At 67.8% G+C, this 45,225-nt stretch carries 50 protein-coding genes and 1 tRNA gene (1 of these 51 cut by a window edge); 22 read left to right on the plus strand and 29 right to left on the minus strand.

The annotated features are described in order from the left end of the window. Nucleotides 1-1,356, minus strand: partial view of a TonB-dependent receptor gene (locus EV278_RS19095; RefSeq protein ID WP_243692266.1) — the beginning only. 1,947 nt of this gene lie to the left of the window's left edge; the window shows 1,356 of its 3,303 coding nt (coding positions 1-1,356); the start codon lies at nt 1,354-1,356; the stop codon falls past the left edge of the window. 399 nt (nt 1,357-1,755) lie between these two features. Here EV278_RS19095 and EV278_RS19100 point away from each other — a divergent pair, with 399 nt between their 5' ends. From EV278_RS19100 to EV278_RS19110, 3 genes are all read left to right on the plus strand, one after another. Further along, nucleotides 1,756-2,769 (plus strand): cupin-like domain-containing protein, encoded by a 1,014-nt coding sequence (locus tag EV278_RS19100; protein WP_132095012.1) that lies wholly within the window; start codon nt 1,756-1,758, stop codon nt 2,767-2,769. A 1,165-nt stretch (nt 2,770-3,934) separates the two neighbouring features. Continuing rightward, a complete protein-coding gene (locus EV278_RS19105; RefSeq protein ID WP_132095014.1) occupies nt 3,935-4,300 on the plus strand; it encodes a hypothetical protein in 366 nt (121 codons plus the stop codon). Then, a complete protein-coding gene (locus EV278_RS19110) occupies nt 4,297-5,634 on the plus strand; it encodes a hypothetical protein (protein ID WP_132095016.1) in 1,338 nt (445 codons plus the stop codon). Before EV278_RS19105 ends, EV278_RS19110 begins: the two co-directional genes overlap by 4 nt. A gap of 223 nt (nt 5,635-5,857) precedes the next feature. Here the strand turns inward: EV278_RS19110 and EV278_RS19115 are convergent. Beyond that, nucleotides 5,858-5,934: transfer RNA gene (locus EV278_RS19115), tRNA-Arg, on the minus strand. 290 nt (nt 5,935-6,224) lie between these two features. On the opposite strand from EV278_RS19115, the gene EV278_RS19120 reads away from it, so the two are divergent. The 3 genes from EV278_RS19120 to EV278_RS19130 are packed head-to-tail and all read left to right on the plus strand — an operon-like array spanning nt 6,225 to nt 8,098. Continuing rightward, entirely contained in the window at nt 6,225-7,406 is a 1,182-nt protein-coding gene (locus tag EV278_RS19120) for an HWE histidine kinase domain-containing protein (protein ID WP_132095018.1), read from the plus strand. Further along, nucleotides 7,403-7,771 carry a response regulator gene (locus EV278_RS19125; RefSeq protein WP_132095020.1) on the plus strand — a complete coding sequence of 123 codons (369 nt, stop codon included), beginning with the start codon at nt 7,403-7,405 and terminating at the stop codon, nt 7,769-7,771. Before EV278_RS19120 ends, EV278_RS19125 begins: the two co-directional genes overlap by 4 nt. A gap of 39 nt (nt 7,772-7,810) precedes the next feature. Continuing rightward, complete coding sequence (locus EV278_RS19130; RefSeq protein ID WP_132095022.1) at nt 7,811-8,098, plus strand: hypothetical protein; 288 nt, start codon at nt 7,811-7,813, stop codon at nt 8,096-8,098. Nucleotides 8,099-8,180: 82 nt separating this feature from the next. Here EV278_RS19130 and EV278_RS19135 read toward each other — a convergent pair whose 3' ends face one another. The 7 genes from EV278_RS19135 to fdxA form a co-directional block, all read right to left on the minus strand. Then, entirely contained in the window at nt 8,181-8,555 is a 375-nt protein-coding gene (locus EV278_RS19135; RefSeq protein ID WP_243692267.1) for a GFA family protein, read from the minus strand. A gap of 90 nt (nt 8,556-8,645) precedes the next feature. Then, nucleotides 8,646-8,885, minus strand: a complete 240-nt coding sequence (locus tag EV278_RS19140; RefSeq protein ID WP_243692271.1) for a hypothetical protein — start codon at nt 8,883-8,885, stop codon at nt 8,646-8,648. A gap of 78 nt (nt 8,886-8,963) precedes the next feature. Continuing rightward, complete coding sequence (locus EV278_RS19145; protein ID WP_132095028.1) at nt 8,964-9,227, minus strand: hypothetical protein; 264 nt, start codon at nt 9,225-9,227, stop codon at nt 8,964-8,966. 14 nt (nt 9,228-9,241) lie between these two features. After that, on the minus strand, nt 9,242-9,715 hold the full coding sequence (locus EV278_RS19150) for an Hsp20 family protein (protein WP_132095030.1): 474 nt from the start codon (nt 9,713-9,715) through the stop codon (nt 9,242-9,244). 271 nt (nt 9,716-9,986) lie between these two features. Beyond that, a complete protein-coding gene (locus EV278_RS19155) occupies nt 9,987-10,283 on the minus strand; it encodes a hypothetical protein (RefSeq protein WP_207905530.1) in 297 nt (98 codons plus the stop codon). 54 nt (nt 10,284-10,337) lie between these two features. After that, the gene (locus EV278_RS19160; protein ID WP_132095032.1) at nt 10,338-10,844 is read right to left on the minus strand and encodes a CarD family transcriptional regulator; all 507 of its coding nucleotides are present in this window, start codon (nt 10,842-10,844) and stop codon (nt 10,338-10,340) included. Nucleotides 10,845-11,146: 302 nt separating this feature from the next. Further along, nucleotides 11,147-11,488, minus strand: a complete 342-nt coding sequence (fdxA, locus tag EV278_RS19165) for a ferredoxin FdxA (RefSeq protein ID WP_132095034.1) — start codon at nt 11,486-11,488, stop codon at nt 11,147-11,149. A gap of 312 nt (nt 11,489-11,800) precedes the next feature. Here fdxA and EV278_RS19170 point away from each other — a divergent pair, with 312 nt between their 5' ends. Both EV278_RS19170 and EV278_RS19175 read left to right on the plus strand, forming a co-directional pair. After that, nucleotides 11,801-13,825 (plus strand): GGDEF domain-containing phosphodiesterase, encoded by a 2,025-nt coding sequence (locus tag EV278_RS19170; RefSeq protein ID WP_243692272.1) that lies wholly within the window; start codon nt 11,801-11,803, stop codon nt 13,823-13,825. Between the two features lie 169 nt (nt 13,826-13,994). After that, complete coding sequence (locus tag EV278_RS19175) at nt 13,995-14,594, plus strand: hypothetical protein (protein ID WP_132095038.1); 600 nt, start codon at nt 13,995-13,997, stop codon at nt 14,592-14,594. A gap of 119 nt (nt 14,595-14,713) precedes the next feature. On the opposite strand, the gene EV278_RS19180 is transcribed toward EV278_RS19175, so the two are convergent. The 3 genes from EV278_RS19180 to EV278_RS19190 all read right to left on the minus strand — a co-directional run bounded on the left by EV278_RS19180 (nt 14,714) and on the right by EV278_RS19190 (nt 18,092). Then, entirely contained in the window at nt 14,714-15,001 is a 288-nt protein-coding gene (locus tag EV278_RS19180) for an RNA-binding S4 domain-containing protein (RefSeq protein WP_132095040.1), read from the minus strand. Further along, nucleotides 14,998-17,544 (minus strand): helicase-related protein, encoded by a 2,547-nt coding sequence (locus EV278_RS19185; protein WP_132095042.1) that lies wholly within the window; start codon nt 17,542-17,544, stop codon nt 14,998-15,000. Before EV278_RS19185 ends, EV278_RS19180 begins: the two co-directional genes overlap by 4 nt. An 80-nt stretch (nt 17,545-17,624) precedes the next feature. Beyond that, a complete protein-coding gene (locus tag EV278_RS19190) occupies nt 17,625-18,092 on the minus strand; it encodes a hypothetical protein (protein WP_132095044.1) in 468 nt (155 codons plus the stop codon). Between the two features lie 69 nt (nt 18,093-18,161). Here EV278_RS19190 and EV278_RS19195 point away from each other — a divergent pair, with 69 nt between their 5' ends. From EV278_RS19195 to EV278_RS19205, 3 genes are all read left to right on the plus strand, one after another. Beyond that, nucleotides 18,162-18,401: an AbrB/MazE/SpoVT family DNA-binding domain-containing protein gene (locus tag EV278_RS19195; RefSeq protein WP_132095046.1), complete on the plus strand. Its 240-nt coding sequence runs from the start codon at nt 18,162-18,164 to the stop codon at nt 18,399-18,401. Beyond that, a complete protein-coding gene (locus tag EV278_RS19200) occupies nt 18,398-18,784 on the plus strand; it encodes a type II toxin-antitoxin system VapC family toxin (RefSeq protein WP_132095048.1) in 387 nt (128 codons plus the stop codon). Before EV278_RS19195 ends, EV278_RS19200 begins: the two co-directional genes overlap by 4 nt. Before the next feature lie 75 nt (nt 18,785-18,859). Further along, a complete protein-coding gene (locus tag EV278_RS19205) occupies nt 18,860-19,288 on the plus strand; it encodes a nuclear transport factor 2 family protein (protein WP_165916708.1) in 429 nt (142 codons plus the stop codon). Nucleotides 19,289-19,403: 115 nt separating this feature from the next. Here the strand turns inward: EV278_RS19205 and EV278_RS19210 are convergent, their stop codons facing one another. Then, complete coding sequence (locus EV278_RS19210; RefSeq protein ID WP_207905531.1) at nt 19,404-21,032, minus strand: amidohydrolase; 1,629 nt, start codon at nt 21,030-21,032, stop codon at nt 19,404-19,406. A 223-nt stretch (nt 21,033-21,255) separates the two neighbouring features. Between EV278_RS19210 and EV278_RS19215 the strand changes: the two genes are divergently transcribed. After that, nucleotides 21,256-21,828, plus strand: coding sequence for a methylated-DNA--[protein]-cysteine S-methyltransferase (locus tag EV278_RS19215; protein ID WP_132095054.1), 573 nt, complete (start codon nt 21,256-21,258; stop codon nt 21,826-21,828). Between the two features lie 13 nt (nt 21,829-21,841). Here EV278_RS19215 and EV278_RS19220 read toward each other — a convergent pair whose 3' ends face one another. Then, nucleotides 21,842-22,762, minus strand: a complete 921-nt coding sequence (locus EV278_RS19220; RefSeq protein ID WP_243692268.1) for a LysR family transcriptional regulator — start codon at nt 22,760-22,762, stop codon at nt 21,842-21,844. Between the two features lie 70 nt (nt 22,763-22,832). Here EV278_RS19220 and EV278_RS19225 point away from each other — a divergent pair, with 70 nt between their 5' ends. After that, nucleotides 22,833-23,249 (plus strand): nuclear transport factor 2 family protein, encoded by a 417-nt coding sequence (locus EV278_RS19225; RefSeq protein WP_132095056.1) that lies wholly within the window; start codon nt 22,833-22,835, stop codon nt 23,247-23,249. Between the two features lie 164 nt (nt 23,250-23,413). Here the strand turns inward: EV278_RS19225 and EV278_RS19230 are convergent, their stop codons facing one another. Next, entirely contained in the window at nt 23,414-23,869 is a 456-nt protein-coding gene (locus tag EV278_RS19230) for a DUF3617 family protein (protein WP_132095058.1), read from the minus strand. Between the two features lie 200 nt (nt 23,870-24,069). Here EV278_RS19230 and rpmB point away from each other — a divergent pair, with 200 nt between their 5' ends. Then, on the plus strand, nt 24,070-24,366 hold the full coding sequence (rpmB, locus tag EV278_RS19235; RefSeq protein ID WP_035074348.1) for a 50S ribosomal protein L28: 297 nt from the start codon (nt 24,070-24,072) through the stop codon (nt 24,364-24,366). 193 nt (nt 24,367-24,559) lie between these two features. On the opposite strand, the gene EV278_RS19240 is transcribed toward rpmB, so the two are convergent. Then, on the minus strand, nt 24,560-24,850 hold the full coding sequence (locus EV278_RS19240; RefSeq protein ID WP_132095060.1) for a hypothetical protein: 291 nt from the start codon (nt 24,848-24,850) through the stop codon (nt 24,560-24,562). Nucleotides 24,851-25,093: 243 nt separating this feature from the next. After that, a complete protein-coding gene (locus tag EV278_RS19245; protein WP_132095062.1) occupies nt 25,094-25,393 on the minus strand; it encodes a hypothetical protein in 300 nt (99 codons plus the stop codon). A 321-nt stretch (nt 25,394-25,714) separates the two neighbouring features. On the opposite strand from EV278_RS19245, the gene EV278_RS19250 reads away from it, so the two are divergent. Beyond that, nucleotides 25,715-26,584, plus strand: coding sequence for an aldo/keto reductase family oxidoreductase (locus EV278_RS19250; RefSeq protein WP_132095064.1), 870 nt, complete (start codon nt 25,715-25,717; stop codon nt 26,582-26,584). 28 nt (nt 26,585-26,612) lie between these two features. On the opposite strand, the gene EV278_RS19255 is transcribed toward EV278_RS19250, so the two are convergent. Together EV278_RS19255 and cobT are read right to left on the minus strand one after the other, a co-directional pair. After that, complete coding sequence (locus EV278_RS19255; protein WP_132095066.1) at nt 26,613-27,677, minus strand: esterase-like activity of phytase family protein; 1,065 nt, start codon at nt 27,675-27,677, stop codon at nt 26,613-26,615. Next, complete coding sequence (cobT, locus tag EV278_RS19260) at nt 27,674-29,602, minus strand: cobaltochelatase subunit CobT (RefSeq protein ID WP_132095068.1); 1,929 nt, start codon at nt 29,600-29,602, stop codon at nt 27,674-27,676. The genes EV278_RS19255 and cobT overlap by 4 nt, the downstream gene beginning before the upstream one ends. Nucleotides 29,603-29,734: 132 nt before the next feature. On the opposite strand from cobT, the gene EV278_RS19265 reads away from it, so the two are divergent. After that, nucleotides 29,735-29,911, plus strand: coding sequence for a DUF1328 family protein (locus EV278_RS19265; RefSeq protein WP_132095070.1), 177 nt, complete (start codon nt 29,735-29,737; stop codon nt 29,909-29,911). A 139-nt stretch (nt 29,912-30,050) separates the two neighbouring features. On the opposite strand, the gene EV278_RS19270 is transcribed toward EV278_RS19265, so the two are convergent. The 5 genes from EV278_RS19270 to EV278_RS19285 form a co-directional block, all read right to left on the minus strand. Then, nucleotides 30,051-31,217 carry a DUF3089 domain-containing protein gene (locus EV278_RS19270; RefSeq protein ID WP_132095072.1) on the minus strand — a complete coding sequence of 389 codons (1,167 nt, stop codon included), beginning with the start codon at nt 31,215-31,217 and terminating at the stop codon, nt 30,051-30,053. A 63-nt stretch (nt 31,218-31,280) separates the two neighbouring features. After that, nucleotides 31,281-31,595, minus strand: coding sequence for a hypothetical protein (locus EV278_RS19275; protein WP_029908252.1), 315 nt, complete (start codon nt 31,593-31,595; stop codon nt 31,281-31,283). A gap of 49 nt (nt 31,596-31,644) precedes the next feature. After that, a complete protein-coding gene (locus EV278_RS24500) occupies nt 31,645-31,773 on the minus strand; it encodes a hypothetical protein (protein ID WP_243692269.1) in 129 nt (42 codons plus the stop codon). A gap of 144 nt (nt 31,774-31,917) precedes the next feature. Further along, entirely contained in the window at nt 31,918-32,316 is a 399-nt protein-coding gene (locus tag EV278_RS19280) for a nuclear transport factor 2 family protein (RefSeq protein WP_132095074.1), read from the minus strand. A gap of 1 nt (nt 32,317) precedes the next feature. Further along, entirely contained in the window at nt 32,318-33,214 is an 897-nt protein-coding gene (locus EV278_RS19285) for an MBL fold metallo-hydrolase (RefSeq protein WP_132095076.1), read from the minus strand. Between the two features lie 73 nt (nt 33,215-33,287). Between EV278_RS19285 and EV278_RS19290 the strand changes: the two genes are divergently transcribed. Then, nucleotides 33,288-34,289, plus strand: a complete 1,002-nt coding sequence (locus tag EV278_RS19290) for a LysR family transcriptional regulator (RefSeq protein ID WP_132095078.1) — start codon at nt 33,288-33,290, stop codon at nt 34,287-34,289. 15 nt (nt 34,290-34,304) lie between these two features. Here EV278_RS19290 and groL read toward each other — a convergent pair whose 3' ends face one another. Together groL and groES are read right to left on the minus strand one after the other, a co-directional pair. After that, nucleotides 34,305-35,951, minus strand: coding sequence for a chaperonin GroEL (gene groL, locus EV278_RS19295; RefSeq protein WP_132095080.1), 1,647 nt, complete (start codon nt 35,949-35,951; stop codon nt 34,305-34,307). A 56-nt stretch (nt 35,952-36,007) separates the two neighbouring features. Then, a complete protein-coding gene (gene groES, locus EV278_RS19300) occupies nt 36,008-36,298 on the minus strand; it encodes a co-chaperone GroES (RefSeq protein ID WP_028037871.1) in 291 nt (96 codons plus the stop codon). 217 nt (nt 36,299-36,515) lie between these two features. Between groES and EV278_RS19305 the strand changes: the two genes are divergently transcribed. The 4 genes from EV278_RS19305 (at nt 36,516) to EV278_RS19320 (ending at nt 38,604) form a co-directional block, all read left to right on the plus strand. Beyond that, nucleotides 36,516-36,926, plus strand: a complete 411-nt coding sequence (locus tag EV278_RS19305) for a protease inhibitor I42 family protein (RefSeq protein ID WP_132095082.1) — start codon at nt 36,516-36,518, stop codon at nt 36,924-36,926. Continuing rightward, the gene (locus EV278_RS19310; protein ID WP_132095084.1) at nt 36,926-37,351 is read left to right on the plus strand and encodes a VOC family protein; all 426 of its coding nucleotides are present in this window, start codon (nt 36,926-36,928) and stop codon (nt 37,349-37,351) included. The genes EV278_RS19305 and EV278_RS19310 overlap by 1 nt, the downstream gene beginning before the upstream one ends. A gap of 36 nt (nt 37,352-37,387) precedes the next feature. Continuing rightward, nucleotides 37,388-37,801, plus strand: coding sequence for a DUF4345 family protein (locus EV278_RS19315; protein ID WP_165916710.1), 414 nt, complete (start codon nt 37,388-37,390; stop codon nt 37,799-37,801). Between the two features lie 137 nt (nt 37,802-37,938). After that, entirely contained in the window at nt 37,939-38,604 is a 666-nt protein-coding gene (locus EV278_RS19320) for a peptidylprolyl isomerase (RefSeq protein ID WP_132095088.1), read from the plus strand. A gap of 45 nt (nt 38,605-38,649) precedes the next feature. Here the strand turns inward: EV278_RS19320 and EV278_RS19325 are convergent, their stop codons facing one another. After that, nucleotides 38,650-40,305, minus strand: coding sequence for a DUF5597 domain-containing protein (locus EV278_RS19325; protein WP_243692270.1), 1,656 nt, complete (start codon nt 40,303-40,305; stop codon nt 38,650-38,652). A 287-nt stretch (nt 40,306-40,592) separates the two neighbouring features. Between EV278_RS19325 and uvrB the strand changes: the two genes are divergently transcribed. Continuing rightward, nucleotides 40,593-42,869, plus strand: a complete 2,277-nt coding sequence (gene uvrB, locus EV278_RS19330) for an excinuclease ABC subunit UvrB (protein ID WP_132095092.1) — start codon at nt 40,593-40,595, stop codon at nt 42,867-42,869. Between the two features lie 115 nt (nt 42,870-42,984). On the opposite strand, the gene EV278_RS19335 is transcribed toward uvrB, so the two are convergent. Continuing rightward, nucleotides 42,985-43,383, minus strand: coding sequence for a hypothetical protein (locus EV278_RS19335; RefSeq protein WP_132095094.1), 399 nt, complete (start codon nt 43,381-43,383; stop codon nt 42,985-42,987). A gap of 249 nt (nt 43,384-43,632) precedes the next feature. Continuing rightward, entirely contained in the window at nt 43,633-44,898 is a 1,266-nt protein-coding gene (locus tag EV278_RS19340) for an ATP-binding protein (RefSeq protein WP_132095096.1), read from the minus strand. Between the last annotated feature and the right edge of the window lie 327 nt (nt 44,899-45,225).

Genomic DNA, 45,225 nt, shown 5'->3' on the forward strand with positions numbered 1-45,225 from the left:
GACGTCGAAGTTGAAGCGCCACTTTTCAGTGGGGTTCCATTTCAGGTTGAAGCCGAGGTCCTCGGTGATGTTGGTGCCGACGTTGTATCGGGTGTCGGTCGTGAAGTCGCCGCCGCGACGGGCCGGCGTACAACCGTTCCAGCCGTAGCAGGCGTTGACCATCTGCTGGCCCGAACTGTTCTGGGCGACCTGCGCCGATCCGGCGTTGTCCGCGCCCCACCAGCCGATGTCCGAGGTCATCACCCCGCTCTGGAAATTGCCCTGGTCGTCGAACGTGAAGTCCGGGGTGCCGGGGGCCGGCTGGGGAATCAACGTGCTGCCGGGGGTCACGTGGAACGAGGTGGGCAAGGCGAACAGGCTGAACGGGCTGGCCCCGATCACATATTCTTCCCACTCGTTCTTGTACTTGGACCGGTTGTACTGGAGCGTGGCCAAGAACTTGTGGTCATGGTCCTGCCACTGCGCCGCGAAGGCCGCGCCGTTGCGGGTGCGGTCATAGGTGTTGTCGCGATAGGACACGCTGGACGGGATGTATTTCAGGCCCTTGCCCGAATAGATTCCCTCGTCGAAAATGGCGGTCCGACCGTACTGGATGCCTTCGGAATTGGTGATCACCTGGGAATAGGCGTAGTTGGCCATCAGGCCGAACTCGCCGATCTTGGTGTCCCAGCGGTCGCTCCAGATGCCCGAGACGCTCGGCGTGACGCGGTCGGCCAGGTCGCCGTAGGTGGCGTCGACCGACAGGGCGAACAGCCGCCCCTTGGAGTCGAACGGTGTGCGAGTACGCAGATTGATCGTACCGGCGATGCCGCCTTCGATCAGTTCGGCGGTCTGGTTCTTGTAGGCGTCAACGCCGGCCATCAGCTCGGGCGAGATATCGCCCCAGCCCAGACCGCGCGACGAGTTGGCTGTGAAGCTGTCGCGACCGTTGAACTCCGACCGCACCTGCGGCAGGCCGCGGACGATGACGCCCGAGGGTTCGGCCGAGAAGTGGGCGGTGTCGGCGGTGGCGGCGAAGCGGTTGACGGTGATGCCGGCCACGCGCTGCAGGGCTTCGGCCACCGACTTGTCCGGAAAGGCGCCGATGTCGCTGGCGGTGATCGAATCGACCACGGTGTCGGCGTCGCGCTTGAGCTGTTGCGCCGATTTCAGCGCCTGGCGGACGCCGGTGACGACCACTTCGGTGACCGTGGTGTCATCCACGACCGTGGCCTGGGCTTCCTGGCCCGGCGCGGCGGCCTGGGCGAAGGCGACGGTCGGCGCCAGGCCGAACGTGACCGCTCCCAACGCCAGGGCGGAGGCGCCGTAGCGCATCGCCTGTCGCGCGGACGCGCGCTTGAACCTTGTTTTCTTCATTCCCTCTCTCCTCCCACAGAGACCATTTTCAACGCCAGGGCGCGGTTGTTTTTCATCGCGACCTATGGTGGCCGCTTTTTCGATCTGAAGGGCTGGCGTCGCGATGGCCGACGAAGTCGGATCGATCCGTTGTTCCCGCCCCAGGATCACGCGTTTGCCCGCGTGATTGTTCGATAACCCCCTCAAGCCCCGCCGTTCGGACAGCGCTGTCTCAACACGCTTACCTACGTACGCTGTCCCGACAGCTACGTTACGACATCGTAATGGAAGCGCAATGGAAATTAAATAAAACAAATTGCAGAAAGCGTTGTCAGGTCCTGAAAGGCCAAGCCCGCCGGATGGCCCGCGTCCTTTGGCCGCGCTATCGTCGGCGCGCCCAACCCAGAGACCGAAGTCCTGATGACCATTCCCACGCAGATTCCCGAATTGGACAACGTCACGCCGGAGCGCTTCCGGGACGAAGTTGTGCCGGCCGCGCGACCGGTGGTCATGCGCGGTCTGGTGGGCGACTGGCCGGTGGTGGCCGCCGGGCGGACCTCGCCCGCGGCCATCTGCGACTACCTGCGCCGGTTCGACCAAGGCCAACAGATCAAGACCGTCTCGGGGCCGCCGCGGATCAATGGCCGGTTCTTCTATAACGACGACCTGAGCGGCTTCAATTTTCAGCAGCAGCCGGCGCGGGTATCGACCGTGCTGGACTTCCTGCTGGAACATCTGGGCGACGAACGCCCGCCGGCTCTCGCCGCCCAGTCGATCACCTCGCGCGACAACCTGCCCGGGTTCTCGGCCGAGAACCGTCTGGGGCTCGTGGCCGACACGGTCGATCCGCGGCTATGGATCGGCAACGCCGTCACCGTCGCGACCCACTACGATCCAGCCGAGAACATCGCCTGCGTAGTGGCGGGCCGGCGGGAGTTCACGCTGTTCCCGCCGGACCAGATCAGCAACCTCTATGTCGGCCCCATGGAGATGACGCCCGCCGGGGCGACCATCAGCCTGGTGGCGCTGGACGAAGCCGATCCCGAGGTCCACCCGCGGTTCGCCGCCGCCCGCGCCGCGTCCATGACCGCCGAGCTCGAGCCCGGCGACGCGATCTACATCCCCTATCTCTGGTGGCACCACGTCCGTTCGCTGGAGCCGATCAATGTGCTGGTCAATTATTGGTGGACGCCGCCCTCGGCGGTCTATGGCGCGCCGCGCGACGCGATGATGCACGCGATCCTGGCGATCAAGGCGCTTCCGCCCGCCCATCGCCAGGCGTGGCAGGCGGTATTTTCCCATTATGTCTTCCAGGCCCAGGGCGACCCCGGCGAGCATCTGCCGCCCAAGAGCCGAGGGGTGCTTGGTCCGATCACCCCCGACCAAGCGCGCAACCTCCGTACGATGCTCGCTCGGGCGCTCGGGCGCCCCTGAAAGGGCCGCCAAACAGGGCCGAAATCGACGCCGCGACCCCGGTGGCGAGATCAAGCCTGGGTTACGCCCAGATTCCGTGGATCTCCAATCGCTTGCGGCCGACCCCATGCTCGCCGCGCGGCTTCCCTTGGACACAAGAGGCGAAAGATGGCCGACCAACCGTCCGTGTGATCAGCGCCGAAGAGAGTTTGCAGGATCCGCCGACTGACCTTTGGACAAGCCCCAGGCCTCTCCATGGACGAGGCCGCCCCGTCCGCGCGCCGTTCGTCGCCGCCTAGTCGGCAATCGTCACGGTCGGCCGGCCCGCGGCCGCAGAGGCCCTGCTGGTGACCGGCGTCCTGGACGCGGTCGGCCAGGCGGCGACCTGTTGGGGCCAAGCCTCCTGCCCGCCCCTCAACGACGCCTTCCACAGCCTTGGGCGCTCCTTGATTGCTGCGGTGGGCACGAAAATTTTCCCATCAGAGGAGCGAGAGCGCCTGCTGCGTATTGCGACAACGTTCAATCGCCGCGTGCAGGAATTAGCGCTCGCAGAACTTCCTACGAGTGGCCTTCACGCCTAAAATTGTGAGCTGCGGCAACAGTTTGGGCAAAGGCCACCTGAGCAGTCTCAACATCGCAAACTTGCCCGGACAGTTGCGATCCAGTCGCATGTGCGGCCACTCTTAAGTTGGAACGCGGCCAGTTCTAAGTTGGCACCACTATAGGGCCAACCCAATTGCCCGACCGTCGGACCCAACCGCGACTGATCACTAGGAGCGTGGCCGGTTCCAGATCGGCCACGGCTTCTGGACGATCAGCCGCGCTATCCAGTGATGAGCTGGGGCGGCAACTATGCCCGGCCCGCCAACGGCGTGATGTGGACCCTGTTCTTCGCCAGCGCTGACTTCGCGCCCGGTCTCACGGTCGATGGCGGGGAAATGCTGACGTTGGCCTGTCGCCTCACCTCGCCCCCCAAGGCGACGTCCACTGTTCACCGCACCAGAGCTGGAGCCAGCAGGCGTAAAGTCCGGGGGGCACGGCCGCATAGGGCGCGAGCGCCCGTTGCGAAACTTAACCATAGCGGGCATACTCAAGAACGTCGTTATGCGAAGTTGAGTTCGCCGGCCGGGGCGCGAAGCGCCATCACAGCCGGTTGGGCTCGGGGGCCAGGACATCGGGGGAACAGATGGACATTCCAAGCGAGCATTTGCCGCGTGTGCGGCGCTTCTTCGCCAGCCGCGCCAAGTCTCGAAAGGCGTCCACGGTCGAGGCGCTGCACGCGGCGCTGGGCAGTTCGATCGCCTTCGACGTCAGCATGGCCTGTGAGGACCAGCTGACCGACGATGGCAGGGCCCCGCCGCATGATCCGGGCGGCGTGATGTCGAAGGACTACCGCTACAATCAGGACGGCATGCTGGGCTACCTGACCGCGGTGCGCTTTCGGCTAAGCCAGAAAGGTCACACCTTCACGTTCAACGCCGCCTTCGTCGTGGCCGCGCTCGCCGACACGCTGAGCCAACTGAAACTGCGCATCACCAAGGCCACCACATGAGCCGCGCCCGCTCACATCTTGCGCCGATCGCGGTCGTGGCGTCGTTGTGCTGCGTCGGCGGTGCCCTGGCTGAGGCGCCGGCCTATTGCCCGCGTGACGCCGCCGGCAAGATCGACATCACCCGGCCGGTGGACAAGGCGGCCCTAGCCGTCGCCATGATTGAAAAGGGTCAGGTCAGCCGCACGCTCGAGACCAAGATCGCCGCCGCCAACCAGCGCCCAGGATATTCCCCCGCTGCGCAAGCGCTGATGTTGCGAGACGCGTTTTGCGGAGAGGGCAAGAAGGGTTGCTCCACGGCCGAGTATGAGGCCTTGGTCAATGCGGGCAACGCCTTTGACTATGCGCTTACCGATGCCAAGACCTTCACGATCGCGGTCACCCAGGCCGAGCGCGACCCAGTGATGTTCTTCGCTTCCGCCAGCGCTCAGCTTCGCTGCAAGGCCGAGGAAGCCGAAACCGAAAAGCCCGAGGACGACGGCAAGACCAAGACCTGGAGCTTGCGTAACTTCCGCGCGCGCGGCACCTCCACCGACCTGATCTATTCCCACGGCGGCGACGGGTTCGACGACACCGACAAGGTCGAGATCAGCTTCGAAGACGACCAGACGGCCGGGAAGAAATCGACCAAGTTCGTCGGCGCTCTGGGCTACGCATTCCCGATCGGGGGAACCAAGCCTGGCTCGGACAAGGTTCTGCTGGGGTCGTTCGTCCCCTTCGTCGGCGTCAACTTCGACACCAGCAAAACCAAGACCGACGGAAAGAAGGTCTCCAGCGACCTAGTCGAGTACGGGGCGATCCTAGCCTACAGCCTGTCGGTCCCCAAGGACGTCGGCGGCGGTCACATACAATCACCGGTCTGGAGCGCGGCGGCCATCCCCAAGGTCATCGTCAACCACGACGACCACAGTCGCGTGGAGGGCCTGAACCTGCTGCTGCGGCCGACCTTCTCGTTCATCAACCGTCAGACGGAGATCGGCGACTCGGACATCTGGTGGAATGTGATCGGTGATGTCCGGCTCAACAGCGGGCGCTTCGCCAAGATCGGTGATCGAGACGCGGAAGCGTCGAAGGATTTCATTCGGCCAGGCGCGCGTCTGGGCCTGCGGTTCGTCGGTCAGGCGGACGAGACGCCGGTGGAACTGAAGATCAGCGATATTTACATGGGCCGCTTCAGGGGCGGACCCGACCACCTCAACCTCTTCGACGCCACTGTCTCGATCTACTTCAACAAGGATCGCGACTTCGGGATCGACCTTGGCTACACCAAAGGGCGCGACGAAGATCTCGACGAGGCCGAGGACAAGTGGTCCGTCGGCTTCGCGGCCAAATACTAACCGTCTAGCAACGGTCGTCCCCTCTTTCGGTCATCGCTTGCTTCGGCTTCCCAAGTGACGGCGCGCAAGGCCAAGCGTGCCGCACGCAGCCGACCCTTCTCGGACATTGCTGGCGGCGGGAAACGGCATGGAGGGCACCGACTACCCCAGGTGCGACTCACTCGCAGCTATGGTCATCCTTAAGTTGGAATGTGGTCAGTCTTAAGTTGGCACGATACAAAAATGGCGGCCCGGAAGGGACTCGAACCCCTGACCTTCGCTTTAGGAAAGCGCTGCTCTATCCTGCTGAGCTACCGGGCCGCGTTGCGCGTGCGCCAGGGTGCATAGCGCAAGTTTCCCGGCCTGCGAACCCCGGACGGAAAAGCGTTGCAGGAGCGGGGCGGATCGCGACCGATTGTCGCGGCGCTGGCGCCCGCCCCCAACGCCTGGGGCCTTGAAGTCATTGAGGATCTTGCCATCAGCCGAGGGCCGGGCATGGCGGGAGCCTGGCTCTTAGCCGCGTGCGACGAGCATTAAGCATACGCTCCACCTTGCCGCGACCTTCGTGGGTGCTACGGTCGCTTGGGGACACAGGCATCGGGACAACCAGAGTGCTAAACGTCGCGAACGCCGAGCGTTCGGAACAGGCGGACCACGCCGCCCTGATCACGCTGGTCGAGACGATCGAGGCGCTGTCGGCCACGCGCACGATCGAGGAGGTCGCCGCGGTCGTCCGCTCGGCCGCCCGGCGGATGTCCGGCGCCGACGGCGTCTGCTTCGTCCTGCGCGACGGCGACCAATGCTGGTACCTGGACGAGGACGCCATCGGCCCGATGTGGAAGGGCCAGCGCTTCCCGATGACCGCCTGCATCTCCGGCTGGGCCATGCTGCACGGCCAGACGGTGGTGATCCCCGACATCTACGCCGACGACCGCATCCCGCACGACGCCTACCGCCCGACCTTCGTCAAGAGCCTGGTGATGACGCCGGTCCGTCCCAAGGACCCGATCGCCGCGATCGGGGCCTATTGGGCGGTGGGCCAGACGCCCTCGCCGGACACGGTGGTCCGCCTGGAGGCCATGGCCCGGGCCACGGCGGCGGCGATCGAGAACGCCCGGCTCTACGCCTCGCTGAACGAGGCCCTGGAGCGGCGCACCTTCCTGCTGCGCGAGCTGGACCACCGGGTGAAGAACACCCTGGCCTCGGTGCAGTCGATCGCCCGCCAGACCCTGCGCGCCGCCCCCTCGCCCGCCGATTTCGCCGACTCGTTCGAGTCGCGGCTGATGGGCCTGTCGCGGGCCCACGAGCTGCTGACCCGCCAGGCCTGGGGCCGCACCGACCTGCGCGACGTGCTGGAGACGGCGCTGCAGCCGTTCGGCGGCCTGGCCGATCCGCGCTTCACAGCCCGCGGTCCCGCCATCGCCCTGACCGCCGAGACGGCGGTGGCCCTGCACATGACCCTGCACGAGCTGATGGTCAACGCCGCCAAGCACGGGGCGCTGACCTCGGCCAGCGGCCAGGTCACGGTGGCCTGGCGGATCGAGGAGGTTGATGGCGACGGGAACCCGGGCGCCACCCCCAGCCTGGTCCTCGAATGGGTCGAGCGCGGCGGGCCGCCGGTCTTCGTGCCCAAGCGCCAGGGCTTCGGCACCAAGCTGCTGGAGCGCGGCGTCGCCCGCGACCTGGGCGGCGAGGCCAGGCTGAGCTACCAGCCCAAGGGCCTGAGCTACGCCCTGCGCGCGCCGCTTTCGGACCGGATCGCGGCGGCCACGGCGCCAAGGGTGGTGGCATGACCGCGCCCCGTATCATGATCGTCGAGGACGAGGCCCTGGTGGCCCTGATGGTCGAGGACCTGCTGACCGACATCGGCTGCCGGATCTCCGGCTCGTTCGGCGCGGTCGACGAGGCCCTGGACTACCTGAAGGACGCTGCCGCGCCGCCGCCGGCCCTGGACGGCGCGGTGCTGGACGTCAATGTCGGCGGGACCATGGTCTTTCCGGTCGCCGAACGGCTGCGGGCCGCCGGCATCCCGTTCGTGTTCGCCACCGGCTACGGCGCCTTGCCCCGCAAGGGTTTCGAGGAGGTTCCGGTGCTGAACAAGCCGATCGACCCGGTGCTGTTGGAAGACGCGGTGAAGGGGTTCGGCCAGGCGGCGTGAACGGCTGGAAAGCGCGCCTCCATCGCGCCAGAATATCGTATGGAAAAGATCGTTCTGAGCGGCGTCTGGTTTTATGACGGCGTGCTGTCCCAGCGCATCGACATCATCGCTGCGCCCGCCGAATTGGCCTATTCGCGATATTACGATTTCGAAGTCGCCGGTGATGAAATCGATCCGACCTCCCCCATCCCCGTCACGGAGGACGGCTTCGTCTACTATGTGGGCCACACGACGGGCGGCGAGTTTCTTTCCCTCTCGGCGGCCAAGGCCTGGGCGGAGAGCCAGCCGTGGGCGCCGATCACCTGGGACGATGCGGCGCCCGCCTAGAGCAAATCGCGCGATTTGCTCTAGCTTTTTGTTTTCGCATCGCTTTTGCGGAAAGCCGGCATCCACCTTTCCGCGCGATTCGCTAATAGGCCTTGCCGTCGTACTTCCGGACCGGCAGCTGGTCCCAGGCGAAGTCCACCAGCAGGCGGGCGTTGATGCTGATGCGCGGATCGTCGAAGTCGGGCGCGCCGCTGTCGAAGCTGGGGAATTCGGAATAGGTCGGGCAGCCGCAGATGGCGCAGTGGTGGTGCTGGCCCAGATAGTGGCCCCATTGATAGGTCGAGACCCGGTCCCGGGCCGTGGTCAGCCTGAACTGGGCGGGGCGGTAGTAGGCGTGCAGCGCGCCGCGCCGGGAGCAGAACGAGCAATTGCAGTCGCCCAGTTCGGTCGGCGCCTGGGTCACCTCGAACTGGGTGGCGCCACAGTGGCAGCGGGCCTTGAGCGGCAGGTCGGTCATGACGGTCTCCATCGCCGAGGAACACGGCTGGGACCCTAGGCGACCCATGCTGACAACCTGCTGTCAGCATGGGCGCGGAGCTTCCCGGGATCAGGCCGCCCGGGACTGGGCGTGATCCCGGTCCGGTTCGGCCGGACAGAGGAACCGGCCCGCCAGGTCGCCGTTGCGGAGGCGAAGCTCCAGCAGACAGGTCCGGCCCGCCCGGTTGAAGCGCCGGGCCAGCCAGCGCGCGGCGGCCTCGGCCCGGGCGCCGCTCTTGAAGATCATCGGGTTTTCGAACTCCGGGCAACGCACGGCCCAGGCGTCGCCCTCGGGGGCGACGGAAATCACGGTCGGCAACACCTCAACTCCAAATCCACACTGAAAACGAATGCCAGCGGCGACCCGCCGGCCGCCCTCCAACTGACCTCAGGAAGCGCTCGCCGCGTCCAGGCGCCGGAGCGCGGCCAGCACCTCGCTGACCGGCACCGGGGCGCTGGTGCCCAGCAGCCACCGGTGGGTGGGGCGATCCTCGACGGCGCTGGCGTCCGAGGCCCAGGCCGCCAGGATCTCGCGCTTGGCGCGCGGGTCGAGATCCTCGTCCTTGACCACCTCCAGCGGGTGCAGGAAGCCGACGGCGGGGCGACAGGGCCAGGGCGCGGCGCGCCGGGGCGTCTCGGAAGCGGCGAGCATGGCTACCTCCCGCCTCAGGCCGCCTTGCGGGCCTTGTCAGGTCCCGACAGCCGCTGCTGGCGCGCCTGGCCGATCTCGATACGCCGGGGCTTCAGGGCCTCGGGCACTTCACGCTCCAGCTCGATCGTCAGCAGGCCGTCGGCCTGGCTCGCCGACCGGACCACTACGTGGTCGGCCAGTTCGAACCGTCGCTCGAACCCGCGCATGGCCACGCCCCGGTGCAGGAAGTTGCGCTGCCCCTCCTCGGTCTTCGCCTTCTTGCCGGACACCACCAGCAGGTTCGGCTGGGCGGTCACCTCCAGCTCGGCCGGCGAAAAGCCCGCGGCGGCGATCGTCACGCGATAGCTGTCCCGGCCGGTCTTCTCGACGTCAAACGGCGGATAGCTGGCGTCGGCGTTGCTGCGCAGCGCCGCCTCGGCGAGGTCGGCCATGCGGTCGACGCCGATCATCGAGCGATAAAGGGGGGAAAAGTCGAAAGCGGTGCTCATTTCCATCTCCTCGCAAGCAAGTTGGACATGAGGGACGCCCGAAGCGCTCGGCGCCCCAGAGCCGAACCCATCAGGCGTCCGGCACGGCGTAAATTTTAGTACAGACCAAGCATGGGTCAAGCACCGGGCGCTAAATTTTTCGCCAGAGAGCTCGTCGAGGCGCCTCTCGTAGCTCCTCCACGACACAATTCAATGTTCGAAAAAATTCAGACAGTAAGTCGAAGCACAAATCCGTCGCTTACACTGACCTGCCGCGCCGACGATCCGTCCATCACCCGAAAACCTTTCCAGGCCGACCCAGTGCTTGGCCCTCGTCGCCATGGAGGGTGAAGGCGCCGTCGGCCCCGCGATAGACGCGGATCTCCAGCGGCGCGTTGGCGCCGGCCTGGGCGTGCGGGACCACCGGCCGCAGCGGCAGGACCGACCCGGGCCGCACGTGGATCGGCAGGACGTCCAGCGGCGCCGTCACCGGCGATCCCCCGGCGTAGCGGCGGCCGGTCCAGAAGTCGCGCCAGGCCGCGGCGCCGGGCAGCGGCTCTTCAGAGACTTTCCCGGCGCTGAAACGCAAAACGCCCCCGGACGAAAATCCGGGGGCGCCTTGCCTTGACTCTGACTATCGGCCTTAGGCGGCGTTCTTGACCAGCGACTTGGTCAGGATGCCGATGGCGGCTTCGCGATCGATGCGCTCGATGGCGGCGACTTCGCGGGCCATGCGGTCCAGGGCCGATTCATAGAGCTGGCGCTCGGAATAGGACTGTTCCGGCTGGTTTTCGGCGCGGTGCAGGTCACGAACCACCTCGGCGATCGAGATCAGGTCGCCCGAGTTGATCTTGGCCTCGTATTCCTGGGCGCGGCGCGACCACATGGTGCGCTTCACGCGGGCGCGGCCCTTCAGGGTGGTCAGGGCCTGGCTGACGACATTGCCCTCGGCCAGCGGGCGCAGGCCCGCGGTCTTGGCCTTCTTGGTCGGCACGCGCAGCGTCATCTTCTCGTGGTCGAAGGTGATGATGTAGACCTCGAGCGCCATCCCGGCCACTTCCTGGGTTTCGACGCCCTGGATGCTGCCCACGCCGTGCGCGGGATAAACGACGTGATCGCCGACCGAGAATTCCAGACCGCTCTTGCTCATTCGTTCGTCCTCAATAAGTTCGGGCCAAGCCCAAAACACCACGTCTCGAAACCATCCAAAGGGCGTCCAAAACGGCGACAAGGACCCAACCGCGAAATGCTTGCGGGGCCAGGACCGGTCAGGATTTGGAATAGTGCTTAAGTCACCCTTCGCCTTCGATCGGGCGCGCCGGTTTCCCGGCTGACATCGTCCACATGACGGCAGGCGCGAGCGATCGCGACCGTTACGTCGGGAGCGACAATATCATAAAATTCAGCTTGATGAAAGGCTTGCGACCTGTTTAGCCGCCCGGTCCGAGCGGATCAGGAACCTTTACCGGGCTTTTCGCTGAAATATTTCTCGAATTTACCGGTTTCCCGTTCGAACTGCTCGCGGTCGGCGGGGGGTACGCCCTTGACGGTGATGTTCGGCCAGATCTTGGCGTATTCGGAATTGATCCGCAGCCACTTGCCGTCCGGCTCGTCCTCGGTGTCGGGCTTGATGGCGTCGATCGGGCATTCCGGCTCGCAGACGCCGCAGTCGATGCACTCGTCCGGATTGATGGCCAGGAAGTTCTCGCCCTCATAGAAGCAGTCGACCGGGCACACCTCGACGCAGTCCATGAACTTACATTTGATGCAGGCGTCGGTAACGATGTAGGTCATCGAAGGCTCGGCGGGTTCCGGGACGAGGCGAAAGAGGCCGCGTTTTCGAAGCCAGGGGCCCACTTGTCAATGCGGCTTGGCTGCGCGCGGGCCCAGGATTTCTCACATCCACCGCGCGCCCGGTTGCCGGCGCCATCCTAAATAGCCGCGGATCTTTGGATACCGCCGTTACGTTACCCTTTCTTATCGAAGCTCGGTCACAACCAAGCCGAGGAAAACAAACAAGAAGTCGACCACCCGACCATGACGAGGACCGCTGTGCGCCCCCAGGTCTCGATCACGACCCCAGAGACCCGAACCTCCGGCGGCCAGATGGACGCCTTCGAAACCTTCGTGCGCCACGCCCCGTTCGCCGCGGCCCTGGTCGACACCGGCTTTCGCCTGATCGCCGTCAGCCCCGACTGGGCCGGCCACGGCCTCTCGCCCAATCTGCAGGTCGGCGACGACTTCCGCCGCGCCCTGGTCAGCCCCGAGGACGTCGACAGCCTGGAGCGCTGCGTGGCGTTCGGCGAGCCGTTCTCGCGCTACCGCTCCATCGCCCTGCCGGGAAAGGAGGGGAAGCCCGCCGAGCCGCGGATCTGGCGCACCGAATTCGCCGCCACCCTCGCGGAAACCGGCCACCCCCTGGCGGTGATCGTCACCGCCCGCGACGTCAGCGGCTACGCCGAGACCGCCCTGAAGGCCGAGCGCGACCAGCAGCGGCTGAGGATGGCGCTGGAACTCGATGAGCTGATGGTCCGCGAATACGACCTGCGGACCGGCGAGATCTATTGTTCGGGCACCTCGCCGGAGCTGGAGAAGTGGTGCCTGTTCAAGGACGACCCGCTGGAGATCGTCCATCCCGACGACCGCGAGCGGATGGCCGAGCTGGTCCGAAATCGCAAGGACGGCGAGGCCCAGGTCTTCGAGTTCCGCCTCAACCGTGACGACGGGGTCGAGACCTGGGTGCGCTCGGTCGGGAAGAAGTTCCTGGGCGCCGACGGCAAGCCCGAGCGGCTGGTCAACCTGTTCAAGGACATCACCGACCGCCGCCGCCAGACCGAGGCCGTCGAGAACCTGGCCTTCCGCGACTCGCTGACCGGCCTGCCCAACCGCGCCTATTTCAATCGCAAGTTCCAGGAGGCGGTCGACGCCTCGGAGATGATGGGCGAGCTGTTCGGCCTGATCATGGTCGATGTCGACCACTTCAAGGACATCAACGACACCCTGGGCCACGACGCTGGCGACGCGCTGCTGAAACGGCTGGCCGAGATGCTGCACACCGCCTTCCGTTCGGGCGACACCGTGGCGCGGCTGGGCGGCGACGAGTTCGCGGTGATCCTGCGCGGCCTGCATTCCGAGGCCGACATGATGCGGCCGGTCAACGCCCTGCAGGACCTGCTGCGCCGGCCCATCGAGCACGGCGGCCGCAGCTTCTCGGTCAGCGCCAGCATCGGGGCGGCCCTGCACGGCGATCCCGACGCCGATCCCAGCCACATGATCAAGAACGCCGACATCGCGCTCTACCGGGCCAAGGACGAGGGCCGCAACCGCAGCGTCGTCTTCGACCCGTCGATGCGCTCGGCCCTGGAACAGCGGGTCGAGCTGCTGCGCGACGTGCGCGCGGCGATCGCCGCCCGGGAATTCGTGCTCTACTACCAGCCGGTAGTCGACTTGGCGTCCAACAGCGTCAGCGGCTTCGAGGCCCTGATGCGCTGGGACCATCCCGAGCAGGGCGTGCTGACTCCCGACCGCTTCATGGCCGCCTTCGAGGACCAGGACCTGTCGCTGAAGCTGGGCGATCTGGCCTTCGAGACCGCCCTGAAGCAGATGCGCGAATGGCTGGACGACGGCGTCGAGTTCGGCCGCGTGGCGGTCAACATCTCGGCCGCCCAGTTCCGCAGCGGGCGGCTCGCCGAAGAGGTTCAGGAGCGCCTGGCCCGCTGGAACGTGCCGTGCGACCGGCTGACCATCGAGGTCACGGAGAACGTCTATATGGGCTGGGGCTCGGACATGGTCAGCGACACCGTCCGCCAGCTGCACAACGCCGGGGTGATGATCGCGCTCGACGACTTCGGCACCGGCTACGCCAGCCTGGCCAACCTGCGCCAGTTCCCGATCGACCGGCTGAAGATCGACAAGTCCTTCGTCCAGAACGCCGAGGACGCCGCCATCGTCAAGGCGGTGATCACCCTGGGCGGCTCGATGGGCATGAAGGTGGTCGCCGAGGGCGTCGAGGACCAGGACCAGCTGGACGCCCTGGCCGACTACGGCTGCGACCAGATCCAGGGCTACCACTTCAGCCGGCCGATGCCAGCGGGCATGGTGCCGGGCTATCTGGAGCGGTTCGGGCGGTGAGCCCCCTCCGGCCCTTCGGGCCACCTCCTCAGAGGGGGAGGATCTAGGCCGTACAAGCTGCTCCCCCTATGGGGGAGCTGTCGGCGAAGCCGACTGAGGGGGCCGCGACCACGCGTCGCGCCCGGCCTTCATTCCCTCTTCATCCTCCGCGCGCGAGCGTGCCGGGGCGATGAAGATAGATCAGATCTCGGCGACGGCCGGCGGCGGACAGAGCGCCTTTTCCTTTCCCGGCGGCGTCGCGGCCGCGACCGCGGCGGTCAACGACGCCAGCGGCGCGACCCCGGTCGGGCGGCAGCTGGACGCCTATCATGCCCTGTCCGGCCGCTGGGCGGGGGCCAGCCCCGGCGAGCGCGCCGCCCTGACCCACGCCCTGACCGAGTCGCCGTTCGCCCGGACCATCCAGACCGCGGTCAACACCTTCACCCGCGCCGCCTGGCCCGGCGCCGACGCCGTCCCGCCCGCGCCGCAGCAGCGGATGAGGGACGCCTTCGAGGGCCTGTCGAGCGATGACCAGCAGATCATCGCCTCGCTGCAGGTCGGCGTGCCCGGCTCGCCGCCGCCGGCATCGGTCGACGACTATCGCGCCCGGCTGCAGGCCGAGCTGGACGCCGTCCAGGCCCCGACGGGGCCGGTCGACACCGTGACCCTGTCGCCCGAGGCCCAGGCCCGCCTTGCCGGCGCGGTCCCGGCCGAGCCCACCGCCCCGCCGGTCGCGCCGACTCCGGAGATGGCCCCGGCGATCAACGCCTATTCGCGGGCCGGGCGATAGGGGCGGCGGCTCCGCTTGCCCCCTACGGATCGCTTCGCGATCGTCTTCCCCCACAGGGGGAAGAGCGCTCCGCCCCTCGCCGCGACAGACCGCGAAGCGGTCAGGTGGGGGCAAGTCGCCTACCCCTCCACCGCCTCGTACAGCTCCCGCGCCTCGGTCGCGGGCCCCCGTCGCTCGCCAAAACCCAGCACGCGCACCGAGACGATGCGGCCGCCGATGGCGAAGACCAGGGCGTCGCCGATGCGCAGGCCGCGCGAGGGCTTGTCGACGCGGCTTTCGACGCCGGTGCGGGTCAGGCGGATGCGGCCTTCCTCGACGAAGCGGCCGGCCAGGGAGCGGGTCTTGAAGAACCGCGCGCGCCACAGCCAGACGTCGGCGCGGCAGTGGCCGGCGTCGGCGTCGCTCATGACGCGGCCTTGGCGGTCGCGGCCGGCTTGCGACGGCGGGGCTTCTTCCGCCGCGGCGGCGGTTCGGTCAGCCGGGCCAGGGCGGCGAACGGCGAGTCCGGACGGGCCGTGACCTTGGGCTCGGGCCGCTGGGCGCCGCGTCGCTTCCACAGGATCGGATCGCCGTCCTTGGGCCGGAGCGCGGGCGTGTAGTCCAGGGCCCGCAGCACGGCGGCGGCCTCGGCCGGGGTCCAGCCCAGGGCGTCGCGGGCCGCGTCGGTCAGCACCACCCCGCCCGGCCGCTGGCCCTCGCGCAGCAGGACGTCCAGCCGCTCCAGCATCTCGACCGGCGCCAGGCGCCCGCCCACCAGCCGCAGGCCGTTGGCCGACAGGGCGCGGGCGTCCGGCGTGGGATGGGGCGCGGCGGCCAGGCGCTCGCCCTGGCCGCGCCAGCCGCCCGGCGTCAGGGCGCGGGCGGTCGCCAGGGCCTCGGCCCGCAGCACCGACGGCAGGAACAGGCTGAAGGCCCCGATCCGCACGCCCAGGGCCTTGAGGGTGCGCCGCTCGGCCTGGCTCATCGCCTTGAGGTCGGTGTCGACCGCGCGCTTGTCCAGCACCCCGCCGGCCTCCAGCAGCCGGTGGGCCAGGCCGCGCGGCAGGCCCTTCAGTTCGCCGCCGGACAGGGCCCGCTCCAGCTTGCGCAGGCCGGGCAGCTTGCGGTCGACCTCGCCGGCCAGGAAGGCGTCCAGTCGCCGTTCGGCCCGTTCCCGCGCGACCGCGTCGCCCAACTCGCCCAGCAGCCGGACGCGCGGATGCAGCAGGTCGCCACCGCTCCGCACCGCCCCGGCCGCCTCCCCGTTCCACAGCACCACGCCGTCCGGCGTGAGGGCGAAGGCGCCGTCCGGCTCGGCCGCCAGCTTGCCCAGGCGCCGGGCGATCTCCGGGGTGACGGCCCGCTGGGCGGTGTTGCGCAGCGCCTTTTCCTCCAGCGCGCTGCCGCCCTTTTCCTGGACGAAGGTGACGCCGGTCAGCCGGCCGACCACCTGGCCCTCGACCGTCACCGCCCCGTCGGCCCCGACCCCGGCCAGCAGGGTCTCGCGGTCGCCCAGCTGGCGCATCAGCACGCTGGTGCGCCGGTCGATGAACCGGGCCATCAGCTTCTCGTGCAGGGTGTCGGACAGCCGGTCCTCCAACTGCCGGGTCATGCCCTGCCACTGGACCGGATTGTGCAGCCAGTCGCCGCGGTTGGCGATGTAGCTGAGCGTGCGCACGCCCGACAGGCGCGCGGCCAGGCTGTCGATCTCGCCGTCGGTGCGGTCCAGCGCCTTGAACTGGCCGGCGATCCAGTCCTCGGGCAGGCGCTTGCGGCCCGTGGTCAGGTCATCGAACAGCGTGCGGACCATGCGCTGGTGGTCGTCGTCGGTGGTCTTGCGGAAATCGGGCGTCTGGCACACGTCCCACAGCCGGATCAGGGCCGAGCGGTCGGCCTTGCAGCGGGCGACCACGTCCTCCTGCTGGGCCAGCTTGCGCAGGGTGCGCTCGTCCAGCGCCTCCTCGGCCAGCTTCAGCCCAGCCCGCTGCGGCGGTTCGGCCAGCGAGCGCAGCAGGCCCTGCAGGCTGCCGAAGTCCAGCCGGGCGTTGCGCCACTCCGCGCCCATCACCGGCTCGAACTGGTGGTTGACGACGCTCTCGACCAGGTCCTCGTCCATCTCCTCGCAGTCGCCGGTGACCCCGAACGTACCGTCTCGGGTGTAGCGCCCGGCCCGGCCGGCGATCTGGCCCACCTCCTGCGGGTGCAGCCAGCGGGTGCGTCGGCCGTCGAACTTGCGCAGGCCGGCGAAGGCCACGTGGTCGACGTCCATGTTCAGGCCCATGCCGATGGCGTCGGTGGCCACCAGGAAGTCGACGTCGCCGGACTGGTAGAGCGCGACCTGGGCGTTGCGGGTGCGGGGGCTGAGCGAGCCCATGACCACCGCCGCCCCGCCCCTCTGCCGGCGGATCAGCTCGGCGATGGCGTAGACCGCGTCGGTCGAGAAGGCCACCACCGCCGAGCGCCGGGGCAGGCGGGTCAGCTTCTTGGAGCCGGAATAGGTCAGGGTCGAAAAGCGCTCGCGGCTGACGATCTCGGCGTCGGGCAGCAGGCGGCGCACCAGCGGGGCCATGGTCCCGGACCCCAGCAGCATGGTCTCGAACCTGCCCCGGGCGTGCAGCAGGCGGTGGGTGAAGATGTGGCCGCGCTCGGGGTCGGCGCACAGCTGGATCTCGTCGATGGCCACGAACTCGACCTCGCGGCCCAGCGGCATGGCCTCGACCGTACAGACGAAATAGGCGGCGCGCGGCGGGACGATCTTCTCCTCGCCGGTGATCAGGGCCACCGACGCCTTGCCGCGCAGCTTGACGATCCGGTCGTAGATCTCGCGCGCCAGCAGGCGCAGCGGCAGGCCGATCATGCCGGAGGCGTGGCCCAGCATCCGCTCGACGGCCAGGTGGGTCTTGCCGGTGTTGGTGGGGCCCAGCACCGCCGTCAGCTTGGAAGGGGCCAGGCCTGTCGAACGGTCGCTCATAACTCAAAGGTGGGACGGGAATCGCGGCGGGGCAAGCGGGGGCGTGGGCGGACGCGGGGGCGACTGGACGTCGCGGCGGGCTAGGCGCCGTAAACGGTGAGAACCGTCTGGCGCGTGAGCCGCCCTTCGATCCAATCGGCGACCGACGCCAAAAAGATCCGAAGCCCTTCGCGCTGGCTGGGATCGTCGAAGCGGCGCCGAAAGGTCGCGCCGTCGATCTCGATGTCATCGTCCAAATCCACCGTATGGATCCAGCTGATGTCGGCATCCCCGGGCGAAACTCCGGTCGCCAGGCGTTCGGCGAGCGCTCTAAGGTCCCCGGCCACGGCCCGCCAGGCGTCGGCGGCGACTTCCGTGACGCCATAACGCGCGCCGGGGCGGTAGTTCGCCGCGTGCTTCGTCAGGAGCGGGTCAATAAAACTGAAGGCGTCGTCGTGGATATAGAGGCAGCCAGTCTGCGCCCCCGGAACCCGCGGCCCCGTGCCGATTTCGACGCTCAGGCCACCGCGATGACCGACGCCCTCCGCCAGTTCGAACACGTTGTTCATTCGCTACCTAAGCCCACGCCTTGAGAAATACGGCTTTATAGTATATACACGTATGCACGGAGAAGCGCTATGGTCATCAACACAAGCAAGACCTTCAGGAGCGGCAACAGCGAGGCGGTGAGAATCCCGCGCGACATGGCGTTCGGCGCTGATGTCGAACTGACCCTCGTGCGATCCGGCGATGTGCTGACCGTCTATCCGACGCGAACCTCAATGGCCGCCCTCGTCGAAGAGCTGGCCACACTGCCCCGACCGGCCAGCATCGAGGTTCGTGACGAAGAGCCGCTGGACGAGCGTCCAGGTCTTTGACCCACATCCTCGACACCAACATCGCCATTCACCTGCGCGACGGCGACCCACTAGTGACCTCCAAGGCCACCGCCCTGGAAGGCCCGGTGTTGCTGTCGATCATCTCGCGGGTCGAGCTGGAAGGCGGGGTCTATCGCGAATCGTCCGAGGCCGGCGGGCGGCGGGCGCGGTTGGACGCAATGCTCCGCGCCCTGCCTGTGCTGGACTTCGACCGCGAGGCCGCCGACGCCTATCGGACGATCATCGAGACGGCGGGCTATTCGCGCCGCAAAATCCTGGATCGCATGATCGCCGCCCAGGCCCTGGTGCACCGCGCGGCGCTGGTCACCCGCAACGCCGCCGACTTCCAGGACATCCCAGGACTGATCCTGGTCGAATGGTGAGCGTCGCCTGAGTCCCCGCAACGACGCCGCCTTCCCGGGCGTTCTGAATAACGGGTCAGAATGGAGACCTTCGCCGTGCAGAACTCCCGTTGGAAGGCCGGCAGTTCGGAGGTTCACGAGGCGCTGCGCGACGCCAGGATCGCCGCCGTGATGCATGCTGTCGAGAAGGTGGACGCCGCCCTGGTCGCCGACGAATACGCGGTGTTCGCCGCCGCCCTGGCGCCTGAGCTGGTGGTCAACAATCCCGGCAACATCGTCGCCGCCAGCGCCATGGTCCGTCAGCTGAACGCCGACGGCAAGATCGCCTACAGCCAGTACGAGCGCCTGCTGGAGCGCGCCTCCCTGCGCAGCGAGATGGTGCTGCTGATGGGCGAGGAGAGCGTCGTGCCCAAGGGCCGGAACCCGCTGGCCGGCCAGACCGTGCGCCGTCGCTTCACCGAGCTGTGGCGTCCGGAGGGCGAGCGCTGGCTGCTGTCGGTCCGGCAGGCGACTGTGGTGCGGTAGCTGGCGTCGGCCCAAAAACCAAGCCCTTCCCAAAGAACCGTCAGGAATGTCCCCGGACCGAACAACAAGGCCCGGGATGACGGTAAAAGGGAAAGCTCGGAGGATGCTGGCGGTCTCAGCGTTTCTCGAACACCACCTTCCCGTTCACGATGGTCAGCACAGCCTCGACCTTCAAGATCTCCGGCGGGGCGATGGTCATCAGGTCCTTGGAGAACACCGTGACGTCGGCCTTCTTGCCCGCCTCCAGCGTGCCGCGGTCGGTCTCGGCGAAGGCGGCGTAGGCCGGGGCCCAGGTCAGCATGCGCAGGGCCTGGTCGCGGCTGACTGCTTCCTCCGGGCTCCAGTCGGCGTTGGCGAAGCCGTCCAGGCTGTGGCGGTAGACGGCGGCGTAGAACTCGATGCGCGGGTCGCCGACCTCGACGGGCGCGTCCGAGCCGGCGGCGACCACCGCGCCACTGTCCAGGAAGTCCTTCCAGCGATAGCCCTCGTGCAGCCGCGCCCTGCCCAGGCGCGCGGGGGCGAAATAGAGGTCGCCGATGGCGTGGCTGGGCTGCATCGAGGCGATGACTCCCAGCTTGGCGAAACGCGGCAGGTCGGCGTCGGCGACGATCTGGGCGTGCTCGATCCGCCAGCGGGCGGCCGTGTCGCCGGCCAGGCTCTCCTCGAACCAGTCCAGGGCCATGCGGTTGCCGCGGTCGCCGATGGCGTGCATGGCCACCTGGGCGCCGACCGCCTTGGCCTGCTTCATCAGCGCCAACCCCTTGTCGCGCGGGGTCAGCTGCAGGCCCAGCCCCTCGGCGTCGCTGTAGGGCTCCAGCAGCGCCGCGCCGCGCGAGCCCAGGGCGCCGTCCATGTAGAGCTTGATCCCGCGCACCCGGATCAGGCCGGTGGCGTCGGTCGACGGCCCCTTGGCCAGCACCTGGGCGGCGCCGCTGGGGTCCATGTAGTTGTCGACGCGCAGGCCGAACCGCTTCTCGGTCGCCAGGTCCTGGAGGATCGCCAGGTCCGGCGCCTCGACGCTCATATTGCCCAGGCCCGTCCAGCCGCGCGCGGCGTAGAGGGCGCCGGCCTTCTCCAGAGCCTGGCGTTTAAGGGCTTCGGACGGCGGCGGGATCACCCCGGCCACCAGGCTCTGGGCGTGGTCGATCAGCATGCCGTCCGGCGCGCCGTCGGGGCCTTTGAGGATCTGGCCGCCGGCCGGGGCGGCGGTGTCCCGGATCACGCCCGCCGCCGCCAGCGCCGCCGTCGAGGCGACCACCGCGTGGCCGTCGGCCCGTTCCAGCACCACCACCCGGCCGGGCGCGGCGCGGTCGAGGTCTGCGCGGTTGGGGAAGCGCTTCTCGGGCCAATGGGTCTCGATCCAGCCACGCCCGAAGATCGGCCCGTCCGGATGCGCGGCGGCATAGGCCTTCACCGCGGCGACCAGGCTCTCCACCGAGGTGGTCTGGTCCAGATTCAAGGTCAGCTCGCGCAGGCCGATGCCGGTCAGGTGGGCGTGGGCGTCGACGAAGCCGGGAAAGGCCGCCGCACCCTTCAGATCGACGTCGCGGGCGTCCTTGGCCGCCTTGGCCCTGGCGGCGGCCAGGGCGCCGACGAAGGCGATGCGGTCGTCGCGGATCAGCAGAGCCTCCGCCGTAGGGGCCGCGGCGACGCCGGTATGGATCGGGCCGCCATGGATCAGGAGATCGCCGGCAAGCGCCGGAACCGCGCCGGCGCAGGCCAGCAGCACGGCGAGGGTGAGGATGCGGCGCAAGGCGATCTCCGAGACAGCAAGAAACGGAAAATCTAGGCCGGGAACATCGGTGCTGGAAGCTTCCCCGGTTTCCTCGCCCGCCGCCGCCGCCGGGCTGACGAACGTTTCAGCAGCCTGGGCCGGCGCGATCCGCCGCTAGGCCTCGATCGCGGATAACGGACTCCAAGGCGCCAAGCCCGCTCGAAACGCCGCGGGCGGCTGCTATAATCGGTCCATGACCCAAGGCTTCGCCCTCTTCGAGACGCCGATCGGACTGTGCGGCCTGGCCTGGGGCGAGCGGGGGCTGGTCGGGGCTCAGTTGCCCGAGGCCGCGCCGGGCGCCGCCTGGGCCCGCCTGCGCCGGCGCTATCCGGACGCCGTCGAGGGACCGCCGCCGCCGACCGTCCAGCGGACGATCGAGCGGATCAACGACCTGCTGGCCGGCGGGCGCGACGACCTGACCGACGTCGAGCTGGACTTCAGCGTCGTCGCCCCGTTCAACCGCCGGGTCTACGAGATCGCCCGCGCCATCCCGCCTGGCGAGACCTCGACCTACGGCCAGATCGCCAAGGCCATGAACGAGCCCGGCGCGGCCCGGGCCATCGGCAAGGCCCTGGGCGAGAACCCCTGGCCGATCATCGTCCCCTGCCACCGGGTGCTGGGCGCCGACGGCAAGAGCGGCGGCTTCTCGGCCCCCGGCGGGGTGGAGACCAAGGCCCGGATCTTGACCATCGAACGGGCCCGGACCAGCGCCGCGCCGACCCTGTTCGACCTGGAGTTCTCGGTGGCCCCGCAGCGGGGACGTTGAGCCGCCTTCGCCCCTACAGGCCCCGCCCCGCCCGCAGCATCAGATCGCGGATCCACATCGAGCCCGGGTCCTTCTGCGCCACCACCGGGTGGAACAGGTACTGCGCGTCCTCGCCCGGATCGATCGGCGGCTCGACCCGCATCAGGTCCAGCGGACCGGCCAGGGCCGCGATCAGCCGGCCCGGCACGAAGGCCACCAGGTCGGAGCGAGCGGTCATCCGCAGGGCCTGCAGGTAGCTGGGCGCCGTCAGGGCGATGCGGCGCTCGACGCCGTTCTGGCGCAGGAAGGGCTCGATGGCGTCGTCGCGCTCGCCCGCCCCGACTACGGCCACATGGCGGGCGGCGTTGAAGCCGGCCAGGGTCGACAGCCGTCCGGCGTCGGGATGGCCGCGCCGCACGGCCAGGGCGTCGCGGTCGGTGTAGAGCGTCTGGCGATGGAAGCCGGGATAGGCCTCGCCGGTCCAGGCGACCACCAGGTCTATGGTGCGGGCGAAGTCGGGGGTCAGCACCGCCGGACCGCGCCAGGGCACGACGTCCAGGCGCACGCCGGGCGCGACGGCGGCGACCTCCGCCAGCGCCGCCGGCATCAGCAGGTCGACGCACAGGTCGGGCATCATCAGGCGAAAGCCGCGGGTGCTGGTCGCCGGATCGAAGCCCTGGGCCTGGAACAGGCCGCGCACCTGCTCCAGCGCCTGGGTCAGGGGGGCGCGCAAGGCCTGGGCGTGCGGCGTCAGCTCCATGCGCGGCCCCACACGCACCAGCAGCGGATCGCCGGTCGCCTCGCGCAGGCGGCGCAGGGCGTGGCTGACCGCCGGCTGCGAGAGGTTCAGGCGCTGGGCCGCCCGCCCCACGCCGCCCTCGGCCAGCAGGGCGTCCAGGGCCACCAGGAGGTTGAGGTCGAGCTTGGCCAGGTTCATGTAATGAATATAGACCATCACAGGCATCGATTGGATGAATGATGCTGCCTGCCGGATCATGAGGCTCCACCCCGCACGGAGAGCCGCCATGAGCACGACCGACGACAACAAGCGACTGATCCGGACGATCTTCGAAGGCCTGGCGCGCGGCGACGCCCGCCTGTTCCTCGACAGCCTGGACGAGGCCGCCGTCTGGCGGATGATCGGGACCACGGCCTGGTCTGGCGTCTATACCGGCAAGGCCGCCATCCGCCGCGACCTGCTGACCCCGCTGACAGCCCAGTTCGCCGACCAGTACCTGAACACGGCCGACGCGATCATTGCCGAGGGCGACACGGTGGTGGTCGAGTGCCGGGGCAAGGTCACCACCAAGACCGGCAAGCGTTACGACAACACCTACTGCTGGGTGCTGCGGATGGGGGACGGCAAGATCGCCGCGCTGACCGAATACATGGACACGGAACTGGTCGCGACGGCCCTGGAGCCGCCGGTCCGCCAGGCTTGAAGGGGGTCGGGCAGCTTGAGCGGTTAACGCCCGCTAACCTTCGCCCGAACACGAGCGAAACGAATCATGACCGAATCAGCGACTTCGCCCGATTCAGCCTTTGTTCCCTACCAGCTATTGTAGCTTAATTCGCATTAACCACAAACAGGAGTCGCCTGAGTCCGTCAGCCCGCCTTGCACTCGGCGCTGACCCGCTTGGCGTCCATCACCCCGGCCAGGGGGATGCCGTTGATGGTCTTCATGTGGACGTTCAGGCGGAAGCTCTCGGGCGTATAGGTTCCGTTGGCCGTCACCGGGGCCACGCGGCCCTTCTTGTCGGTCCATGTGCCCTTCAGCGCCACCTTGCCGTCGCGCACCACGCGGGTCTCGTAGTCGCAGGTGTATTTGCGCGTGCAGATGCCCTTGGCGAACTGCTCGACGTCGGCCTGCTTGAGGCAGCGATCCTCGCCGCCGGCCGGAATCGGACCGATGCGATAGCTGTACTCCCACTGGCCGGGCAGGATCGTCGAATGCGCTCCAGCCGCGCCGGCGGCCTGGGCGGCGATCCGAGGGGCCGCGACAGCCGCCACGGCGCCCAGGATCAGGGTTCCGGCGATCATGGCGGGGGCGAGCAGGCGCATGCGGTCGATCTCCTGGTGGGACGGCTTATATATGGAGCGGTAGATGAACCGTGCTTGAAGGCGATGTTGGGGCGCGGCGCGGCTTGACTCGGCAAGCCCCCTTCGCCTATATCGCCCGCTCTCGCGCGGCGGTCCGTCCTTCGCGCGCCGAAATTCATGTTGCGGAGCCTTCGGCTTCGCCCAAGCCCAAGGTATCCACCATGTCGCGCCGTTGCGAACTCACCGGGATCGGTCCGATGGTCGGCCACAATGTGAGCCACTCGAACATCAAGACCAAGCGCCGCTTCCTGCCGGCCCTGTCGCCCGCTTCGCTGCAGTCGGACTCGCTGGGTCAGACCTTCAAGCTGCGCATCAGCAACGCGGCCCTGCGCACCCTGGACTTCAAGGGCGGCCTGGACACCTTCCTGCTGGGCGCCAAGGACGAGCAGCTGTCGCCGCGCGCCCTGAAGATCAAGCGCCAGGTCAAGGCCAAGGTCTCGGCCGCGGTCGCCGCCTAAGCCTTCCCGGTTTCGACCGACGAAAGGCCCGCGAGGTTCGCCTCGCGGGCCTTTTCGCGTCTGGGCGGCAGGCAGCCGACGCGGACCGGAACCGCCGCCCATGAAAAAGCCCTCCCCGTCGCCGGAGAGGGCTCTTCAACGCCACCGAAAGGGGCCGATACGCCGCCCCCGTACTAAACTTGAAACCGCAGCCTTAGCGGGCGCGGATGGCCGGGTTGGCTTCGTTGTACGAGACCAGTTCCGGGTTGTTCAGCTTGCCCACCGCGTCGTTGACCGAGGCGCGGACGCAGGCGGGGTACAGGTAGGAGGCCAGGCTCTCGCCGCGGACGGTCTGCCAGCAGACGGTCGAGGCGGCCTTGACGATCTCGGCGCGCAGCTCGGCCGGGGCCTTGCCGGCGGTCTTGATGCGGACTTCGGCGGCGCCGGCGGGCGCGGCGGCGAACAGGGCGACGGCCGAGGCGGCCAGGACGAAGGAGCGGATCATGGGACGGATTCCAGGACAGCGTTGATCTTCAATCCGTCCGGAATGCGTTTCCCCGCGGCGGCTGGTCCAGGATCTCGCCCGCTCTGTCGCCTTGGCCACGCTATAGCCAGAGCCTCGTCACTTATCAACGATTATATTGCAGTGCGGTCACAGAATCCGTTGACATGCACGGTTCCGACAACCTGGGGAGGAAACCCGGTCCCGCGCCGCCGAAGCTGCACGCGAAACCGGGCCCGAACGGTCTTAGTAGCTGGCCTTCAGCAGGCCGCTGGGACGGAACGCCTGGCGGTCATAGGCCGTCAGGGTGGGGCTGCCCACCTTCTGGACGGCGTCGCGGGTCACTTCGCGGACGCAGTCGGAATACATGTCGTAGGGGTGCTCGCCCCGCTCTTCGCGGCAGATCGACGAGGCGGCGGCGACGATGTCGGCATGGATGGCGGCGTCGGTGCGGCCGCGGACCTTGACGTGCTGCTCGGCGGCGAAGGCCGACGAAGCGGTGGTCAGGGCCATGGCCGAGGCGGCCAGAACAAACAGAGTCTTCATGATTTCAGTTCCGAAAGGGGGTTGGAGTTCAACCACCTCCCGACGCGTTCCTCTGATGGCCGTTGGGATCTCGCCCGCTCAATCCATCGAAGGTAGCGGTAACATGACAACGTTGTCTATTGAAGTAAAATATTGAGTTTCAAAAGAAACTACCTCCGACTGCCGGATTTTCGGGCGCCAAGGCGCCTTGCCATCGAAAGCCGCGCGGGCCGCCTGCGGGCCGGTAGATTGTTCGTCAATCCGCACAGCCCGTACGGATTACTCTCGGTTATCGCCGACCGAACGAAGCCCTAACTAGGAGCCGTCACAAGGGAGACGACCATGCAGGCGATCGATCCGGCGGGAACCTTCACCCTCGGCGGCCGAACCGTGAGGCGGCTGGGCTATGGCGCCATGCAGCTGGCCGGCCCCGGCGTGTTCGGCCCGCCGCGCGACCGAGGCGCGGCCCTGGCCGTCCTGCGCGAGGCGGTGACGGCCGGCGTCGACCACATCGACACCAGCGACTTCTACGGCCCTCACGTCACCAACCAGATCATCCGCGAGGCCCTGGCCCCCTATCCCGACGACCTGGTGATCGTCACCAAGGTGGGCGCGGCGCGTGGCGACGACGCTTCCTGGAACCCGGCCTACGGCGCCGACCAGCTGGAGCGGGCGGTGCACGACAACCTGCGCAACCTGGGCCTGGAGACGCTGGACGTCGTCAATCTGCGGATCATGTTCGACGTCCACGGCCCGGCCGAGGGCTCGATCGCCGAGCCGCTCAAGGTGCTGGCCGATCTCCAGCGGCAGGGCCTGGTGCGCCACATCGGCCTCAGCAACGTGACCCCGACCCAGGTCGAGGAGGGCCGCGGCCTCGCCGAGATCGTCTGCGTGCAGAACCAGTACAACCTGGCCCACCGCGACGACGACGCCCTGATCGACGCCCTGGCGGAGGATGGGATCGCCTATGTGCCGTTCTTCCCGCTGGGCGGCTTCAGCCCGCTGCAGTCGACGGCCCTGTCCGATGTCGCCGCGCGCCTCGGCGCCACGCCGATGCAGGTCGCCCTGGCCTGGCTGCTGCGCCGCTCGCCCAACATCCTGCTGATCCCCGGCACATCGTCGGTGGCGCACCTGCGCGAGAACCTGGCGGCGGCCTCGCTGATCCTGCCGGACGACGCGGTGGCGGCGCTGGAGGGGATCGGGCGGGCGTAGGGAATCGGCTGGAGGCGTTTGAAATGCCTTACCGCCGCCGCACCGGCTTGGTCGGCTTCGGCGGCGCGGGCGGCGGCGGCGGCGGGGCCGTCCAGTCGAAGGCCATCAGCAGGGTGCGTTCGGTCGGCGCGTCGTTGTCGTCCGACAGGATGTAGATCCGCGTCGCGCCGGACGGGCTCTTGCTGAGCGCGATCCCCTCGAAATTGTCGCGCGTCATGGCCCCGTCCAGGGTCAGGGTGGCGGCCAGATATTGCCTGGCGGCCGGGGCGCGGGGGTCGATCACGAACCGCACCTGGCCGCGCCAGCCGCGGATCGGGTCGTAGGCGCGGAACAGGCTGGCGACCGACTGGCCCTCGAAGGCCGCGAAGCTGGTCAGGCCCCAGGTGAAGTCCGGTGGCGACTGCGGGGTCAGGCCCACGCACGGCGCCGACAGCCGGCACAGCCAAACCTCGCCCTCCTCGCCGCCCACCAGATAGGCGTCCGGGCCGGCGATCGGATAGGCGGTCAGGGCCTCCATGCCCTCGTTGTCGGGGAAGGTGGTGCTGGGCTTGTTGACGGCGCGGGGCGTCCCGTAAGTCCCGTCTGCCTGGCGCGGATAGAGCCAGATGCGGTGGTCGCGCTCGAAGCTGACCAGGCGGTCGCCGTTGGGCAGGATCGCCAGGCCCTCGGCGTCGGCCTTCTCCTTGCCCTGCAGCGGCTGGCCGTCCAGGCCCTTCAGCGGCGACAGCTTGCCGTCGGTCAGGCCGACCAGGCGGCCGGCCTCGTCCAGCTTCAGCCGGGCCTCGAACAGGTCGCCGTCGTCGCCGATCGCCACCAGCCCGCCGTCGGGGCCGAACTTCAGGTCCGACAGGCCGTGCAGGCGCTGGGTGTCGGGACTGCTGATCGCGATCCCGCCGGCATAGACGAAGCGGCCGATGGAGACGGGGGGCGGATTGGCCGAGCTCAGCGGAACGGGCGTGGTCGCCAGGCCGATTTCCGGCCCGACCTTGACCGGGGCGATCGGCAGCACGGCCGGCTGCGGCGGGGCCTTGGCGCACTGGCCCAGGACGGCCGAGGCCAGGCCCAGCACCAGCAGGCCGCGCAGTCCGATCACGCGGGAACCTTGCGGGCGGTCTTCGCCGCCTGCGGCTGGACGGTCGGCGGGGCCGCCAGCAGGCCCCGGGCCCGCTTGACCGCCTTGGGCTCCTCGTCGAACAGCCCGGCCAGCTGATCGACCAGGGCGCCGCCCAGCTGCTCGACGTCGACGATGGTCACGGCCCGGCGGTAGTAGCGCGTCACGTCGTGGCCGATGCCGACGGCGATCAGCTCGACCGGGCTGCGGGTCTCGATCTCGGCGATCACCTGCCGCAAGTGGCGCTCCAGATAGTGGCCCGAATTGACGCTGAGGGTGGAGTCGTCCACCGGCGCGCCGTCGGAGATCACCATCAGAATGCGGCGGGCTTCGGGCCGGCCGACCAGGCGCTGGTGGGCCCACATCAGGGCCTCGCCGTCGATGTTTTCCTTCAGCAGGCCCTCGCGCATCATCAGGCCCAGGTTCTTGCGAGCCCTTCTCCAAGGCGCATCCGCGCTCTTGTAGATGATGTGGCGCAGGTCGTTCAGCCGGCCCGGGGCGGGCGGCTTGCCGGCCTTGATCCACTCGTCGCGGGCGCTGCCGCCCTTCCAGGCGCGGGTGGTGAAGCCCAGCACCTCAACCTTGACCGCGCAGCGCTCCAGGGTGCGGGCCAGGATGTCGGCGCAGACCGCCGCCACCATGATCGGCCGGCCGCGCATCGAGCCGGAATTGTCGATCAGCAGGGTCACGACGGTGTCGCGGAACTCGACGTCCTCCTCCTGCTTGAACGACAGCGGGGCGGTGGGGTCGATGATCACCCGGGTCAGGCGGGCGACGTCCAGCATCCCCTCCTCCAGGTCGAAGGTCCAGGCGCGGTTCTGCTGGGCCAGCAGGCGGCGCTGCAGCTTGTTGGCCAGGCGCGAGACCACGCTGGAGAAGGCGTTCAGCTGCTGGTCCAGATAGGCGCGCAGCCGGGTCAGCTCATCGGCGTCGCACAGGTCTTCGGCCGGCACCACCTCGTCATAGGCCGTGGTGAACACCTTGTAGGCCGGCTCGTTGGACCCGCCCTGGCCCTGGTCGGGACGGGCCGGCTTGGCGCCGTCGCCCATCTCCGGCGCCTCGTCGGTGTCTTCCGGATCGCCGTCCTGCTCGGACTGGACCATCTCCTCGTCGCCGGCCTCGGACTCGCGGTCCGAGGTCTCGGCCTGCTCGGGCTGGGCGCCGTCGGACTGCTCGCCCTCGCCTTCGCCGGAATCGTCCTCGGAGGCCTCGGTGTTCTGGTCCTCGTCGCCCTCGTCCTCGTCGGACTGTTCGGTGGCGTCCGACATGTCCTCGCCCAGGTCGAGGTCGCGCAGGATCTCGCGGGTGACCTTGGCGAAGGCGGCCTGGTCGTCGATGGCGGCGGCCAGCCGGTCCAGGTCCTTGCCGGCCCGGGCCTCGATATCGGCGCGCAGGATGTCGACCAGGGCCTTGGCCCCGTCGGGCGGGGCGTCGCCGGTCAGGCGCTCGCGGACCATCAGCGACAGGATCTCGGCCATGGGCGCAGACTGGCGGTCGGTGGCGACGGCGCGGGTCAGGCCCTGCTTTTCGAGGCGGGCCTCCAGGGCGGCGGTCAGGTTGGCCCGCACCCCGCCCAGGGCGTTGCTGCCGATGGCCTCCAGCCGGGCCTGCTCGATGGCCTCGAACGCCGCCTGGCCGTCGGGCGAGCCTGGCCGGGCCCGGGCGTGGGCGACCGCGTCGTGGTGGGCCAGGCGCAGGGCCATCTGGTCGGCCAGGCCGCGGATGCGGGCGGCCTCCTTGCTGTTCAGGTCGCGCGGCGGGTGCGGCAGCACGGCCCGGTTGCCGACCAGACTGGGGCCCTCGCCGGAGAACACTACCTCCAGGTCGGGAGTCTCGGCGAGCGACCGCGCCGCGTGGGCCAGGGCGCGCTTGAACGGTTCGGTCGGGCTTTCGGGCTTGGAGGCCATGGGAATGGGTTACCCAGCCGAGGCCCTTAACACAAGGCGCCGAAGGCGGTCGGCGAGGGAACAGGGCGCGCCGAGGCCGCGTTGCCTCTGGGAAGCCCGCGACAGGCGGGCGCAGCGTTTGAGGAAACCACCATGCTGAAATGGGCTTTCATCCTGGCCATCGTCGCCCTGATCGCCGGCGCCCTGGGCTTCACCGGCATCGCCGGCGCGGCGGCGGGCATCGCCAAGATCCTGTTCTTCCTGTTCCTGCTGGGCTTCATCCTGTTCGCCGTCCTGGGGGTGACGGTGTTCAAGAGCGTGGCGAAGTAGGGATTCCAAGCGGAACCACACTTGCCCCCTACGGACCGCTTCGCGGTCGTCTTCCCCCAAAGGGGGAAGAGCCTGAAACGCAAAGGCTCCGCCCCCTATGGGGGCGGACAGACCGCGAAGCGGTCAGGTGGGGGCAAGGCTATCGAGCGGCCGTATAGGCTTTGGCCTGCTCCCCGACCACCGCCACCAGGTCGCCGATCGTCAGGTTGACGTCGACCAGGTGCAGACCCCAGTCCTTCAGCGGCTGGCCCAGCACCAGCAGGTCGCCGGGGATGTTGTCGGCGCGCGGGTCGGCCTTGTCGGGGTGCACGGTCACGGCCAGGTAGTCGAAGCCGCCGCCGCTGACGCACTCGGCCGAGACCAGGCCCGGGAGCGCCACGAACGGCGTCGACACCGTCACGTCCTTGGCCCAGACCGTGGCCGGGCGCATGGCCGTGCCCATGATCGTGCGGTCGCTGAAATAGCTGTGCAGCGTCGCCGGACCGCCGGCCAGGGCGGCGGGATTGACGCAGGCGGCCTTCATGCCCGGCTCGGCGACCTTGCCGAAGAACTTGCTGGTCGGCGGCGGCGGGCTGTCGGCGCGGAACGAGACGTAGGAGATCACGCAACCGATCTGGCCGGCCTTGCGGCACAGGGGCAGCGAGCCGTAGGCGTCCTTGGCCGGGTCGACCGGCGTGTTCATGCCCAGGATCAGGGCCGAGACCAGCTGCTTCTGCACCGGCTTGCCGTCGATCTCTTCCTTGATCAGCCGCAGCAGGATGCGCGAGCCCTGGCTGTGACCGACCAGCACCACGCCGCGGCCGTGATTGTCGCGGGCCAGATAGTCCTTCCAGGCGGCCAGTACGTCGGCATAGGCCAGTTCGCCGTCGCCGGGCGAGGCCTGGCCCATCATCACCTTGCGCAGGGCGGCGATGGTCACCTGGCGATAGCTGGGGGCGTACAGCTTGCAGACCTGGCCGAAGCGGGCGAACTGCTGGTCGGCCACGGCCTTCTCCGGCAGGTCCGGCGTCATGTCGCTGTTGCCGCCGGGGTCGCGGGACACCGTGGGATAGACGTAGAAGCAGTCGATCGGCGCGTCCGGGTCGGCCTTGAAGGTCTCGACAGTCGTCGCGCCGTTCGCCTGGATCACCGTGGCGGTCTGGTCGGCGGCGCAGGCGTCGGCGCGGCCGGGCCGGCACAGCCAGTTGTCGTCCTTGGCGTAGTCGTTGGGCGCGGCCGGACCGGCCGGCGCCGGCTGGGCGCAGGCCGTCGCGCCCAGGCCCAGGGCCGCGACCAGGCCCAGAGCGGCCCACAGCTTGCGTGACATCGACACCCCCAACGCTTGTTCGCGGCGGAGGATGACCTGGGATTGAGAGGAAGGAAACCCCTTCTAGGCCGGCAGCCACCGGCGCGGGAACTTGTCGCCCAGGGCCCGCGCTTCGCCGGGCTTCAGGCCCAGCTCGCGCATCCGGTAGGCGACCACCTCGCGCAGGGCCTCGACCGGTTCGCGGCCGCCGGACGGGCTGGAGGCGACGGGGCCGGCCTGCATGGCCAGGTCGACGGCGGCCCACTCGGCCTGGGCGCGGTCGGGCTTGCCGACGGCGAAATAGTGGCGGACGGGCAGCCGCTCGCCGGCCACCTCGACCATCACGCCGACCACCCAGCCTTGAACGATCAGATCGGCGTCGGGGCGCTGGCGGAACATGCGACCGATGTAGCAGGTTTCGGCGCGCCGTCACCCGCCCCGCGCCAACTCAGCCCAGCACCTGGAACGCCGCCTGGCTGACCAGGCCCAGGGTCAGCCACAGGGCCAGGCCCAACACGATATAGACGGCCTTGGGGGTACGCCGGTTACGGAAATGGTGGATCTCGTGTCTCGCCATCGCCCAGCCTCCTGAACGCCTCCTGCGTTCGCGGACTCAGGAACGAGCGTCGCCATGGATTCGCTGCATCCGTTAACGCGACCGTGATCGGTTATCCACAAGCGGGGCGGGAACCGGGGGTGGCGCTCGCCTCGCCGGAACCGCTCAGGCGCCGGGATCCAGCGCCCGCATCACCATGGCGCTGTCCACCACCTGCTCCATGCGGACGATCTTGCCGTCCTTGAACGTGTAGAGGTGGGCGAAGGTCGCGGTCATGGCCTTGCCGGTGGCGCGGTAGGTTCCCGAATAGACCCCGAAGGCGGCGACCTGATCGCCGTCCTCAAGATAGGTGTGCGCCTCGGCGCGGTAGTCGACCCACTCGGTGGCCAGGCGCTGGAAGACGTTGGCGGCTATGGCGTCGAAGCCGACATAGGTCCCGGCATAGGGAAAGCCGGCCGCCTCGGTCCAGGATGCGTCGGGCGCGAGCGCCGCCCGCAGCCGCTCGCCCTTCTGCGCCGGTGAGGCCTCGTAGGTCCCGCGTATGACGTCCGTGTTGGAGGCCATCTCAGCCCCACTTCATTTCGCCGGTGGCCACCTTGGCGCCGATCTGCAGGGCCACGCCCATGCCGGCGTCTGGATAGCGGGCGGTCATCGCCGCGATCAGGGCCGCGGAGTCCTTGGCGGTGGCCAGCGCCTGCTCGAAGGCCAGCAGGTAGTCGCGGGTGTACGTCAGGGCCGCCGCGCCGGTCGGGGCCGTGGGCGTCATGTGACCGGGCGCGACCACGGCCGGCTTGCGGGCCAGCATGGCGTCCAGCTGCTGGACCCAGGCGGCGCGGGCCTCGGCGCCAGCCGTGTCGGCCGTCCAGACATGGACGCCGGAGAACACCAGCACGCCGCCGAAAATCGCCGACAGCGAGGGCGCCCAGAGATAGCGCCGATTGGCCAGACCCAGGGCCGGGACGATCTGGACGGGCTGACCGTCCACGGTCAGGTGATCGCCGTCGAAGGCGGTCGGCATGACGATGTCCGCGACCGTCTTGGGGCCGTTGTCGCCCAGCTGCGGCCCCCAGGTGGCCAGCTTCTTCTCGACGCTGGCCTGGATCGCCGCGATCGTGTCCGAGGCCGCCAGGACCCTGGCTTGTGGGAAGGCGGCCTTGATCGGTCCCAGGCTGAAATAATAGTCCGGGTCGCTCTGGCTGACATAGATGGTGGTCAGGTCGCGGCCGGTGGCCTTGATGGCGTCGGCCAGCGCCTGGCCGTCGGGAAGGGTGAAGCCGCCGTCGATCAGCACGGCCTCCTTGGGGCCCCAGACCAGGACCGGCGCGCGGAAAAACCCGTTCTCGCCAGCGGGGAAGGCTTTCCAGTCGAGCGTGACGCCGGCGGCCAGGGCGTCGCCTTGGCCGGCGAGGGTTGCGGCGGCGCCGCCTGCGATCATCGTCATCATCAGTCTCCGGGTGGGCATGGGGGCTCCTGATCCGGCCCGAGGATGCGCCCGGCCGATTGCCATGCGAAGGTCGGGAAAATACACTCATCGTATGCCACAGACATACAATCATCGAGACGGCGCCGATCGCGGCCTCAACAATCTCAAGCGGATGGCCTATTTCGCCGAGGTGGTCGAAACCGGCTCGTTCACGGCGGCCGCCGATCGGCTGGGCATCACCAAGGCCGTGGTCAGCCAGCAGGTCGCCAAGCTCGAGCGCGCGTTCGAGACCACCTTGCTGGTCCGCACCACCCGCAGCGTGCGGCCGACCGAGGAGGGCCGCGCCTTCTACGACCGTTGCGCCCGCGTGCTGTCAGAAGCCCAGGATGCCTTCGACGGTCTCGAGGCCGACGACCGCGCGCCGACCGGCATGCTGCGGCTGACCGCGCCCTTCGATTACGGCGTCGCCGTCGTCGTCCCAGCCATCGCCGAGTTCCACCGGCAGTTTCCCGCCTGCACCGCCGACCTGGTGATCAGCGACCGGACCCTGGACCCGGTCGAGAAGGACATGGAGCTGGCAATCCGGGTCGGCTGGCTGGCCGACAGCACCTTGCGGGCGCGGCGGATCGGATCGTTTCAGCAGATCCTGGTCGCGAGCCCGGCCCTGGCGGCCCGCCTGGGCGACGGCGCCGAGCCCGGCCAGGTCGCCGATCTGCCCTTCATCGCCAACAGCGTCCTGCGCGATCCGCTGGGTTGGACCTTTTCCGACGGCGAAGGCCAGCAGCGGTCGGTGCGGGTGTCGGCGGCGCTGGCCATCGACGCCACCCTGGGGGTGCTGGAAGCGGTGCGGGCCGGCGCCGGCCTCTCTGTTCTGCCGGACTATGCGGTCCAGGCCGACCTGGCCAGCGGCCGCCTGGCGCGCGTGCTGCCCGCCTGGAGCCTGGAGAGCGGCGGGATCTACGCCGTCACGCCCGCGACCCGCTTTCGGCGCGCCCGGGTGACGGCCTTCCTCGACATCCTGACCGCGTGGGAACGGCGCCGGGCGCAGGCGCAATCGCCGAAAAGAAAAGGGCGGGACCTTTCGGCCCCGCCCTTCCCTGTGACAATCAGCTGAGCCGACGCGGACTTCTTAGAAGTCCATGTCGCCCATGCCGCCCATGCCGCCGCCGGGAGGGCCGCCGGCCGGAGCGCTCTTCTTGGGCGCTTCGACGATGGCGGCTTCGGTGGTGATCAGCAGGCCGGCCACCGAGGCGGCGTCCTGCAGGGCGGTGCGGACCACCTTGGCGGGGTCGATGACGCCGTCGGCGACCAGGTCGACATACTGTTCGGTCTGGGCGTTGAAGCCGAAGGTGGCGTTGTCCTGCTCGAGGATCTTGCCGACCACGATCGAGCCTTCGACGCCGGCGTTCTCGGCGATCTGGCGGATCGGGGCCTGCAGGGCGCGACGGACGATGGCGATGCCGGCCGTCTGGTCGTCATTGTCGCCGGTCAGGTTCGCCAGGGCCTTGGAGGCCTTCAGCAGAGCCGTGCCGCCGCCCGGGACGATGCCTTCGTCGGCGGCCGCGCGGGTCGCGTTCAGGGCGTCGTCGACGCGGTCCTTCTTTTCCTTCACCTCGACTTCGGTCGAGCCGCCGACGCGGATGACCGCGACGCCGCCGGCCAGCTTGGCCAGACGCTCTTGCAGCTTTTCCTTGTCGTAGTCCGAGGTGGTGTCCTCGATCTGCTTCTTGATCTGCGAGATGCGGGCCTCGATGGCCGACTTCTCACCGACGCCGTCCACGATGGTGGTGTCGTCCTTGGTGATCGAGACCTTCTTGGCCTTGCCCAGCATGTCGAGCGAGACGTTCTCGAGCTTGATGCCCAGGTCTTCGCTGACGACTTGGGCGCCGGTCAGGATGGCGATGTCTTCCAGCATGGCCTTGCGGCGATCGCCGAAGCCCGGGGCCTTGACGGCGGCGACGCGCAGACCGCCGCGCAGCTTGTTGACCACCAGGGTGGCCAGGGCTTCGCCCTCGACGTCCTCGGCGATGATCACCAGCGGACGGCCCGACTGGACGACGGCTTCCAGCACCGGCAGCAGCGGCTGCAGCGACGACAGCTTCTTTTCGAACAGCAGGATGAGCGGCTCTTCGAGCTGAACTTCCATCTTGTCGGCGTTGGTGATGAAGTACGGCGACAGGTAGCCGCGGTCGAACTGCATGCCTTCGACGACGTCGAGTTCGGTCTCGGCGGTCTTGGCTTCCTCGACGGTGATGACGCCTTCGTTGCCGACCTTGTCCATGGCGCGGGCGATCATGTCGCCCACTTCCTTGTCGCCGTTGGCCGAGATGGTGCCGACCTGGGCGATTTCGGCGTTGGTCGTGACCTTCTTCGACGACGCCTTGATCTCGTCGACGACGATGTGCACGGCCTTGTCGATGCCGCGCTTCAGGTCCATCGGGTTCATGCCGGCGGCGACCGACTTGAGGCCTTCCTGGACGATGGCTTGGGCCAGCACGGTGGCGGTGGTGGTGCCGTCGCCGGCCTTGTCGTTGGTCTTGCTGGCGACTTCGCGGATCATCTGCGCGCCGAGGTTCTCGAACTTGTCAGCCAGTTCGATTTCCTTGGCGACCGAGACGCCGTCCTTGGTCGAGCGCGGGGCGCCGAACGACTTTTCGATCACGACGTTGCGGCCCTTGGGACCCAGGGTCACCTTCACCGCGTTGGCGAGGATGTTGACGCCGCGCAGCATCTTGTCGCGCGCGTCGGAGGAGAAATAGACGTCTTTAGCGGCCATTTGAGAGCCCTTCTAAAAGAGAAACTTGGGATCGAAAGCGATGAGCAGTGCGGCCTTTAGGCCTCGACGATGCCCAGGACGTCGCTTTCCTTCATGATCAGCAGATCCTGGCCGTCCACCTTCACTTCGGTGCCGGACCACTTGCCGAACAGGATGCGGTCGCCGGCCTTCACGTCGAGCGCGACGATGTCGCCCTTGTCGTTGCGGGCGCCCGGGCCGACGGCGACGACTTCGCCTTCCTGCGGCTTTTCCTTGGCGGTGTCGGGGATGATGATCCCGCCCTTGGTCTTGGTTTCTTCTTCGACGCGCTTCACCAGGACGCGGTCGCCGAGAGGGCGAAATTTCATGAGTCTTCTCCGTCGGGACGGTTTTAAATTATGGTTCGTCCGCAGTCGGGGAGCGCCGTTGTTAGCAGTCGCTCCCATCGAGTGCTAACGCCGCGCAGGAGTTAGGACCGGCGGCGGGGGGAGTCAAGGAGAAGGGGCTCCGATTTGCTGTGGGCAAATCAGCCCCGGAGCGGGCGCCGATCCGGCGACGGACATAGATAGGGACGAACACGGCGGCATGAAGACGATGAAGCCTCCTATTCTGGCCCTGATCGGGCTGCTGCTCCTGCCGGCCGGGCTGGCCGGCTGCGCCACCGGCGCGCCGCCCGCGCCGCGCGTGGTCACCGAGGCCGACGGCGGCCCGGTCGCCCTGGCGCGCGGCCAGACGCTGGAGGTGCGGCTGGGCTCGAACGCCGGGACCGGCTACGGCTGGCGGCTGGACCGCGAGGCCGCGCCCCTGGTGCTGAGCGGCGGCTCCAGCCAGGACGTGGCCGCCGCGCCCGGCCTGCCCGGCGGCCGGCTGACCACGGTCTACACCTACCAGGGCGCCGGACGCGGCAGGACCGACCTGGCCTTCACGTTCAAGCGGCCTTGGGAGCCCGACAGCCCCGGCGACCGCAAGGTGGTGTTTCAGGTAAGGGTGCGCTGATGATCGACCATGTCAGCCTGATCGTCCGCGATGTGGCGGCCTGCAAGGCCTTCTACGACGCCGCCTTCGCGCCCCTGGGCATCGAGATCCTGCACCATGTCAGCGCCGAGGAAAGCGGCACGGTGGCCTATATGGGCTACGGTCCGCGCGCCGATGGCCGCAGCCATCAGGCCGGCAAGCCCAGCTTCTGGATCGCCGGCGCCGAAACGCTCGACGACGCGATCAGCTCGGCCCCGATGCACGTGGCCTTCGTGGCCGACACGCGGGCCCAGGTCGATGCTTTCCACGCCGCCGCCCTGGCCGCCGGCGGGGTGGACAACGGGGCGCCGGGCGTTCGGCCGCATTATCACCCCAACTACTATGGAGCCTTCGTGCTCGACCCGGACGGCCGCAACATCGAAGCGGTCTGCCATGCGCCCGCATAGCCAGCATAGGCGGTTGGAGACCTGACCCGCGTGATCATTTCGAGCTACGGCCTTTCGCTTCTCCTGGCGATCATCGCCTGCGTGATCGGCGGGGCGCTGGGCGGCCTGACCCTGGCCCGGCCGGGCGCGGTCCTCGGCCTGACCGCCCCGGACGCCGACGGCAGGACCGAGGGCCGGGCCCTGGGCGGCCTGCTGATCCTGTCGCACGCCGCCGCGGCCCTGTTCCTGGGCTACCAGTCGCATGTGGGGGCGGCCATGGCCTTCGCCCTGGCCATGGCCTGGCTGGGCGCCGCGCTCGGGCGGACGGTCTCGGCCCTGGTCGACCGGGCGCGCGACCGCCTCAACCTGGGCAACCTGGCCTTCGAGATCCTCATCGCGGTCACCCTGTCCCTGCCGTTCTTCAACGCCGGCCGGTTGGTGGTGCTGCGGGGGCACGGGATGCTGGTGTGAGGATCGACCGGGGGACATGCCCTTGCGGCGTGTCCCCATCGGCTACCGCTGAGCCTGGACATGGGGACACGCCGCAAGGGCATGTCCCCGGCTCTCACCCCTCCCCAGGGGACAGGGTTCGATCTATGGTCGTCGTCATGACCCCACGCCCCCTCGCTCGTCGCGACGTCCTGGTCGGCGCCGGCCTGCTCGCCGCCTTTCCGGCCGCCGCCCAGGTCGCCCCCGCGCCCGCCCCCAAGCCGCCGGTCTATGTCGCCCTCGACACCCCGCAGGGTCGGATCGTCATCGAGCTGGCCGTCGCCCAAGCCCCGATCACCACCGCCAACTTCCTGCGCTATGTCGATCGCAAGCTCTATGACAAGGCGACCTTCTTCCGGGCCTCGCGGGCGCCCGGGGCAGTGGACTACGGCCTGATCCAGGGCGGGCTGCAGAACGTCGGCGCCCTGCCCCCGATCGCCCACGAGCCCACCAGCCAGACCGGGCTCAAGCACGTGGACGGCGCGGTGTCGATCGCCCGCACCGCGCCGGGCACGGCCACCTCGGACTTCTTCATCTGCATCGGCGACGCGCCCTATCTGGACGCCAATCCGGCCGGAACCGGCGACAATCTCGGCTTCGCCGCCTTCGGCCGGGTGGTCCAGGGCATGGACGTGGCCAAGAAGATCCTGGCCCTGCCCACGCCCGGCAAGGCGATCAACCCGGTGATGAAGGGCCAGATCCTCGACCCGCCGGTGCCGATCACCTCGGCCCGCCGCGTGCCGGCCCCAGCGGGACCGGACGTGACGGCGCCGCCGAAGCTCTGAAGCGAGCCCGCCCGGCCTGGGATGGGGTGGGGAGCGGACGCCCCTTCACCGATACCGGTAGAGCTTCACCCGCTGGATCTGGAACTGGTCCGGCGGCAGCCGGATGTGGCGGCCCTGGTGGGTCTGATCGCCGTTCAGGACGCGGCCGGGGACCCAGCGACCCTGGGCGTCGAACACGCCCTCGACGGCGCTGTCGATGCCGGCCAGGGCGAGGTCGTCCCCGGCCCCCGCAAAGGTGACCACCAGGCCGCGGCCGGCCATCAGGTACTCCTCGGGACCGATCTGGATGATCAACCCGCCGTGGCCGGCGGTCTTCTGGTCGGCCTTGGGCGTCCACGGGTCGAGAAAGCCGACGGTGAACCTGTAGTCGCCGATCGTCTGGCTGACCGGCGCGTCCAGCACCGTCCCGTCCTCCAGCACGCGCGGCTTGAAGCCCGACATCTTGCACCCCCCTTGGCTATCTTGGCCCTGGGCCGCCAGGATGGCCGGGGCCAGTCGCCGGAGCACGCCATAGGCCTGGGTGACCGCCGCCTGGGCCGTGTCGTCGGCGTTCTCCACCTGGAACGGCGAGAAGCCGAGCGCGTCGAGCTCGCCGATCGCGTAGAAGGCGTTGGCCGGCGTCTCGGGCGCGCCGACATTGTTGGCCTCGGGGATGAACAGCGCGTTGTCGGGGCGCTTGTAGCGGCCGGCCAGGTCGCTGAAGTTGGGGAAATAGATGTCGGGCGAAATCAGGTCCACGCTGGGCGCGCCGGTCTTCCAGACGTCGATCAGGTGCGGCAGCGGCCCCCCGCTGGGATATTCGCCCGGCGCCTTGCCGGTGCGGTTCAGGGCGACATTGACGTACATCGGCAGCGGATAGGCGGCCTTGCCGGCCCGGGTCACGGCCTCGACGTAGCGGGCGTAGAACCAGGCGGTGAACACCTCCTGGCCGGCGTCGCCGTCGCCGAACACCTGCGCCCAGGCCCCCGAGGTCTTCGCGCCGTGCGCCTTCCACAACGCCCGCAGTTCGGGCTCGATCGCCTCGCCGCCGTTCGCCAGGCGCTCGAGCAGTTCGGACGGGACGGGCCCAGCCCAGGCGGCGTCGGCTTCCGGCCCCCATTCGCGGGCGGAAGGCAGCATGCCGACCTCGTTCTCGACCTGGACCATCAGCACCGTGCCCCGGGCGTCGACCGCCTTCAGGTGGGCCAGCAGGGCGGCGTAGGCCCGGGCGTCGGCGTCGCGTGTCTCGACCGAGAAGGCCGACAGGATCTCCTGGCTCACCCCGCCGGCCTGCCCTGGTTCAGGGGCCGACTTGGCGCGCGGAAAGCGGACGTCGTCGCGCTTCACCCACGACGGGACATAGGTCGACATGCTGTTCTTCCAGGCCCCGAACCACAGCAGGACCAGGCGCATGTCCTGAGCGCGGGCGTCCCTCAGCAGGCCGTCGACGCTGGAGAAGTCGTAGACCCCCTCCTTCGGCTCGATCAGCTCCCACGAGACCGGGGCGAGCACGGTGTTGAGGTTCATGGCCTTCAGCTTGGGCCAGTATTTGGCCATGTAGGCCTGGCTGGAGGCGCTGGAATTGCCCAGTTCGCCGCCCAGCACCAGCATGGGCTCGCCGTCGACCACCAGCCGGCGGGCCGAGCCCTGGGTCTCCAGCCGGGGCATGCCGGCGGCCGCGCCCTGGACCAGCAGCAGCAAAGCCGCCAGGGCCAGGCCCACGGCCGCGGCGCCCGTCTGGCGCGGCCGACGAGCTCGGTTCCGGAGAGATCCCTGGTCCATACGCTTCCTCGTTCCGGCCCGGCGTCCTGCCGCGCCGTGGCCGATGACACCGCCGACGCATCTTACACGTGGTCCGACCTGTCAATCTCGATACCCGCCACTTGTCAGACCACGCCAGGACCTCGATCCCGATCATACGGTCCTGCCGCCACCTGCCGCCAGTCTGCTGACATTCGCTGTCAGCAGGCCCCCTAGCCTTCCCGGCCGCGCGGACCTACCTTCCTGCCATGGCCCGATCCCCCGAGACCCATGCCGGCGGCGTTTCCGACGTCTCGGCCAAGTTCATCCATGACGTGACGCTGGACGCCGAGGCGGACGGCGCCCTGCCGATGATGTGGACCCCCCACCGCCCGGCGCGGCCGGAGAAGTCCGAGGGCGGCAAGAAGTTCAAGCTGGTCAGCGACTACCAGCCGGCCGGCGACCAGCCGACCGCCATCGCCGAGCTGGTCGAGGGCCTGAACAACCGCGAGAACGACCAGGTGCTGCTGGGCGTCACCGGCTCGGGCAAGACCTTCACCATGGCCAAGGTCATCGAGGCCACCCAGCGCCCGGCCCTGATCCTGGCCCCCAACAAGACCCTGGCCGCCCAGCTCTACAGCGAAATGAAGAGCTTCTTCCCCGACAACGCGGTCGAGTACTTCGTCAGCTATTACGACTACTACCAGCCGGAAGCCTACGTCCCGCGCACCGACACCTACATCGAGAAGGACAGCTCGATCAACGAGCAGATCGACCGCATGCGCCACTCGGCGACCCGGGCGATCCTCGAGCGCGACGACGTCATCGTGGTGGCCAGCGTCAGCTGCATCTACGGCATCGGCTCGGTCGAGACCTACACGGCCATGACCTTCACCCTGGAGGTCGGCCAGACCATCAACGAAAAGCAGATGATGGCCGACCTGGTCGCCCAGCAGTACAAGCGCAACGACGCCGCCTTCGAGCGCGGCACGTTCCGCCGCCGCGGCGACACCATCGAGATCTTCCCCGCCCACTACGAGGATCGCGCCTGGCGGGTCAGCCTGTTCGGCGACGAAGTCGAGGCGATCAGCGAGTTCGACCCGCTGACCGGCAAGAAGACCGGCGACCTGGAGATGATCAAGGTCTACGCCAACAGCCACCACGTCACCCCGCGCCCCACCCTGCGCCAGGCCATCGTCAGCATCCGCCAGGAGCTGAAGGAGCGCCTGGAATGGCTGGTCGCCAACGGCAAGCTGCTAGAGGCCCAGCGCCTGGAGCAGCGGACCAATTTCGACCTGGAGATGATCGAGACCACCGGCTCCTGCGCCGGCATCGAGAACTACAGCCGCTACCTGTCGGGCCGCCGCCCGGGCGAGCCGCCGCCGACCTTCTTCGAATACATCCCCGACAACGCCCTGCTGTTCACCGACGAGAGCCACCAGACCGTCCCGCAGATCGGCGCCATGTACAAGGGCGACCGCAACCGCAAATGGACTCTGGCCGAGTACGGTTTCCGCCTGCCCAGCGCCCTGGACAACCGCCCGCTCAAGTTCGAGGAGTGGGACGCCATGCGGCCGCAGTCGATCCACGTCAGCGCCACCCCGGCCAAGTGGGAGCTGGAGCGGGCCGGCGGCGTCTTCGCCGAGCAGGTGATCCGCCCCACCGGCCTGATCGACCCGCCGGTCGAGGTGCGCCCGGTCAGCGCCAACGGCGCCAGCCAGGTCGACGACGTCGTCGACGAGATCCGCCAGACCAAGGCCAGGGGCTACCGCACCCTGGTCACCGTCCTGACCAAGAAGATGGCCGAGGACCTGACCGAATATCTGAACGAGCAGGGCGTCGCCGTGCGCTACATGCACAGCGACGTCGACACCATGGAGCGGATCGAGATCATCCGTGACCTGCGCCTGGGCCAGTTCGACGTGCTGGTCGGCATCAACCTGCTGCGCGAGGGCCTGGACATCCCCGAATGCGGCCTGGTCGCCATCCTCGACGCCGACAAGGAAGGCTTCCTGCGCTCGGAGACCAGCCTGATCCAGACCATCGGCCGCGCCGCCCGCAACGTCGACGGCAAGGTCATCCTCTATGCCGACCGGGTCACCGGCAGCATGGAGCGGGCCATGGAGGAGACCGCCCGCCGCCGCGAGAAGCAGCACGCCTACAATCTCGAGCACGGCATCACGCCCGAGAGCGTCAAGCGCGACATCAAGGACATCCTCGACAGCCCCTACGAGCGCGGCGACCGCGTGCTGGTGCCGATCGGCGGGATCGGCGAGGGCAAGGACGCCAAGCCGTTCAGCGGCGACAACTTCAAGGCCGCCCTCAAGGACCTGGAGGCCCGCATGCGCGAGGCGGCGGCCAACCTGGAATTCGAAACGGCCGCCCGCCTGCGCGACGAGATCAAGCGGATGAAGCTGATGGACCTGGAGTTCGCCAACGAGGCGCTGACGGCGCCGGGCGAGGCGGTGGACAAGTCGATGCCCGGGCGGGTTCGCAAGGAACTGCGGGCGGAGCAGGCGGAGGCGTTTCGGAAGGGGCGGTTGTGAGGGGGGGGAGCTTAGCGGCGGACAAGGTCGACAAAGCCGCTAGGTGGAGGGCGAACGGCGATTGTTCAACACGCAGCCGGAACGGCATTGGACTCCTATCGCCAGCCCCCAATCGCTATTGGGAGAATTGGTCTCTGAAAAGCTGAAAACTCCTACAACGAGCAGCTATTTTTTCAGACATTCCAAGCAATTTAACGGCAACATCTCTATAATGCTGCGCACGACCCGGCCCTTGAACAAATCCGGTTTCTAAGAGCAAAACACTTTTGGATTCTATTTCTTCCCAATTATGGGCGTTATCCGATATTCCAGCCAACATCCAGGACTCTGTCTTCTGCGTTGGGACCGCAAATTTTATCTGTTTCTCGTAGTTCGAATCGGGATCCACCCAATTCTTCAACTTCGAAGACAGAAACGCCACACGATCCTCTACAGAAGGGGGTACAGGCAAAGCACCACCAAATTGGTCAGCACATTCAACTGCTATGTCGCCATCCAGGTGCACAACGATCAAGTCGTATACCTCTTCGCCTTCAAATAGAGGGGCCCTGAGATAGGTATCCAAGCCGTTGCCGGCATTTGCTTGACACCAAGCCACGACCTTTGGCCACCCCCCATCCCCTGATCGCGAAGATGCATCCGCCGCTGGCTGAAGCGGAAGACACACAGCCTCCTCGCCTAAGACAGCCTGCGCTATCTCCGAAATCAGAACCGATAGCGCTGGGAAGTCATGTATCCCCTCGCAAACCACCCCCACTTTCATCTAGAATAATGCCCCCGGAATGCGCCCCTCGAGAAGAAGCTGGGAAAGATTCTTCCCCTTATGAGCCAATATCCACTCATCCTTAGACATCCCAGACGGAGCCCTTATGGGCTTAAATGCCGTTGACCCGAGAGGACTCGCCTTTGCGTCAGACCTATTTACTGTAAATACTCGATGCTTTTCATTAAATAAATCAAAACTATCCAAAGCAGAAGGGTGATGAGATGTCATAAACACCTGCTGGCGAAGATTAGCTTCGCTCGATACGTCACAACTTATGCGGACGATATGATCGGTCAGCTGCCTGACCAAATCTGGGTTAAGAGTTCCATCAACGTTATCTAATGCAAACACTTTTGGTGCATCAGAGTGAGCCAAAAGTGTTGCCACAAAAATAAGATATAGCGTCCCCTCACTAGCATCGAACGGACTCAAGAAATTGCGAGTCAAGTTCATAAACTTGTCCCTGATATATATCAAAGAACCTTCAGATCGAACTTGGGGCGGCACGATATCTGGATCAAATGGCTTCACGCGGATAGTATCCGCCCATCCAGGTTTCCATATAATACCAAGCGTTTCGTCAATTCTTTTGCGCACAATGTCACTTGCGGCACGCATCGCTAACACATGTTGAAACGCTTGAGCTAATCCAGATCCAGTCAAGCCAAGCGGCTCCATAACCCGCGAGTCGATCGCAAGTCCGCGCATCACCGCGGTTTGTGGCGCATATATCGCAAAGTTTGAAAACTCCGCAATTTCAGAATGAAATTCATCTGAAATCCTTAGAACAGACCCAAGCACATCCCATATGCTACGATTTGTTTCGATGGCAGAAAGATCTATGTTATTTAGCGCTTCATTCTGACCATAGACTCTAGCCCCCCTAGGGCTACGACCGAAGACCATACTTCCGCCGTCGTATAGGGCTTCAGTATGAAACTCTAGGTACGGACTACTAATCCCTGACCTTATCGAACATTCATACTTTCCATTTTCGAACTCCGCCACCATATGGAAAGTTTGCGGCAGCTTGTAGTTTTTAAAGGCCGATTTAAATAACCTGGGAAGCGACAACCTAACTCCGCGCAAATCCAGCGCATTCTGATCGATGCCGCGAGAAAGTGCCGACGCTAAAATACCAATAGCTTCAAGTACATTAGACTTCCCCGCACCATTCGGACCAACGAAAATATTCGCGCATCCGAAATCTAGATCTGCACTATAGATCGATTTAAAGCGCTCGATTTTCAGTTTTCTTAACATCAGATCTCGCTAGGGCAAGCGGGGAAGAAAGCGCTCGACGAGGAACCCGTCGCAGATGATGTGGTTCTAGCTCAGCTAGCTCGGCGTCGCGAGAGGGGTTTGGCACGAACGAACTGCGGTATCGAGCTTGCCACGACAGATGGGAAAATTTGGCGCGATGATGCAAGCACCAACACTAACTGCTTACGTTTAACTTCGCTCCTTCCCCCGCCTTACATCTCTCGTAGGCAGCAGCGTGCCGGTCTGGACAGGTCAGTCAAGGACGGCGCTCCGCGCCGCCGCGTCGCGGCCGGCCTCCGGCCGGTCCTTGAGTGACCTGTCCAGACC

Origin of the sequence: Caulobacter sp. BK020 (genome assembly GCF_004342605.1) — a bacterium.
Classification (GTDB): Bacteria; Pseudomonadota; Alphaproteobacteria; order Caulobacterales; family Caulobacteraceae; genus Caulobacter.

Excerpts from the sequence above, each read along its gene's own strand:
- EV278_RS19100 (WP_132095012.1), top strand. The coding sequence starts at position 1,756 with ATGACCATTCCCACGCAGATTCCCGAATTGGACAACGTCACGCCGGAG.
- EV278_RS19105 (WP_132095014.1), top strand. The coding sequence starts at position 3,935 with ATGGACATTCCAAGCGAGCATTTGCCGCGTGTGCGGCGCTTCTTCGCC.
- EV278_RS19110 (WP_132095016.1), top strand. The coding sequence starts at position 4,297 with ATGAGCCGCGCCCGCTCACATCTTGCGCCGATCGCGGTCGTGGCGTCG.
- EV278_RS19125 (WP_132095020.1), top strand. The coding sequence starts at position 7,403 with ATGACCGCGCCCCGTATCATGATCGTCGAGGACGAGGCCCTGGTGGCC.
- EV278_RS19130 (WP_132095022.1), top strand. The coding sequence starts at position 7,811 with ATGGAAAAGATCGTTCTGAGCGGCGTCTGGTTTTATGACGGCGTGCTG.
- EV278_RS19135 (WP_243692267.1), bottom strand. The coding sequence starts at position 8,555 with ATGACCGACCTGCCGCTCAAGGCCCGCTGCCACTGTGGCGCCACCCAG.
- EV278_RS19145 (WP_132095028.1), bottom strand. The coding sequence starts at position 9,227 with ATGCTCGCCGCTTCCGAGACGCCCCGGCGCGCCGCGCCCTGGCCCTGT.
- EV278_RS19150 (WP_132095030.1), bottom strand. The coding sequence starts at position 9,715 with ATGAGCACCGCTTTCGACTTTTCCCCCCTTTATCGCTCGATGATCGGC.
- EV278_RS19160 (WP_132095032.1), bottom strand. The coding sequence starts at position 10,844 with ATGAGCAAGAGCGGTCTGGAATTCTCGGTCGGCGATCACGTCGTTTAT.
- fdxA (WP_132095034.1), bottom strand. The coding sequence starts at position 11,488 with ATGACCTACATCGTTACCGACGCCTGCATCAAATGTAAGTTCATGGAC.
- EV278_RS19170 (WP_243692272.1), top strand. The coding sequence starts at position 11,801 with ATGGACGCCTTCGAAACCTTCGTGCGCCACGCCCCGTTCGCCGCGGCC.
- EV278_RS19175 (WP_132095038.1), top strand. The coding sequence starts at position 13,995 with ATGAAGATAGATCAGATCTCGGCGACGGCCGGCGGCGGACAGAGCGCC.
- EV278_RS19180 (WP_132095040.1), bottom strand. The coding sequence starts at position 15,001 with ATGAGCGACGCCGACGCCGGCCACTGCCGCGCCGACGTCTGGCTGTGG.
- EV278_RS19185 (WP_132095042.1), bottom strand. The coding sequence starts at position 17,544 with ATGAGCGACCGTTCGACAGGCCTGGCCCCTTCCAAGCTGACGGCGGTG.
- EV278_RS19190 (WP_132095044.1), bottom strand. The coding sequence starts at position 18,092 with ATGAACAACGTGTTCGAACTGGCGGAGGGCGTCGGTCATCGCGGTGGC.
- EV278_RS19195 (WP_132095046.1), top strand. The coding sequence starts at position 18,162 with ATGGTCATCAACACAAGCAAGACCTTCAGGAGCGGCAACAGCGAGGCG.
- EV278_RS19215 (WP_132095054.1), top strand. The coding sequence starts at position 21,256 with ATGACCCAAGGCTTCGCCCTCTTCGAGACGCCGATCGGACTGTGCGGC.
- EV278_RS19220 (WP_243692268.1), bottom strand. The coding sequence starts at position 22,762 with ATGGTCTATATTCATTACATGAACCTGGCCAAGCTCGACCTCAACCTC.
- EV278_RS19225 (WP_132095056.1), top strand. The coding sequence starts at position 22,833 with ATGAGCACGACCGACGACAACAAGCGACTGATCCGGACGATCTTCGAA.
- EV278_RS19230 (WP_132095058.1), bottom strand. The coding sequence starts at position 23,869 with ATGCGCCTGCTCGCCCCCGCCATGATCGCCGGAACCCTGATCCTGGGC.
- rpmB (WP_035074348.1), top strand. The coding sequence starts at position 24,070 with ATGTCGCGCCGTTGCGAACTCACCGGGATCGGTCCGATGGTCGGCCAC.
- EV278_RS19240 (WP_132095060.1), bottom strand. The coding sequence starts at position 24,850 with ATGATCCGCTCCTTCGTCCTGGCCGCCTCGGCCGTCGCCCTGTTCGCC.
- EV278_RS19245 (WP_132095062.1), bottom strand. The coding sequence starts at position 25,393 with ATGAAGACTCTGTTTGTTCTGGCCGCCTCGGCCATGGCCCTGACCACC.
- EV278_RS19250 (WP_132095064.1), top strand. The coding sequence starts at position 25,715 with ATGCAGGCGATCGATCCGGCGGGAACCTTCACCCTCGGCGGCCGAACC.
- cobT (WP_132095068.1), bottom strand. The coding sequence starts at position 29,602 with ATGGCCTCCAAGCCCGAAAGCCCGACCGAACCGTTCAAGCGCGCCCTG.
- EV278_RS19265 (WP_132095070.1), top strand. The coding sequence starts at position 29,735 with ATGCTGAAATGGGCTTTCATCCTGGCCATCGTCGCCCTGATCGCCGGC.
- EV278_RS19270 (WP_132095072.1), bottom strand. The coding sequence starts at position 31,217 with ATGTCACGCAAGCTGTGGGCCGCTCTGGGCCTGGTCGCGGCCCTGGGC.
- EV278_RS19275 (WP_029908252.1), bottom strand. The coding sequence starts at position 31,595 with ATGTTCCGCCAGCGCCCCGACGCCGATCTGATCGTTCAAGGCTGGGTG.
- EV278_RS24500 (WP_243692269.1), bottom strand. The coding sequence starts at position 31,773 with ATGGCGAGACACGAGATCCACCATTTCCGTAACCGGCGTACCCCCAAG.
- EV278_RS19280 (WP_132095074.1), bottom strand. The coding sequence starts at position 32,316 with ATGGCCTCCAACACGGACGTCATACGCGGGACCTACGAGGCCTCACCG.
- EV278_RS19285 (WP_132095076.1), bottom strand. The coding sequence starts at position 33,214 with ATGCCCACCCGGAGACTGATGATGACGATGATCGCAGGCGGCGCCGCC.
- EV278_RS19290 (WP_132095078.1), top strand. The coding sequence starts at position 33,288 with ATGCCACAGACATACAATCATCGAGACGGCGCCGATCGCGGCCTCAAC.
- groL (WP_132095080.1), bottom strand. The coding sequence starts at position 35,951 with ATGGCCGCTAAAGACGTCTATTTCTCCTCCGACGCGCGCGACAAGATG.
- groES (WP_028037871.1), bottom strand. The coding sequence starts at position 36,298 with ATGAAATTTCGCCCTCTCGGCGACCGCGTCCTGGTGAAGCGCGTCGAA.
- EV278_RS19305 (WP_132095082.1), top strand. The coding sequence starts at position 36,516 with ATGAAGACGATGAAGCCTCCTATTCTGGCCCTGATCGGGCTGCTGCTC.
- EV278_RS19310 (WP_132095084.1), top strand. The coding sequence starts at position 36,926 with ATGATCGACCATGTCAGCCTGATCGTCCGCGATGTGGCGGCCTGCAAG.
- EV278_RS19320 (WP_132095088.1), top strand. The coding sequence starts at position 37,939 with ATGACCCCACGCCCCCTCGCTCGTCGCGACGTCCTGGTCGGCGCCGGC.
- uvrB (WP_132095092.1), top strand. The coding sequence starts at position 40,593 with ATGGCCCGATCCCCCGAGACCCATGCCGGCGGCGTTTCCGACGTCTCG.
- EV278_RS19340 (WP_132095096.1), bottom strand. The coding sequence starts at position 44,898 with ATGTTAAGAAAACTGAAAATCGAGCGCTTTAAATCGATCTATAGTGCA.